This window comes from Acidobacteriota bacterium, from assembly GCA_018001935.1.
Taxonomy (GTDB): domain Bacteria; phylum Acidobacteriota; class JAAYUB01; order JAAYUB01; family JAAYUB01; genus JAGNHB01.
Genome location: JAGNHB010000016.1, coordinates 1 through 57,671, shown reverse-complemented (window position 1 = coordinate 57,671; position 57,671 = coordinate 1). Strand labels below are relative to the sequence as shown.

Here is a 57,671-nt window from a genome sequence, read left to right as displayed (position 1 = left end):
GCCCGGTCCCGGCCCCTCGGTGTTTCTCGCCTTCGGGTCCGAGCCCCTCCCCCCGGACTTCAGGGTGTCCCTCCCGGAAGGCCCCCCGAGCCCCGACGGCCCCGCGTCTTTCCTTTTCCACTGCGCACGTTCCCACCCCCACGGGGTGTCGGTGACGCGGCAGGGGCGCCGGGTGGTGGTCCGCGCCCGGCGGTTCACGCTGCTGGACCTCGCCCGCGTTCTCATGGACCTGGCCGGGGATGCCGAGTTCGCCCTCTGGACCGGCAAAGCGGCCCGGCGGCCGGCGTGGGCTTCCCCGCGTCCCGCCCCGGGGCCTGGCGACGGTCCCCGGCCCGGGGTGGAGCTGTGCTTCGGTGCGGGCACGGGGCCCGACGCCTCGGCGGGCCCCTGCACGCTCCGGCCCTGGGAGGCGGTGGCCCGGCTGGAACCCGCCCCCCGGGTGGGGGTTTCACGGGGGTTCCTGCTGCGGTGCACCCCGTCGGCTCTTCTCCGGCTGATGCCGACCCGGCTCCGGGATTTCGCCGCCCGGGGCGCCCTCCACGTTTCACTGGCCGACTTCGTGCTCAGCGCCGCCCAGCAGGGGGCCTCGGTGACGGTGGTGGAGGGGGGCGGCGGCCCGGGGCGGGGCGGCGGGCCCTGCCGGGGGATTCCCGCCCGCCGGTGGGCGGGCCTGGCGTCCGTCGGGATGGCGGCGGTCCGACGGGGAAAGCTGGAGCGGAACTTCCGCGCCTTCTGGGGGGCCAGGCTCGCCCGCGGTTTCACGGGGGCGTTCCTCGGGGCCCTTTTCCGGCGGCCGTTGGGCCTGGGCGCCGCCCGCGCGGCGCTGTTGTCCGGGGCCCTCCTGGGGCTTTTCCGCAAACCCCCCGGACGTTTCGACCACCCCCCGGTGCATTTCCCGGAAGCGCCGGTCCGGCGGGTCGAGTTCGACCTCCTCCGCCCGGAGGTCGCCGACACCGGAGACCCGTCGGCCCCGGTGGCCTTCGCCGTCGCCCATCTCGACGGTGAACCGGTCCAGTGCCTGGGCACCGACGTCTACGGGGGGGCGTCCGCCGAATCCCTGGCCCGGCGCCTGCGCCTGGAGACCTTTCTCTGGAAGTCCGGGCACCTCCTCCGCTACCTGGCCTGGACCGCGTGGGAGGCGCGGGTCGGTTCTGCGGCGTCCGACGTTCGCGTGGCCGGCCGGGCGGCGCCGGAGCTGATCCTGGCCACCCGGGACCGCCCCCGGGACCTGGAGCGCCTCGTGGCTTCGCTGCGGAGGTCCACCTGCCCCGTGGACCTGAGGGTGATCGACAGCGCCCCCTCCTCGGAGGACACGCGCCGCTTCTGCGAGCGGGAGGGGATCCGGTACCACCGTTGCCCCCACCCCGGGAAGAGCCGGGCGCTCAACCTCGGCATCCGGGCTTCCGAAGCCGAGTACCTCCTCTTCACCGACGACGACGCCGTGGTGGACGCGAACTGGGCGCGGGCGCTCACGGACGGCTTCCGGGACCCGGCCGTCCGGGCGGTGGTGGGCCTGGTGCTGCCGCTGCGGGTCCAGACCCGGGCCCAGTACCTCTTCGAGCACCACGTCGAACTCTACGGGATGGGCGGGTTGCGGCGGGGGTTCTGGGAACGGGAGTACGGCCCCTTCGACTCCCCCTTCGCGGCCTCGCGGGTGGGCACCGGCGTGAACATGGCGGTGCGGCGGGAGGTCTTCGAGACCCTGGGGCCCCTCGACACGGCCCTGAGCCCCGGGACCCCCACGGGGGCGGGGGAGGAGGTCGACCTCTACTTCCGCATCCTCCGGCGGGGAGGGGCCATCCTCTACACGCCTCGCGCCCGGGTCCTGCACGACCACCGGGACCGAATGGACGCCCTCCGCCGGCAGCTCTTCAACTACGGTCTCAGTTCCGGCGCCTACTCCGCCCGCTGGGCTTTCGTCGAGCGTGCTCCCCGGGCCCTCTGGTACCTGTGGAAGTGGTACCTGCTCGGGCCGCTGCACCGCTGCCTGGGCCCCCGCCCCGGCTACCCGCGGTCCCTGGTCCTGCTCGAAGCCTGGGGCAGCCTGCGGGGGCCCCTGCGTTATTGCTCCTCCCGGCGCCTGCAGCGGCGTTTCGACCGCGAGGAGCGGGAAGGGGGGACGCCGTGAGCCTCCAGGGCGCCCCCCGCGTGAGCGTGATCATCCCGGTTCGCAACGGGGAGCGTTACCTCCGGGAGGCCCTGGAGAGCGCCCTGGGCCAGGACGGCGGCCTGGCGGAGGTGGTGGTGGCCGACGACGGCTCCACCGATGAAACCCCCGCCATCCTGGCCTCCTATGGAAACCGGCTGCGGGGGGTCCGGTTGGAGGGGAAAGGAGTCTCCACCGCCCGCAACGCGGCTCTTGCCATCGCCCGCGGCGACCTCGTCGCCTTCCTGGACGCCGACGACGCCTTCCTCCCGGGAAAACTCGCCGCCCAGGCGGCCATCCTCGACCAGCGGCCCGAGGTCGGGCTGGTGAACAGCGGGTGGCGGCTGGTGGACGCCGAGGGCCGGCCCCTCCGGGACGAGGAGCCCTGGCGGCGGGCCCCCGTCCTGGACCTCGACGCGTGGCTCCTGTGGAAACCCGTTTTCCCGGGCGCCCTGATGGTCCGCAAGTCCTGGGTCGAGCGCGCGGGGGGGTTCGACCCCGCCCTGGCCCACGCCGAGGACGTGGACCTGGTGCTGCGGATGGCGGCCGACGGGTGCCGGTGCGCCTGGCTGGAACAGGTCACGGTCCGCTACCGGATCCACGGGGGCAACGCCGTCCGCGACGGCCGCGCCCAGGCCGGAAGCATGGACCGGGTCCTGGACCGTTTCTACGCCCGGCCCGACCTTCCCCCGTCCACCCGGGAACGGGAGCGGAAGATCCGCTTCTTCACCCTGGTCTGGACCCTCTGGATGCTGCGGTCCACCGGGTGCGCCGATGCGGAGGCCCCGTACGCCCGGCGGGCCGTGGAAGCCCCCGAGCCGCCCCCCGGCGCCACGGGGTTTCTTCCGGGGCTCTGGCGGGTCCTCGAAGTGGAGGAGACCCTGTCCCGCCACTGTTTCGAGAGCGGGGGGACCGAGGCGGACCTCCGGGCGTTCCGCCCGCGTCTCCGCGAGGTTTCGGGGTTGCCCGGCGCCGCCTGGAGAATCGCGGAGCGGCTCCTGGACCTGCGGCTTGAACACCGTCTTCACCACCCGCGGGGCGAGTTCGCAGCCCCCGGGCCCGATGTCCGGGGCGAGCGGGCCCGAAGGGATTTCGTTCGCGCCGCGGGATTTCTCCTGTGGTATGATGGCGGCCTGGATTTCGAGGCGGTCCGGCGGGCCCGCGAGGCGGAAGCCGCCGGCGGCGGGTGCCGGGGCCCGGTTCGCCGGGTCTGTGTCCCCCTTGACGTCCTGCTCCTGGAATCGGGCGCCCTTCGGGAACGGCCCGAACAGGCCGACGCCACCCTGCGGAAGGTCGTCAGGGCCGTCCTCTCGCCCCGAGGGTTGGCGTTGCTGCCGGAACTGGTCCGTGCCGTCCGGGCCTGGCGGCTCTGCCGGAAGGCCAATACTCTCGGAGACCCGTCGCGATGACCCAGCCGAACGAAATCCGCAAGCTTCCCCGACCCAAGCGGGCCAACTTCCGCAAGAAAGTGGGCATCGTCTGGACGAACGCCTCCTGGGTGCTGCGGGAAGCCCGGGCCAGCTCCGCGGGCGCCTTCTACGGCGTCGTCACCTGCCGGGTCGTCAACAGCGCGGTGCCGGCCGGCCTGGCCCTGGTGGGCCGCGGCCTCATCAACGCCGTGGTGGACGGCGTTCGGCACCCCGGCCGCGGCATGGAGGGCGTCCTCCCCTGGATCGTCGCCAGCCTGGCCCTCGTGCTGGTGATGGAACTGGTCGGCCTCGCCGACCGCCTCCTCTACCGCCGGCTGGAGGAGAGCCTCTCCCTGCGGATCGACCTGCTGAAGCTCGAGCACGCCGCCAGCCTGGACGTCTCCCAGGTGGAGGACCCCGAGTTCCAGGACATCGCCGAACGGGCCCGGCAGAACTCCAATCCGCACTTCATCGGCTTCCTCAATCGTCTCCTCACGCTGGGGACCGATATCCTGAAGATCGTCGGCCTCACCGCCATCCTCGTCTACATCGACGCCCTGACCGTGCTGGTGACCCTCCCCATCCTGGTCCCCTTCCTCCTCTTCAAGTGGTCCGTGTCCAAGACCCGGTACTGGAAGGAGTATGCCCGGGCCAACAAGCGGCGCTGGATGCGGTACTTCATGACGAACCTGACCAGCCGCACCGCCGTGGGAGAGGTCCGGATCCTCCGCCTGGCGCCGATCTTCATCCGGCGCTACCGTGAGATGGCGGAGGATTTCATCCGCGAGGACCACCGCCTGCACCGGCGGGACATCTGGGGGACCTTCTACCTGTCCCTGGCGTACACCTTCATTTTCTACCTGTTGTTCTACCGCATCGTGAGCCTGGTCATCGGGCGGGTCCTGACCGTCGGGGACCTGACCATCATCGCGGCGTCCGTGGGCCGCCTGCGCGACCTTCTGGCCAGCCTGGCCACCCAGTTCACGAGCGCCCTGGAGCAGACCCTCTACATCGACAACCTGGCGGTGCTCCTTGCCATCGAGCCGAAAATCCCGAAGTCGGAGGGGAAACGGGTCGAAGGCCCTTGCGGGGAGATCGTCCTCGAAGACGTCTCCTTCCGTTACACCGCCTCGGGCCCGGACGTGCTCTCCCGCGTCTCGCTGCGGATCGCCCCCGGGGAGACCGTGGCCCTGGTGGGGGAGAACGGCGCGGGCAAGACCACGCTGGTCAAGCTCCTGGCCCGGCTCTACGACCCCCGGGAGGGGCGCCTGCTGCTGGGCGGCGTGGACCTCCGGGAACTTTCGCTGGAAGACCACCACCGCCGCCTGGCCTATGTCTTCCAGGAACCCAACCGCTTCGAGGCCACGGCGGAGGAGAACATCGCCTACGGTCAGGGGTGCGAGTCCCTGGGTCCCGGGGAGGCCGAGACGATCGGCCGCGAGGCGGGCATCGACGACTTCGTCCGGGCGCTGCCCCGGGGTTACGCCACGCCCCTCGGGCGCACCTTCGGGACGACGGACCTCTCCGGCGGGCAGTGGCAGCGCCTGGCCATCGCCCGGGCCCTGGCGCGGAAGGACGCGACGATCCTCATCCTGGACGAGCCCACCGCCAGCCTCGACGCCCGGGCCGAGTACGACCTGTTCCTCCGCTTCCGCGAACTGGCGGCGGGGCGGACCACGGTGCTGATCTCCCACCGCTTCTCCACGGTGAGCCTGGCGGATCGGATCATCGTCCTGCACGAGGGGCGCGTGGAGGAAACGGGCAGCCACGACGAACTCCTGGCCCTGGGCGGGCGTTATGCGACCCTGTACCGCTATCACCGGGCCCAGATGGACGGGGAGGCCCTCCTGTGAACCCGCCGGCCCCCGCCTCCCGTTTCGACCGCCTGGCGGCGCCGCCCGTTTTCGTCGTGGGCGCTGCCCGCTCGGGGACCACCTGGGTCTACGACATCCTCACCGCCCACCCCGAGGTGGCGGGTGCCTACGAGACCTGGCTCTTCACCCCCGCCAACGGCCTCGGGGCCCTCTTCACCGACGCCCACTGGCCGGCCGGGCACTCGGGGCTGGGCAAGCTGCTTTCCCGTGAGCGGGTCCTGGCGGTCGCCCGGGACGCCGCGGAACGTATTCTCTCCGAGGCCATCGGCGACGGGCAGCGCTTCCTGGCGGAGAAGAGCCCGAACCACCTCTACGCCATCCCCCTCATCGAGGAGGTCCTTCCCGGCTGCCGGTTCATCCACGTCCTCCGGGACGGCCGGGACGTGGGCGTCTCGGTCCGCGCCGCCACCCGGTCCTGGGTGCCGGCGTGGCGGGAGACCTTCGGGAAGTCGATCCGGGCCTCGGCGCGGTTCTGGTGCAACGCGGTGGACGTGGCCCGGCGCCACGGGGCCCTCGTCGGGGACCGGTTCCTCGAGGTCCGCTACGAAGACCTCCGGGGGGACCCGGAGACGTCCGTCCGGCGTCTGTTCGCGTTCGCGGGTGTCCCGCTGGACGAGGAGCGCCTCGAACGGATCCTCGAGAAGACAGACTTCGACCGGAACTTCAAGCCCGACCCCGACGGATTCCGCCGCAAGGGACAGGTGGGCGACTGGCTCGCGGAACTTGGGCTCCGGGACCGCTATGCTTTTCACCGGATCGCCTTCGGCGTCCTGGAGAAACTGGGTTACGAGTCGGACCGGCTCTGGTGGCTGCGCCCCGGCCGCCGGCGCCGAACAGGAGGTTGACATGGCTACCCTGGTATGCGGCCACCCCCGGTCGGGGACGACCCTTCTTGCCGTACTCCTCGACAGCCACCCCGAGATTTCCCTCACCTTCGAACTCGGGACCTTCCAGTACATCGGCCTGAGGCCCGATGAATACCTGGAGAAGCTTCAGGTGCACATCCGGCAGAAAAGCCGGCGCACGTTCGTCCGTTTCAGCGACAGTGCGGTCACCCGGCGCAACCGGACCTTGAACAGGTTGGCCAACCGGTTTTTCCTGTTCCGTTTCTTCCGGGGCATCCGCCGCCTCGGCGTCGGGAGCGTCCGGGCGGCCGACGTCGAGCGGGTGCTGGGCAAGCTCTTTCCCCGGGCCCGGATGGTGGGGGACAAGTACCCGGGCTACGTCTTCGAACTGGACAAGCTGGCCGAGGACCCGGCGGTGAGGTGCGCCGCGATTTACCGGGACTGCCGGGACGTGGCCGCCTCCGTGCTGAAAAAGGTCGACACGCAGTGGAAGGGGAAGGCCTGGACGGTGAAATACGACACCGCGGCCAAGATCGCCGCCCTGTGGGTAAACGCGGTGGAGATCATGGAGCGGAACGCGGAGAAGGTCCTCGCCGTGCGGTACGAGCGGCTCGTCCGGGAACCGGGGGCGGCGGCACGCGACCTGGGGGAGTGGCTCGGCGTGGACCCCGCGGGCTTCAAACTGGACAGAGTGCACACCGAGAGCGTGGGAAAACACCGGTCCTCGCTTCCCGAGGCCGATGTCCAAGCCATCCTGGACGTTGCGGGCCCGACGATGCGCCGCCTGGGATACCTGTGAGCCCGGCCCCCTCCCGCTCCTTGTCGTTCGCCCATCTCGTCAACCCGGTGCGGGTGGGCCCCGCCTCGGACCTGTACGCCGCCCAGCCCGTCACCTTCGAGTCCATGCGCCGCGCCCGGGACCGCGCGGCCGCCGAGGGCCTCTCCGTGACCCTTCTGAGCGCCCAGTACCCGGAGGACCGGGAGCGGGTCCCGTCCGGCTTCACCCCCACCCCGGACCTCGCGTTCAGCAGCGCGGACATCGGCGCTTTCCGCGTGCCCCGGAAGCTCCCCCTGTTCGCCGACCTTCTCGCCAGGCTTTACGGGGGGTCCCCTGCGGACATCCTCGTCTACACCAACGTGGACATCGCCCTGCAGCCCGATTTCTACCTCACGGTCGCAGGGTGGCTCTCCGGGGGGGCGGACTCGGCGGTGGTGAACCGGCGGACGGTGGCGGCCGACCCCGACCAGGCCCGGGACCTGGAGTGGCTCGCCGCCCAGCCGGGGGAGCGGCACCGCGGGTACGACTGCTTCGTCTTCCGCCGCGGCCTGCTGGCGGACGTGGACTTCGGGAGGCTGCTGATCGGCGTCGCCGGCTTCGGGAAGACCGTGGTGGCGGCGCTTTCCTCCCTCGATCCCGGATTTCGCCTGGAGAAGGACGCACACCTGACGTTCCACATCAACAACGACCGTCCCTGGCGCGACGAGGCGCTCGACGACTACTGGCGCTTCAACCTGGCGGAGGGGCACCGGGTGCTGGACCGCCTCCGCGAACGCCTCGGCGGCCTGTCGCCCCTGGCGGAGGAGCTTTACCGGAGGCAACCGTCCCGTTTCCGGCAAGGCCTTTGAAGGTAAGGCTGTACGGTGCGGTTCGTACGCGTCGTCCCGACGCGGACGACGAAATGACGGGAAGTGGGGTTGTCTTCCCCCTCACGTTTCCCGGGAGCCTTGCCCCGCGCCGGGACGGCGCGTGCGAACGGTGCGGTTCGTACGCGTCGTCCCGACGCGGACGACAGAATGACTGGAAGCCACGGGAGGGGAGTCGCCTCCCCCCTCACGTTTCCCGGGAGCCTTGCCCCGCGCCGGGACGGCGCGTGCAAACGAACCTCAGGAGGCCCGCCAGGGCGTCGCGGAGCGGGGCAGGGTCGGGCGGGTCCGGCACGGGGACGACCGGCGGGGATGCCCGCAGGGAAGCGAGCACGGCGGGGACGTGGTCCAGGGCCGTGTACTCCAGCACGCCGGGGGTCCCGTGCCAGGAACGCGCCGCCTGGCGGGAAGCAATCACCGGGACCCCCGCCAGGAGGAACTCCACGACCCGGGTCAATGCGCCGCCGCCCCCCGCCTGGTGGCAGAGGGCGGCCCGCACCGTGGTCAACTGCGCATCCAGGCCCGCGTCGGGGAGGGGGCCCAGCAGGTCCACGCCGGGGAGCCCCGCGAGGTCCCCCAGGTGGCGGTCGGACCCGAACCCGGCTACCCGGAGGCGGTCGCCTCCTTCCCGGCCGGGCCCTTCGGCCCACCAGCGGGCCGCTTCCAGGATGCCCCGGCGGGTGGCCGCGTTGGCGCAGGACCCCAGGAGGAGGACGTCACGGGGCACGGTCCCGCCGCGGGCCCGGCGGACGGCTTCCAGCCGGGCGGTGATGACGGGGGCCGGGAAATAGGGCCAGTAGAACACCCGAACCCCTTCCCGTTCCAGGCACGCGGCGTCCTCGGCGGCGATGGTTATCGCCAGGCTGCAGCGCCGGAAGAGGTCGAACTCGCGGCGGGCCATCCGGGGCAGGGCGCGCGGGGCGACCTGGTGGGCGAGGGACCCTTCCTGGTTGTGGCAGACCGCCGCCGCGGGGATGCCCAGGCGCTGTGCCCGACGGACCAGGGCCGGGAAGTACAGGGGGTCGTCCAGGAGGAGGAGGTCCGCCGGGAGGTCCCGCCCGAGGCGCCGGGCCCACTGCCGGGACACCCGGTCCTGGCGGCGCGCGTACGGCCGGTGGGCGGCCTGCCACCCCCGCAGCCCGGAGAGGGACACCCACGTTCCGCACGGGCGCTTGAAGCCGGCCCGGAGGCGCTCGGCGACCGCGGGCGGGAGGCCGTCCAGCCGGGCGCTGCTCAGGACCGACGGTGACCAGTCTTCCAGCAGGGACGCCGCCTGGGCGGCCCGGCGGGACCCTCCCCCGCCGCAAGGGTCCGGGCGGAACCGGGTGAAGTAGACTACCCGGGGCCCGGGCAAGGCGGCATCCGTCATGGCCCCTCCCCGCAGGCGCGCCGGAGCCGCTCCAGGGCGAGGGCGTAAACCTCGAATTCCAGGGGGTTGTCGGCCGCGTAGCGTCTCGCCTCGTCCGGGGTGGGCGCCTCGTCCCGGGGCGAGGGGTTGAGGTGTTCCACCACCGACGCGGGGAACCCCAGGCAACGTCCGAGCAGCGCCACCGACGCGGCAAAGTGCTCCACGATCCCCACGCAGACGAAGTGCCGGTCCAGGATGGCGCCGGGGTCGTCCCCGGCGAAGTCGAAGGGGAGGTAGCGGAAGAGCGGCGACCGGCCCCGGGCGGCGAAGTAGTGGTGGATGTCCCGGAAGTCGTTGTCGGGGTCGCCGGGCACGAGCGCCCCCCGCCGGATCCGGTTGGCCCGCCCCCTCCGCTTCCAGAAGAAGTAGCCGGAAACGGCCATCTCGAGGGGGTGGCGAAGGAAGGTGACGAACTGGTCGACCTCGGGATAGTACTGCAGGGCGCCGAAGCCCTCGTCGTTGTTGAAGTGGCCGTGAAGGCAATCCCCGGGCCCGAGGACGAGCCGCTCGGGCGGGGCCTGTTTCCTCTGGAAGTAGTGCACGTGGAAGCGGTCCCGGAACCACGCGCGGAGCTGGCGCCGCAGGCTGTTCCCCGCGCACTTGGGCACGTGGAGCGAGATCAGCGGTTTCCCCGGGTCGTAGGGCCTCATCGCCGTCCCCCCGGGGGAGCGTTGCGGGGCGGGAGGCTGTTAGGCTGAAGGCTGTTAGGCTGAAGGCTGATAGGCTGAAGGCTGTGAGGTGGTTTAAGGCAGGGATTTTGAGAGAGCGAGCAGGAGGATCGCGGGGGCGATTTTTCGGGGCGGCGGCTGGGTTCGGGGCGATGGAGATATCCCGGTTCAGGGCGCGCTGCACCGGTTGCGTCCCCTCCGCGCCTCCGGGGCTCCGCGAGAGATCCTTCCGGAATCGCTCTCACCGAGGCACGGAGGCACGGAGAAGAGGCGTCTCCGATCGTCGTGAACAGGCCATACGCCATCTCCCGGCTCCTCTTTCTGTCTTCCTTGTCCGAAGGGCTTGCGCTTCCCTCCCCGGCTTGTCCGTTTCTCTCGCAAAGGCACGGAGGCACGGAGAAATGCAAGTCGTATTCAAAAGAATCAACAATCCTTATGATTCGTCTCCGTGCCTCCGTGCCTTCGTGAGATCCGTATCCGGGCTTTTCGCGGGGTCATCGATCTTGCACTCCTCTGAGCCTGACAGCCTTCAGCCTAACAGTCTTCAGCCTATCAGCCTTCTCCCCGCATTGTAGCACGCCTGGAGGAACGGCGAGAAGGGCCGGTAGCCCCACGCCGCCATGGGTTTGCGGAGCCGGTACTGGATCCGCAGCCGTTCCCGCAGGGGGCCGGCCTTCACCGAGGCGGCGTTCGTGTTCCGCAGGGGCCCCGCGACGCTGTCTTTCCAGGTTTCCCAGTCGTGGGCGATGGTGGGGCAAAGCTCCCGCCGCTTTTCCATCCAGGCCGGGTCGAGCGCCAGGCCGAGCCAGTCGGCGAGTGTTTCCACCACCCCCCGGGGGTCGGCGGCCAGTTGCTCGTAGCGCACGGTCCGCACCCTCTCGGGGCGGGAAGCCTCGAAGGCCGCGGCGGCCTCCACCGCTTCCCGCCAGCGGTCGGCCAGCCGGCTGTAGGGCTTGTCGTGGTCGCCGGGGAAGTGGCGTTTCCGGGACAGGACCGCCGGGAGGGGGTGACGGACGATGTGCACGAAGCGGGCGTCGGGGTAGAGGGTCACGATGCGGGCCATCCGGAACACGTGCCCCGGCGTCTTCTCCAGCCAGCGGAAGGGCGTTCGGGGGGCGTCCGGGTGGCCGGCCGCCCGGAGGAATCGGTGGACGAACCACTCGAAGAGTCCCTTCTCGGTGAGCCGGCCCGCCTGCGCCAGGGCGGCGAGCGCTTCGGCCTCCGGGGGCGTCACCGGGAGGCCGGTCTTGAGGCCCCCTTTCTCCAGGACGGCCCCGAGACATTCCGGGAGGACGGCCCCTTCCGCCGACAGCCTCAGGTGTCGGGAGACCGGGCCGAAAAAGTGGGTTTCCGGGAAGGAGACGACCCCGGGCTGCGCCGCCAGCATGGCCTGGAGCAGCGTGGTTCCCGAGCGGGGGTATCCCACCACGAAGACCGGCTCGGGGGGCAGGGGCGGGGGAAGGGCCGGGTCGCTCACGGACGCCTCACGCCGGGATCGGGTAGAGGGTCGTGGGGTCCCAGGCGCAGAGCCCGTGAACGGTCTCGCTGACGTCGTTCCCGAAGGGGTGGATGGCGAGGAGTTCCCCCCGGGCGAGATCGACTTCCAGCAGGGAGGCGGGCGCCATTCCCACCAGGACGTGGTCGGCGCCCAACACGTCCAGACCCCGGACGAACCCGCTCCGGTTGAAGGGACGGTCGGGGTGGGCAGCGAGCCGCTCCGCCACGGGGGGGAAGTCCGACAGGCGAAGGGACCGTGCCGGCCGCCCCTCGGCCAGGTCGAACTCCACCAGGCTGCAGTGGACGGTCTCCCCGACCAGGACGCGCCCGCCCGTGAGTATGCGGGGGCTGTGGCTTCCCTTCAGACGCGGGTGCTCCACCGTCACCACCGTGGAAGGCCGGAAACGGACCAGTGCGCCGAAGCGGTTGAGGAGGGCGTAGACCTCCCCCGTGGACGGGTCGGTGACGACGGCGTTCAGGTGGGTGTGGGAGGGGTCCTCGGCCGGGACCTTTCCCAGGAACCGGAGCCGGTTGTCGGCCTCCCTGTCGAAGGGGAGAGGGGAGAGCCCGAACCGCTTCTGCAGGAGGGGGTCCTCCCGGGGCCACCAGGCGTCCAGGAGGCGTCCGTCGTCCGCGAGGAGCAGGGCCCCGTCCAGGGCCGTGGCGGCCACCCAGGTGCCGGCGGGTACCCGGCAGATTTCGTGGACGCCCGCGAGGAGAGGGTGCGTGACGCGGCCGAGGGGGCGCAGGCGCAGGTCGAACCAGAGCAGGCTGTGGTAGGTCCCCGCCAGCAGTCGGTCCCCCACCCGCACGACCCCCTTGCCCCCCCGGGTGTTGCCCCGCGGGTTGGGGTCGTCGGCGATGTCCGGGTCGGAGGGTTGAAGGGGGCGCCGGGCCAGCGTTTTCTTCGTCCGCCAGTCGAGGAGGACGATCTCCCCCCCCTCGGGCAGGGGGCGGCACCGGTTGACCGTGGTGAAGCAGACCCTCATGCGCTACCTTCCAGGGCCTTCCGGGAAAGGGTTTCCAGGCGGTCGAACGCCTCACCCGTCTGGGGGTCCGACCGCACCCGGCGGCAGGCTTCCACGATCTCGGGGGGCGGTTGGGGGACCCCGGCCTTGATGGAGAGGGCCACCCAGGCCAGCGGCGGTTCCGCGATCCCCAGGAAGGCGGCCAGGGCGCCCAGGGTCGACGAGGGTTCGCGGCGGAGGCGGGCGTGGTCGTGCAGGTGCCAGGTCCCGGCGGGGAGGCCGGGCAGCGTGTCCGCCAGGGCCCGGACGTAGGCGGCGGCGGCCAGGGCGCACCAGTCGGCGGGCGCGCCGGAGCGCCACCGGTCGGCCCAGGCGTCGGGAATGCCGGGGAAAGGCGCCGGCCTTCCCTCCGCGTCCCGCTCCGACGCCCATCGCCGGTGAAACACGGGCCGCTGGACGGAGTTTCCCTTCCGGTACATCGACTCGGCGATCTCCTCCAGGGGGCGGACCACGGCGATCCAGCGGACGCCGGGCAGGGCGTCCGCCATGGCCGGCATGACGAAGGACAACTCGGGGGACTTGAGGATGAACCGCGTACCCCAGGGGATTTCCGCCAGGGGGATGTCCCGGCGGTCCAGGCGGGCGTCCCGGGGGTCGGCGGTCCCGTCGGGCCGCCGGGGGGGGGAAGAGCGGGGGTACCCCGCCGTGTGCGGGGATGCGGCCACGCCGCGGAGGGTGTCGCCCGAGACGAGGTCGGCCATCAGGCAGTCCCGCGCATCCTCCGCCTCGATGGCGCCCCGCCGGAGGTCGGCCGCCAGGCCGGTCCGGGTCGGGTAGTAGTAGAGCGACCAGCGCTCGTAGACCGCGTCGTCGATGAGGGCGCGGAGGGTGGGCTGTTCGCCCAGGGAGCGGGTGAGGAAGGTCGTCCCGCTCCGCGGCGGCCCGGTGATCAGCACCAGGGAATCGCCCGGCCGCCCGTGATCGCCCGGCCAGGGGGCCGGGGGGGCATCCCGACCGGGTGATCTGCCTTTGTCCTTCGGGATTTTGGGTTTACGCTTCCAGGCCAACTCGCCCCCTGATGCCGAGCGTTTCATCCCCATGTTATCACGAAACCGCCCGGTTGCGAGACCCGGTATTGATTCGAGAAGGTGAGGGGACCCCGATCGCTTTCCGGGTTGCCCCGGAAAGCCCGGGGACGGTGTTGCGTCGGCCGCTTGCCGGTGGTATGATTCGCCCCGGTCGAGACTCAGGACAGGGAGAACACCATGGCCGGTTACGCGTACGTTCCCCATTATCGTCTGGAGGGGGCGACGGGGGGAGGGGACCTCGTGGAGGAGACGGGACCGGATTGCTTCCTCGCCTTCGGCCGGCAGTGGGTCGAGCAGCGGCTCCGGACGGTCCCGGAGGGGCTCCGGGTGATCCGTGCCGACGACGATGCGATGGCCCCGACGATCCTCCGCGGGGACGCACTCCTGGTCGACACCGGCCAGTGCCCCCTGGTCGATGGCGGGGTCTACCTGGTCCGGCACGCGGGGGAGGCGCAGGTCCGGCGCCTGTTCTCCGCCCTCGGGTCGAGGGTGAGAATCCTTCCGGACAACCCGCAGTTTTCACCGGCGGAGGGGGACCGGGCCGGCGACGCGTTCGGGATCGTCGGCCGGGTGCTGTGGATCGGGCGCATGCTGTGAGGGCGGCCCCACCGCGACGAGGGAGCCTGCTCCGCCGCCCGTTCGTACGCGTCGTCCCGACGCGGACCCGCCAGCGAGCGGAGGCCTGAAATGAGCGTGGGGGGCCTGCCCCGCCCCCTGCCGGGTCCCACGCCCGAAGCCCCGCGCCGGGACGGCGCGTGCAAACGGTTGCCAGACCCTTCATCCCCGGGGACGGCGCCGGTTGCCCGAAGCTCCCCTTGGGCGCCGATTTCAGTCCTCCCCGGATCGATTCTCCCCCCCCGCCAGGAACCGGAGAGCGGCCTCGCGATCGAAACCGGTCACCCGGCTGCCTTCGAGGCGGAACAGCCCCTTCCCGGCCAGGTCCTCGACCGCGCGCAGGATTTCCCGGGGGTCCCGGCCCAGCTCGCGGGCGAGGGCCTCCACCGGGTCGGCGTCGCCGGGCGGGGGCCAGGTCGCGAGGAAGCGGGCGGCCACCCGGACCTTCACGCCGGACTGGATCAGGTCTTCCAGTTGTTCGTTGGTGTTGATGAGGCGCCGGGAGAACTCGGCGAGCATGAGCCGGGCCACCGGCTCGGACTCCCGCAGGAGGCGCTGGAAGGTCTGCTTGTCCACCACCGCGAGGTGGGCGTCGTCGAGGGCCAGCGCCGTCGCGGAACGGAGGGTCCCCGCAAGGGCGGCCATCTCCCCGAAGTAATCGCCGGGGCCGAAGACCGCCAGGCGCTTGCTGGCGAGGTCCCCCTGCTTTTCGAGGGCGACCTTCCCGGACAGGACGTAGTAGATGGCATCCCCGGCGTCCCCTTCCCGGAAGATCCGGGCCCCCGCGGGGAATATCCGGCCGAAACGGCGGGCGACCCGCTCCCCGATGACCGGGTGCGACGCGTCCTGCCGGAGAAGGGCCTTCTCCAGCAGGAGCAGGTCCCGCCGCCGCCAGGAAGCCATGAGTTCGGCGCAGAGCAGGAAGAGGGCGGCCAGGTAGAACACCCAGACCAGCAGGATGACGAGGGTGTCCAGCGACCCGAAGATGACCTGGTAGCGGGTGGTGTGGGTCACGTACACGGTGAAGAGCTGTTTGGCCGGCTCCATGAGCAGGGCGAAGACGGCGCTGCCGGCCAGGGTCGTTCCCAGGGGGAGGCGCGTGGAGGGGATGACCTTGTACAGGATGGTCAGGTACAGGACCACCAGGGCGAAGGGGATCAGGTACTGGAACAGGACCTGCCGGAGCGGGTCGTACACCCGCCCCGCGCCGGCGGCCGCGGACAGCTCGGCGCCCAGGGAGGTCATCCACGACAGCCCGAAGCTCACGATGCCCACCACCCACCCCAGGGGGATCATGGCGAAGGAGAGGAGCTTGGACACGAGGTAGCTCCGGTGGGACTTCGTCCGGAAGATCATGTCCAGGGCGGTCTCCATGGCCGTGAAAATCATGGAGGAGAACCACACCAGGGTGAAGAACCCCACCCAGCCCAGGATCTGCGCCTTCTGTTCCACGGCCCCCAGCTGCTGGAGGATGGACTCGGTGAGGCACGGGGTCACCTGGCGGAAGCCATCCAGCAGCTCGCGCTGGACGTCGGGGTTGGCCCCCAGGAAGCGGCCCGCCGCCAGCAGGGTGAGGATGAGCAGGGGGATGAACGACAGGATGGCGTAGAGGGAGATGGCCGCCGCCTGGTTGGTGTCCCCGTTGAGGTAGAAGTTGCGGCCGGCGTCGAGGAGGACCTCCTTGAGCCCCGCCGCACGACGGTGGAGGACGGGGGACACCCGGGGTGGCGGGGAGGGGGCGGTCCGGTTGATGTCAGGGGGATCCGGGCACATGGAAAATCCAGGAATAGAATTCAGAATTCAGGAGACAGGAGGAAGGAGACAGGAGCAGGAATTCAGAATTCAGAATCCGGAAGAAAGGCGCGGTCTCGAGCGTTCGATGGTATGCGGTTCCCGATCTGCAGCACCTGAACCCCGGACCCTGTCTCCATCCCGCGTTTCCGTCCCGACTGTAGGCGACCCGCCGCGGGGATGTCAAGGGAAAACGAAGTTCCTCGCTAGCCTCCGTGTCGGAGCCGTGCAGGTGAGCAAGTGGCGATGATTTGCTCCTCAGTCGATGAAGATCTCTGAAGGCAATGAGGAATCCGGTCTTCCGGGACTCCCTTCTTCTCGATTTCCTGAGGATCCGGGCAATGTCATTGACTTGTGCATCTGTTGGATGGATAATAATAGCGTGATTGAACCCGGTGAGGATCCATGATGGCGCTGCTTGAGCAGATCAAGCGGGCGCTTGGGACCTGTGTTGAGAGGTCGTTCAAGAGGAGGTGAATTTTCGTGCGAAAGCATAAGAAGATCGGCCGGTCGTTACTACGATCAGGCCAGTTGACCATTCTGTTGTTGCTGATTTCCTGTTTTGTCAGCGCACAAACAAACACCTCCTCGAACTCGCCTTGTGACTTCAGCACATATCATCCGGCCTTTTTTTCCCATTTCGAGAACTATGCCGTTCACAGGGAATCTCCGGAATATCCTGAAGAGGCCAGGAGAAAAGGCATCAAAGGCACCATTGTGGTCGTCGTCCTGATCGATCGGGAGGGAAATGTCGTCAAGACCTGCTGCGAAGAAGGGGACGAGTTGCTGAGAGCCGCGGCCCTGAAGGCTGCTTCGAAATGGAAGTTTACTCCTTTCGGGAAGATCGACATTCTTCCGAAATGCAAATATATTCAGCATAGTTTAGTGTTTGATTTCAAAGTGACAAACCCGGCACAGTCGGAGGATGTTCCCCCGTGGCCAACCATCCCGGTCAAATGGACGAACCAGCCTGCGACCACCGAGAAGAACAGTCGCCTGCTCGAGGAGGCGGCTGCAAGATTCGCTGAAGGCCAATCGGTACCCCCGCGAGTGGTGCTGTATGATATCGGTTATCCTCATGACATCGAGGAATATAATCGACTCAACGGTCATGCTGTATTGATGCTGACTGCTATCTCTCACCGCAAGGCTGAACTCCCGCTGAAAAGAGTGTACGTACTTTATCAAGGTAGACCGATAGAATTGTTGCCTGTTCAGATGGTCCTTTCCGATCGATCGGGAGATTCCAGCGCTGCGGTGAAGGTCTTCGGTGCTTTTCGTGCCGATATCCTGTACCTTCTACCCGTCTACCTTCGGAAACTGCAGTGCACCCTGCTGGTCGATTTCACGGAAGGCTCTTCAGGGATGCAGGTCGCAGTCTTTGGAACACCCGTCTCGCCCGAGGTCGGGCAGCTTCCCGTAAAACCTCCGGCAGGACCCTCTCCGTCCGGACAGCTGCTGGACGACTTCATCCGGCGGGAATTCCCTTTCTTTTTCCTCGCCGGGGCTGAATCGCGATCTGCGTCTCCACTTAATGATCTCAGCACATCCTCAACCCGGAAGGAACCTCGCCTGGCGGACACAGCCCCCGAGGATCGCCCCTTTCACGTCCAAGCTGACCAGAATGCCGCCTTTGTTGCAGCCTGCGAACCCTACATCAGGAAAGCTCGCGAGACCTGGCCTGATGCCAAGGCGCGGTTTCTTGAAGGGCTCCCTTCCGGCGAGAGCTTTTTCATTACTGTGCGCCTCTTCGATGAACATCGGCGGTTTGAACAGGTGTTTGTCGCTGTGGATTCCATCACGGACGGAGTCGTGGACGGGCGGATCTGGAGCGAGCCGAGTCTGATCCCCGGGTACAAGCTTCGAGATCGGATTCGCGTCAAGGAATCGGAACTGATCGATTGGACCATCTCGAAACCCGATGGTTCCGAGGAAGGGAACTTCGTTGGGAAGTTCATCGAGAGCCACAAGCCCTGACGAGAGGGGTTTAAACGTTCTCGACTCCGCCGGTGCGGTGGCCCCTCCAGAGACTGCGACTCCACCGGTGATTGTGCCGCCGCCAGCATCCCTGTCCCCGCAGGGGACAAACATTTGTAGAATAGCAGGATAGGATTTTCTGCGCCCCGCGCGCCGCCGGTCGGGATTTTGCCCCCCGGACTGGTTTTTCCCCGGCGGCGCGCGGGGAGATGTCCCCGGAATGTCCGGACGAGGTCCCGCCCCTGCTGAGGGGGGTGTAAACGTTTCAAAAAGAGCCAACGGCAGGCAGGACGAAGTGGGTTTCCGAACCCTGGCCTGCCCGCTGTTCCCCTTCGTTCGCCGTGCGAAATGCCTCAGTGCCCGGAATCGCAAACCCCTGAGGCCCGAAGGGCCGCCAAGAGAATGGCCGGGGGCGAGTCCTCGAGCCCCCGGAAGGCGGGGTTTTGAATGAAGTTGAGGCCCGAAGGGCCGATCAGGGCATATGCGTGTCGCACGAAACCTTCCCCGTGATTGTCCGGTCACTCTCTTGCCGGCCCTCCGGGCCTCCTCGGGTCTTTCTCCCACCTTTTCCGGGGGCTCGAGGACTCGCCCCCGGCTATTATCTGATCGGCCCTTCGGGCCTCGAGGGCGAGGGGGGGGGACGCCCCGCTGCAAGCCCGGGGAGGCCCTTGCAGTCTCCGACGCACCCCAGCGTGGGCCGAGGCGTGAGCGAGGGGCCTCGAGGCAATTCTCAATCGGCCCGTCGCTGGCGCTCCGGGTGCACTTGGCACACCCCCACATGGCCCGTATCCGGCGCTCCGGGTGCACTTGGCATATCCCCGCATAACCCGTATCCGGCGCTCCGGGCGCCGGCACGGGGCTTGGGGCTAATACCCCGGTATGCCGGGCAGGCCCGGGTAGATCATCAGCCACTCCCCGTTGCGGGAATGGACAAACGCGTGTCCCGCCACGCCCCCCCAGGCACGGGCGGCGACCCAGGCCACGGGCTTGACGGGGGCCGGGAACCGAACGGCCGGGTCGAAGGTGAGCTGGGCGCTGGCCGGGATCGGTTCCTGCACCGAGCCCACCTGCGTTCCGTCGGCGGCGAAGGCGACCAGGAGCAGCGTGTCGGGCGCCGTCGTCTGGTTCGTCAGCCGGATGGTCGTCTGTGCTTCCGCGGGGTCCGGGATGCACGGGAAGATGAGCAGGCTGGCCCCCTGGGTGATCCCCGCGAGCCCGTCGAAGGCCGGGGGCGACATCCGGGACCGGACGATCTCCAGCCCTGCGGCCTGTTCATATGCTCCCGCCATGACGGTTGCCGCCCCGGCGTAACGGGCCGGGTCGAAGAGTTCCCACACTTCCCGGGCGAGTTGCTGCATGGGGGCGAGCGGGATGAGTTCGTACCCCAGCTTCGCTCCCGAGGCCGCGTAGACGTCCGCCATGACGGTGGCGGGCTCGGGGTCCAGGTTCAGGAGGGCCAGGCCGGTGTACCAGGTGTCGTTGGGCGGCATCTCGTTGAGGTACATCCCGAAAAACCAGTCCTTCGGGACGTTCTCCCTCACCGCGTAGGCGGGGACCCCCGCCACGCCCTTCTCGACCCAGTTCCCGAACAGCTCGAAGCCCGCCAGCTCCCGCGTCGAATGGACCAGGACGCTGCGGATGGACAGCGGGTCCGTTACGGCGGGGAAGACGAGGCGGACCAGGCGGGCGTACTTGCCGTTCGGCGGAATGACGACGGTGTTTTCCCCGAGCTTGGCCCCGGTGTCCGAGAAAGCTTCCAGCAGGACCGCCGCCGGCTCTTCGGTGACGTTTACCAGGGTGAGGCCGGTGAAATAGGACCCGCCGGTTTCGGCGGATTCGTAGACGTAGGGAAGGGCCAGTCGGCAGAAACCCTCTTCCTCGAAGGGCAGGGCGGTGCGGGCTTGGCCGTCCAGGGTGCCCCACGACAGGACGCCCATCAGCTCGGCCTGGGTGGTGAGTTTCAGCCAGACGTCCCCCGCGAGGGTCTCCGGGGAGAGGAGGGTCGACAGGTCGCCCCCGAACGCGGCCAGGGCGGCGATGCCGCCCGGCAGTTCCAGGCTCTCCACCGGCGTGCCGGCGGCGTCGAAGGCCTCCAGGAGGACCGGGTGGGTGTGGTGGTCGGTGTTGGCCATGTCCAGGCGGCTCCACCAGTCCGGACCGCCGGCGACGTGGGCGAGGTAGTAGGTGTTGCGGACGGTGACCGTGGCGGTCCGGGTGTCGGCCGTTCCGCAACCGTTGGACACCCGCGCCCAGAACCGGGTGGTGTCGTCGGTCAGGGGCGGCGTCTGGAAAAGGGCCAGGGTGGCGTCGGGGACCGGGTGCGACACGTCGCCCGTCTCGCCCTGGTACCACTGGATCGACACGGGTTCCGTCCCGACGTAGCCCAGTTCCAGCCTGGCGCTCCCGTGGCTGCGAATCCAGGCGTCCGCCGGCTGGAGGGTGATCGCCGGGGGGGTGACCACCTCCACGATCACGATCCGCTCGTCGTAGCCGCAGGTGCCCGTCACCCGAAGCTTGAAGACCGTTCGCGCGGTGAGGCCGGGGAGGGTCAGGCCGGCGGCGTGGGCGCCGGCGATGGGGGTGAAGGTGACCCCGTCAGGGCTCGACCACCAGTCGTAGGTGTACGGGGGGGCGCCCACCAGGCCCGTTACGGTGAGCGTGACCGGTTCTCCGGCGCAGACGGAAAGGGGGAAGGAGAAGGCGGTGATGGCGGTGAGCGGGAGCACCGTGACGGTGCAGGCCGCGCTGTCGGCCGTCCCGCAGCCGTTGGTCACCCGGCACCGGTAGAAGCCGCTCGCCGCCAGCTCCGGGGTCGTCCAGGGGTTGGTGACGGCCCCGGGAACGTCCGCCCAGGCGCCGACGCCGTCGGGGCTCAGCTGCCACTGGTACGCCAGGGGCTCGGTCCCCGTGGCGGTGACCGAGAGGGTCGTCGTCTCCCCGAAGCAGATCGTGTCGTCGGCCGGCGGGACCGTGACGACCGGGGCGTAGTTCACCGTGACCTGGACGACGGCGCTGGTGTCGGTCCCGCAGGCGTTGGTGACGACGCAGCGGTACCAGGTGGTCTGGGAGAGGGCCGGGGTCGTCCAGGGGTTGCCGGTCCCGGCGTTGGTCCAGGACCCCACGCCGTCGGGGCTTTGCTGCCACTGGTAGGTTAGCAGAAACGATCCCGTGGCCGTGAGGGAGAGGGTGGCCGTCTGCCCCTGGCAGATGGTGCTGCCGGTGGGCTCCGCGGTGATGGTGGCGGCGGCGCAGGCGGTCACCGTGCCGCTGTCCGTGGCGGTGGCGCCGTCGAGGGTGGCGGTGCAGGTCCAGGTGAAGGTCCCCGCGGCGGTGTAGGTGTGGGAGACGGGGGAGCCGCTGCCCGTTGCCCCGTCGCCGAAGTCCCACGCAAAGGTGGGGGTCCCCGTGCAGCCGGTCCCCGAGGCGGAGGCCGTGAAGGTCACCGGCAGCGGGATGGCGCCGAAGATCGGGTCGGCGGAGGCGGTGCAGGTGGGGTCGCAGATGGCGAAGTCCGGGTTGGAGATGTCGAAGAAGATGTTCCCCACGGCCCGGACCTTGATTCGGGCGGTGGTGGTGTGCAGGGCGGGGACGATGACGGCCTGGGAGCCGTCGTTGGGGGTGCCGGCCGCCAGCGTGACGGGGAAGTTCAGGCCGCCGTCGATGGAGAGAAGAATGTCGACGCTGGCGCAGGAGATGGGGGCCGCCATGGTGCCCGCCACGTCCCAGGTGACGGTCTGGGTGGTGCCCGCCCCCCAGACGCCCCCCGCCGGGCTGGTGACCCGGAACGGCCCGGCGGTGCCCACGGTGGTCACGGTGGTGGTGTCGTAGTCGACCCCGCCGCCGCCCGCCCGGTTGTCACGGGCCGTCAGGACGAAGTGGAGGACCCGGGACGTGGTGGCCATGGATTCGCCGAACGTGGCGGTGTCGTTGAGGATGTCGGACAGCCGGGGGAGGGTCCGGGAGGGGCTGGTGGTGGGGTTGAAGGAGCGGAAGATGGGCCGGGAGCCGTCGTCGGTGTTGGGCGGGCCGGCCGTCCCCAGGTCGAACTGTTCCCAGCAGTAGGTCAGGGCGTCGCCGTCGGGGTCGGTGGCGGAGCCGGTGAGGGTGAAGGGGGTCCGGGCCGGGATGGTGTAGGCTGCCCCGGCGTTCACCGAGGGCGGGTTGTTCCCCGTGGCGGTGGTCACCGCGCAGGTGTTGCCGTTGCCCGTGGTGGAGTAGGCCACGATCTGGTCGAAGCTGCAGACGTGGAAGTAGGGGTCGCTGTGGGGCTGGAGGTCCTCGGCGCCGCAGATCCCGGCGTAGGCCTGGATGGTGGAACCGCTCCCCGGCTCGTAGGCGGTCGTGGGCTCGCGGTTACCCCCGCCGCAGTTGCTCGTGGTGCCGTTGAAGGTGTGCTGCCCGCCCCACTGGTGACCCATCTCGTGGGCCACGTAGTCGATGTCGTAGGGGTCGCCGACGGGGGCGCCGGACCCGGTTTCCCCGCGGGCCTTGCTCCCGCTCACGCAGGGGACCCACAGCGAGGCGAGCCCGCCGCCGCCGGTCCCGAAGACGTGGCCGATGTCGTAGTTGGCGTCGCCGATCACGGCGTCGCAGTTGGCCTGGTTCTCGTTGAGCAGGGCCGCCGCGGTGTCGTTGGTGTAAGGGTCCGTGGTCGGGTCGGTGTAGATGAGGTTGTCGTTGTTGGCCACCAGCACCATCCGGATGGCCACCTCGCGCTCGTAGACCCCCACGACCCGGTTCATGGTGGTGACCTGGGCGGCGTGGGCCCCGGCCACGGTCCCGCCGTGGTACTGGGTGTACTCGCCGGTGGCCGCGACGGCGGCCCGGTAGGTCCGCAGCTGGGTCCCCGAGGGGGCGAGCCGGCCCGGGGAGGGGGGCGGCGGGGTCCCGTCGAGGGGCAGGATCGAGTCGTCCCGATGGCAGCGCCAGTGCTCCGCCCCGGGCTTGACGAAGTCCCGTTTGAAGTAACTGAGATAATGAGTGGTGTCCCCGCGGCGGTAAGGGTCGATGAAGACCGCCCCGTTGACCCCGGAGAGGATCATGGCGTGGAAGCCGACGGGCGTGACGTCGAGCCGCGCCGTGGCCGTGGGGTCGTCGAGCCCCTGGCCCAGGTAGGTCCGGGTCTCGGGGTATTTCACCTGCAGGGCGGACTCCACGATGGGCGACTCCACCACCGCGAAGCGGCCGGAGGTCCCGTCGGGCAGGGGGAGGGTCAGGACCAGCGGGGATTTTCGCAGGACCACCGTCCCTTCCATGGGGGCACTCGCCATCAAGTGTTTCACCTGGTCCAGGTCGAGGGCGAGGAAGCGGTAGCGACGGGGGACGATCAGCCGCGGGCCCGCGGCCTCCAGCCGGGTCTCGTCGGCATCGCGCCAGAGCGCGGCCGCCTCTGCGTCCTGTGGCGCCGTGACCAGGGCCGTGGCGGACGCCGCACTCTGCGGCACCGGGGCAGGGACCTTCCCGGCCGCCGAGCCGGCCGTCGCCGGCTTCGCCCCGAGCGCGCTCGGAATCAGCAGGCCTGAAAACAGGATAACCAGGAAAATCGGCAGCCAGGCTCCGGGGTTGCGTTTCATGATCGCCCTCCACATGCGAAATTGCCTGCCCGGGAAAAAGTGCTCGGCGAATGGGGTTCGAGTGAGGCCTTCGCGGGCTGGGATTAGTATCTTTTTCATTCTACCCTGCGGCGACGAAAAGGACAAGAATTCTTTGTGTCCGCAGCGAGTCCCCGAGCCGCCTTGGGCGGCAGCTCGAAGCTCGCTGCCGCACTCCTGCTCGAGGACTCGCCGCGGGGGGGCGCTAGAGGCGCTTGAGGACGATGAGGCTGAGGTCGTCGTGGGGGCGGGCGTGGCGGACGAAATCGTTCACGGCCCAGAGCAGGCGGTTGCCGGCCTCGGCGGCGGAACAGGGGCGCAGGCCGGGCAGCAGGGCGTTCACGCGCTCGTCGGTGAAGAACTCGCCCGCCTCGTTCACTGCCTCGGGGAGGCCGTCGGAGAAGACCACCATCATGTCGCCCGGTTCGAGGTCGAGCCGCTGTTCGACGAAGGCGATCTCCGGCAGGATGCCGATGGGCGGCGCTTCGGGCTCCAGGGCTTCCGGGCCTCCCGCCCGAAGCACGAAGGGCGGCGGGTGGCCGGCGTTGAGGAGCTTCACGGCGCCCGACCCTGGTGCGAGTTCGAGGTAGACGAGGGTGGCGAACTTCCCCGGGACCCCGTCCCGGTAGAGGATGGCGTTGACGCGTCCGCCCAGTTCGGCCAGGTCGCGAGTCTCCGAAACCACGGCGCGCAGGGTGGCCTGGAGCTTGGCCATGAGAAGGGCGGCCCCCAGGCCCTTGCCGGCCACGTCACCCAGGGTGAGGGCCAGGCGGTCATCGTCCACCTGCAGGTAGTCCACCAGGTCGCCCCCCACGTTGTTGGCGGGGCGGGTGTACATCCAGATGTCCCACCCCGGCAGTTGCGGGTTGTCCGCGGGCAGGAGCGCCCGCTGGACCTCGCGCCCCACCTCCAGTTCGTCGTGGGCCAGGAGCTTGTCCTTGAGCTCCAGCATGAGGACGAAGAGGAGGATGAAGAAGCTGAAGGGGTTGAGGTGAAGCTTCAGGGTGAGCCCGCGGAGGCCGAAATCCATGCTCGGCAGGACGAAGAGGACGGCGGCGATCCCCACCAGGATGCGGCGGGCCGGGGTCAGCCGGAGGAACAGGTTGCGGAGGATCCACCCGGCCCGGGTGAAGAAGCGCTCGACGCGGTTCATGGACGCCAGGCGCCGGCGGTGCTCGTCGTCGAGGTAGAAGGTCATGAGGTCCTGCCAGTCCTGCTTCCAGGACCGGTGGAGGTCCCCCCGGCCCAGGTCGTCGAGGAGCGTCCTTCCCAGGTGCCTCTTTCCCGAATGCTGCTCCGGACCGTCGTGGGTGCTCATGTGACTTCCCGCGCGCAAGGGTTCGTCGATGCAACAGCCGCATTCTAGCAAAAATCATGCTCCCCCCCAACATAAACCACGCTTCATCGGACCGGGGCCGGACCGCCCGCCGCGGGACCACGGATGAACACGGGTAGACGGGAAAAGGAACCACGAAACACACGGAAGGAAAAGGAACCACGAACCACACGAACCACACGAACCACACGAACGAGGAATTCAGAATTTGGAGGGCAGGAGGCAGATGGAAAAGATCGTCGTCAGGAGGTTGTCGTCGGGAGACAGGAGAAAGGAGGTGCGTTTGGCTGGTGGAGCGCCATGGGATACGCCGCTTCTCTGTGCCTCCGTGTCTTCGTGAGAGACCTTCCGGAAGATCTATCCCGGCGGCGCGGCGCTCCGGCGAAGGTGCGCTCTCATCCCCCTTGGCCGCCTCAGAGGGCCGAGGGTTTTTCTTTGCGAGCCTTGCGCCTTTGCGAGATCAGGATCCGGACCGGCTCTCGCCAAGGCGCCAAGTACACGAAGGAAGACCGCTACGGCGCCTGCTGTGTCGCAGGACCTGTCAGCGCCTTCTGCCACGTCGGCTCAGCCTGTCCCTTTGGTCCCTTTGGTCCTTTGGGTCCCTTTGTCCCTTCACAACGCTGTTTCATCACGGCGCCCTCATGCCGGCGAGAAGCCCTGCACCCTCTGCCTTGTGCCCGCGCGCCGGTGTTTCATCTCCCGGTACCCGCCCCCGGAGCGGGGTGGGCGACGGCGTTGAAAAACCCTTCCGGCACGGGAGGGGGATGGCGTAAAATCCTTGCAAGATCCTCAGCCGCCGGCGTCGAAAGAGAGACATTGAACGAACGGGAGGAAGCCATGTTCAGACGCAACGCCCGAAACATCTTCTGGGACCTCGGCCTCGCCGCCCTCGTCGCCTTCGCCCTGACGGTCGTCCTCGCCGGGACCCCGGCGAAGGTCACCGGCGGCGCCGCCCCGGCGACGCCGGCCGCCACCGCCGCCACGCCGGCGAAAACGACCGCCCCGGCCACCCCGGCCAAGACCACCACGGGCAAGACGGCCAAAAGCGCCGCCGCCCCCAAGGCGGGCGCGAAGATCACGGGGGGGGCGCCAGGGACAAACCGCATCCAGCTCGCCATCCTGCTGGACACCAGCAACAGCATGGACGGCCTCATCGACCAGGCCAAGAGCCAGCTCTGGAACATTGTGAACGAGCTGTCCCGCATGAAGCGCAACGGCGTTTCCCCGGCGCTGGAAGTGGCCCTCTACGAGTACGGCAACGACCGCATCCCGGCGGGCGAAGGGCACATCCGCTGCGTTTCCAGCCTGACGACCGACCTGGACCTCATCTCCGAAAAGCTCTTCGCCCTGACCACCAACGGCGGGTACGAGTTCTGCGGCCAGGTGATCGGGGCCGCGCTGAGCGGCCTTCAGTGGAGCGCCGACCCCGACGATCTCCGCCTGGTCTACATCGCCGGCAACGAACCCTTTACCCAGGGCAGTGTCGATTACCGCCCGGTCTGTGCCCGGGCCGCGGGGAAGGGGATCGTGGTCAGCACCATCTTCTGCGGGTCTTCCCGGGAGGGGATCGAGGGGAAGTGGAAGGACGGCGCCGACGCGGGAGGCGGGAAGTTCATGTGCATCGACCAGAACAAGAAAGCCGCGGTGATCACCACGCCCCAAGACGCGGAAATCGCCCGTCTTGGCCAGGAGTTGAACCAGACCTACCTTGCCTACGGCGTCAAGGGGGCCGAGAGCAAGACGCGCCAGGAGGCCCAGGACGCCAACGCGGCCTCCGTGGGCGGTGCGGTGACGGCCCAGCGCGCCGTGGCGAAAGCCTCCACCGCCTACAACAACGCGTCCTGGGACCTCGTGGACGCCAAGAAGGAGGGCAAGGTGGACGTGGAGAAGCTCAAGGAAGAGGAGATGCCCGCCGAGATGCAGAAGATGACGCCCGCGGAGCGCGAGAAGTACGTCGAGGGCAAACGCCGGCAGCGCGAGGAGATCCAGGCGAAGATCCGGAAGCTCCAGGCGGAGCGTGATCAGTACATTGCCACCCAGCGCAAGGGAAACGCCGCCAGGGACACCCTGGACGAAGTCATCCTCGAATCGACCCGGGAAGCCGCCGGGCAGAGGGGGTACAAATGAACGCCCGACGCCTCGCCCTCCCGCTGCTCCTCCTGCTCGCTTCCGCTTTCGCCCTGGCCGACGGCCTCATCGTGATCCCGAGGCCGCCGGGCCCCGGCCCGGTGGCGCCCTTCCCACTGGAGGTCCGCGAGCACCGCGTGAAGGCCCTCGTCGAAGACCGTGCCGCCGTCACCGACATCGACCAGGTCTTCTTCAACCCGACCCACCTCCGGCTGGAGGGCGAGTACCTCTTCCCGGTGCCCAAGGGCGCGGTGATCTCCGCCTTCAGCATGTTCGTGGACGGCAAGGAACTGAAGGCGGAACTCCTGGACGCCGCCAAGGCCCGCCGCATCTACGAGGACATCGTCCGCACCCAGCGCGACCCGGCCCTGCTGGAGTACCTGGGCCGGGACCTCTTCAAGGTCCGGATCTTCCCCATCGAGCCCCGGTCCGAGAAAAGGGTGAAGCTCTCCTACCGCCAGGTGCTCGCCGAGGACAGCGGCCTGGTGGAGTACGTCTACCCCCTCAACACCGAGAAGTTCTCCTCGGCGCCCCTGAAGGCCGTCAGCGTGAAGGTGGAGGTGAAGTCCGCCTCCCGCCGGATCCGGACCCTGTACTGCCCCACCCACGAGGCCGAGGTGGCCCGTCACGGCGAGCGTTCGGCCGTGGTGGGCTGGGAAGCCTCCAACGTCAAGCCCGACACCGACTTCAAGCTCTACTGCGGCTTCGGCGAGGGCGACCTCGGCCTGGCGGTCCTCCCCTGGCGCCGCCCGGGCGAGGACGGCTACTTCTTCCTGAGCGTGGCGCCCGCTTTCGGGTCGAAAGCCGAGGAGACCGCCCCCAAGGACATCGTCTTCGTCTTCGACACCTCCGGCTCCATGGCGGGGGACAAGATGGAGCAGGCGCGCAAGGCGCTCCTCTTCTGCGTCAACAATCTGAATCCCGGCGACCGCTTCGAGGTGGTCCGCTTCTCCACCGAGGCGGAGGGGCTCTTCGGCCGCCTGGAGAAGGCCGACGCGAACCACGTGAAGCAGGCCGTGGACTTCGTCGGCTCGCTGAAGGCCATGGGCGGGACCGCCATCGAGGACGCCCTGAACCTGGCCCTTGCGGCCGAGGGGACCGGGGACCGGCCCCGGATGATCGTCTTCCTGACCGACGGCAAGCCTACCATCGGCGAGACGGACGAGACCCGCCTCATGGAGAAGATCCGCAAGGCCAACACGGCGTCGCTGCGCATCTTCACTTTCGGCGTGGGCTTCGACCTCAACACCCACCTCCTGGACCGCCTCACCGACGAGACCCGGGGCTGGCGGACCTACATCGCGCCCCACGAGGACATCGAGATCAAGGTCTCCGCCTTCTACTCCAAGGTCCGTTCGCCGGTCCTGACCGACCTCAAGCTGAGCGTCGAGAACGTCCGGGTTTACCAGGTTTACCCGCGGGAGCTGCCGGACCTCTTCAAGGGGTCCACCCTGACCGTCTTCGGCCGTTACAGCGGCTCGGGCGAGGGGAAGCTGGCTCTGGAGGGGAAGACCGCCGCCGGGCGCCGGAGTTTCGAGTACACGGCGTCCTTCCCCGGGGCCGCCGACCGATACGACTTCATCGCGCCCCTCTGGGCTTCGCGGCGGATCGGTTTTCTCCTGGAGCAGATCCGGCTCAACGGCGAGAACCGGGAACTGGTGGACGAGGTCACCGCCCTCGCCCGGGCGTGGGGGATCATCACGCCCTACACCAGCCACCTGATCGTGGAGGACGAGGCCCGCCGCGTGGCCGACCGGGTCCTGCCCGCCGACTTCCAGACCCTGGGCGGCGCGGCGACCTACGCCCCCGAGGCGGCGAAGAAGATGCGGGAGGAGTACGACGGGATCCGTTCCAAGAGCGGTGCCGGGAGCGTCCGGGCCAGCTCCGGCGTCCAGGACATGACCGCGGCCGAGAACATGGCCCAGGCGGCCCCGCCCAGTCCTGCCCTCGCCTACCGCGACCGGGAGGGCAAGGAGGCCAACGTCGCCCGGCAGGTCCGGAACGTCCGGGGGCGGGCCATGTACCAGTCGGGCGAATTCTGGAACGACGCGGCCCTGCAGTCGTCCCGGCCGGCCAACCTCAAGCGGATTCCGTTCGGGTCCGATGCGTACTTCAAGCTCCTGGACCAGGAGCCCGGCATCGCCGAGTTCATGTCCCTGGGGCGCAACGTGCGCTTCGTGCACAAGGAGCAGGCGTACGAGATCCACGAGTGAACGTTAGGCTGTAGGCTGAAGGGGGTTAGGCTGTAGGCTGTAGGGGTTTAGGCTGTAGGTCCGGAGGGGGTTCCCATCGGTATCGGTATCGGTATCGGTATCGCAATCGCAGTCGCAGTCGCAATCGCAGTCGCAGTCGCAATCGTAGTCGCAACCGCAACCGCAGTCGCAACTGAAGTCGCAACCGGGATCGGCGGCCGCTTGGGCGACGACAGCCCGCACCCCCCGATCTTCTCCCTGCCTTGCGGAGTGCGGCGCGCAGGCTGCCGGAGCGCCGCTTTGACCGCGCCGCACAGGCTGCCGGAGCGGCGCGGCCCCAACGCAGGCCGCGCGCATTCCGGAAGAGAGAACGCGAGGGCGCCACGAGAAGGCATCGCCGGCCTTCGGGAGCACGTGGGCAAAACGGGATGACACTGGAGTGAAAAGGGACGAAAGGACCAAAACGACCAAAAGGACAAAAAGGACGGCCGGCACGTTGCGGGATCTTCAGGGTGGCCTGACCGCCCGGCCCCTGGCCCCTGCCGCCCGGCCCGTACCCACGGCCCCCGACACCCGACACCCGACACCCGACACCCGACACCCGACACCCGACACCCCACCCCCTCCCTCAGCCTCTTGCATTTCGCCGCCTTGCCGCCGATAATGGCAGAGCCGGCCCGTCCCGGTAAACCCGACGGGAAAAAACGCATGCGATATGACCTGCCCATCCCTCTGAACGGTTCCACCCTCCCCTCCGGGCTCGCTGCCCTGCAGGGCCGTGGCCGGCTGGTCTTCCGCGCCCTGCTCCTTGCCGGCATTCTGGCCGGGTTGATGGTGCTGGTCTTCCTCGCCCGCCAGAATCGCGTCGTCCCGCTCCTGACCCCGGGGATCGGGGAAGCATCCGAAGGTCCCGGTGTTCCCGGGCCGGGGAAGCCGACCGACCCCGTCGCCGCGGGGGCAACCCCGTCCCGCCTCGAGGACCTCGACCGCGAACGGTTGTCCAACCCTGCCCGCTATGCCGCGGAGCGCCTCTATCTTCTCCACGTGGACCTCCTGGCGGCTTCCGGCCGTGAGGCCGACGCGGCGGGGATCTGCGAGGTGTGCGCCGCCTCCGACCCGCTCTTCCGCGACCACCTGCTCCGTAAACTGGCGGGGTTGTACCGGGTGCTCGGCCGGCGTCCCGAGGAGCGGGCGGTCCTGGGCCGGTTGGCGGCCTCCGCCGGGCCCGGTGAAGGGGACGACCTGGCGTTCCGCCTGGCGGAGAACCTGGCCGAGTCGGGCCGCACGGAAGAGGCGCTGACCGCCTTCCAGGCCTTGCGCCAGGGTCGCGGGGGCCGCCGCGCCGACGCCCTCCTGGCGGAAGCCCGCCTCCAGGTGGGTCGGAAAGCCTGGGAGGAGGCGTTCCCCCTCCTGGTCGAACTGACGGAGGGGGAGCGTTACCCCCGACAGGAGGCCCCCGCGGCCCTCCTCGTTGCTGCGACGCCCGAGGTCCTCGAGCGGTTCCGGGCCTCGGAGGAACTCCTCTCCGAGATTGCCCTCTCCCTCCTCCGCCACCGCGAGCTGGCCCCGGCGCTTAAACTGACGGAGGAACTCCTCCAGCGCTTTCCCGACTCGGCCCGGCGGTGGGAGTACCTCTTCGCGATGGCGCGCATCGCGGCGTACGACGGCGACGTGGACGGCGCCCTCGCCCGCTACGGCCAAGCCTTCGCCGCGGCGCCCGAGGGGAAGGCTGCGGGCGTAAGGGTCGCCGTGGCGCGCCTGAACCTGATGCACGGCCGGGATGCCGAGGCGGCGAAGCAGTACCGCCGGCTCCTGTCCGAGGCGAAGGCCCACGGGACCCTCTGCGACGCGTACACCCACCTCTCCAACCTGGAGCGCCGGGCCGGGCGGCCCGGTCCGGCCCGGGAGCTGCTCCGGCAGGGGGCGGCCGCCCTGACCCGCGGCTACCGCCTCAAACTCCAGTACCGCCTGGCGATTCTGGACCTGCGGGACGGGAACGCCCGGAAGGCCCTGGCGGCCCTGCACTCCATCCGGCGTCACCTGCCCCGCCAGGCCGGGCCGGACCTGCCGGAACCCGACGAGATCGACTTCTTCGAGGGGAGCGCGCGCGCGGCGCTCAAGGATTACCGGGGGGCCCTGGACACCTGGCTGGACGGTTGCAACAACGCAGAAAGCTACTACGCGTGGCGTTGCGAGGACGCCGCCCGGGACCTTCTCCGGACCCGGCCGGCGCTCGGTTCCGCCGCCGTGGCCCGACGGATGGAAAGACACGCCGCCGCCCTGAAGCGCCGCCGCCCGACGGACGCCTTCCGGGAGCTGGGACGCGTTCACGTCGTCCAGGGCGAATCCGCCGCCTGGACCGCCGGCCTGGCCGACCTCGTGCCGATCCGGGCACGGCTGGAACTCCTGAACGGGCTCGCTGCGCCCGAAGCGCCCCCGTCGGTCCCGGAGGGGTCGTCGGACGCGCTCCGGCGGGCCGTCGTGTTCCACCGCCTCGGGCTGTACCTCCCGGCGGCCGGTGCGTACGCCGCATCCGGAGAGGGGGAGTTCGCCCTCGCCTTCGGCCTGGAGGGTAACCGTGCCGGCCGGGTGAAGGATTACCTGGTGGCTTCGCTCCAGGCCCGGGGCGGTGATTTCCGGAACGCGCATCGCGGCGGTCAGCGACTCTTTTCTCAGTACCCCGCCGGGACGCCCCGTGCTCTCTTCAACCCCGGGATCACCGCCCTGTGCTGGCCCGAGGCTTACCCGGAGCCGGTCCGCCGGCACGCGGCGGAAAACGGCGTCGATCCCGGCCTGGTCTGGTCCGTGATGCGCGCCGAGAGCCGGTTTTCCCCCCGCGCCCACTCGCCGGCCTCGGCCCGCGGCCTGATGCAGGTCATGCCCGACACCGCCCGGGGCCTGTGCGCCCGGGCGAAACGGCCGCCCCCGGCGTCCCCGGAGGCGCTGTACGACCCGGATTTCAGCATCACCCTCGGCGCCTTCTACCTGGGGGAGTCCATGCGGGAGTTCGACGACCCGGGCGCCGCCGCGGCCTCCTACAACGCCGGCTTCGCCCCGGCCCGCTACTGGCGGGGCCTGAGCGCAGCGGCCGGGGACGACTTCTTCATCCCCGAGATCCACATCGGCGAGACGCGGCGCTACGTGAACCGGGTGCTGGCGGCCTGTCGTCTCTACAAAGCCCCCTACCCGGAGGCGGCCGCTCAACCTTGACGCGGTCGCAAAAAGTACCATCACCCTCCGGGTAATGGCTCAAACAAAGGCTTTACAGACACTGTTCCGTCCGTCTTCCGACTTTTTGCGAACCCGTCAAGCCTGTGTGGTTGAGGAAGGATCGTGCCCGAAGAACCTTCCGCCCTGGCCCGGGGCATTGTCGGTCGCGACGGCGGCGGCGACGGCGATACCGATGCCGATTGCGACGGCGATACCGATACCGATACCGATTCCGATACCGATTCCGATTCCGACCCCGACGAAATCCCTCCGAACCTACAGCCTACAGCCCAACCCGGATAAACCGGAGAGAAACCACGGATGAACACGGATGGACACGGATCATCCGGACGCTCCAGAAAAAAACAGGCGGTTTTTACCTCTCGCAAAGACGCAAAGACGCCAAGCCTCGCAAAGCCGGAAGCGGAAAAGGGGGATTCCTTTGCGAGGCTTTGCATCCTGGCGTCTTTGCGAGAGGCCTGTTACGTCGATTCCGGACCCGGATCGGCACAAGCGTGGCAAACCGGACGACGCTGCCGGGATTCCCTTCTTCGTCCCCGCATCGGGTTTCCCCGCTCTGAAAGCGGTGGGAGCCCACCGACGATTTCAAATCTTGCTCATTTTGCCAAAGAATTTACTTTGAAGGGACTACAGCCTACAGCCTACAGTCTACAGTCTACAGTCTACAGTCTACAGCCTACAGCCTACAGCCTAAACCCCTTCCCCCTAATACTGCACCACGTGGAACGTCGGCCCGGGATTGGCGCCCTCCGGGACGCAGAAGGTGATGAAACGGTCCTCGGCGTTGGGTCGGGGGGCCTTGACCAGCCGGCGGTAGAAGTCCCAGCGGATCGGGACTTGGGGCGCGGTTCTCCGCCGGCTCTCCACGTAATCGTAGGCCGTGTGGCAGATGCGGAAGCGGAGTTGCGGGTCCATCACCAGCCCGTCGAGCATCTGGATCATCTCGGCCCCGCTGCGGAAGAAGCGGCCGGTCACGTCGTGCTCCACCGTCCCCCGGTAGGCGGGGGCGTCCTGGACCACGGCCGCTGCGCCGAAGGCGGCGTACTCGAGGAACATGACGTCGGAGCGCGACCGGTTGTGGGGCGTGTCGGCGAGGGGGGCGATCCCGATGTCCAGCCCGGCGAGGAACTGGTAATAATCCTCCAGGGAACCGGACTCGTGGCGCCGGATCAGCGGCGGGGACGACTGGAAGAGGCCCTGGACCGGCTCGTCCCCCAGGATGGCCAGGAGGACGTCCCCGCGGGCGCGGGCCCACCCTTCCAGCAGGGGGGCCAGCCGCGCCATCTCGGCGAGGTCCGTGAGCGGGCCGCCCCACCCCACCACGACGGGCTTGTGCTTCCGCAGGGTCTTGAGGGGGGGGAGGTCGTCCATCTGGCTGGGGAACACCACCGAGGGGACCCCCGGGACGGCGAACCGTTCCTGGAGGCCCGGGCAGGGGAACTGCAGGGCGTCCACCCGCACCGCCGCCCGGAGAAGCGGGAGCCGGAGGTCGGCCAGGTAGTCGTCGAGTTCGGGATGCCCGGAGGGGGAGGTGATGTCGGCGGCGATCTCCAGGATGGTGGGGCAGCCGTCGGCGCGGCGCATCTCCAGCCACGACTCGTGCTCGCCGCCGGGGGTCATGTAGAGGACCAGGAGGTCCGCCGACGCGGCCAGGTGGGGGGCCGCGATGGCATCCTCCCGGCAGACCACCGTGTAGATGCCGGACAACCCGGCCAGTGCGCGGGCGGGGGAGAGCACCCGGTACCGGAGCGCATCCTCCCAGGTGGTGGCCGAGTAGATGAACCCGATGAAGAGGGACGTGTCCTCGCTCATTCCGCTCCTCCCATCCGGCACCGGGTTCGATGCCGGGGTTGAAGACTCACTATACCACAACGGGCGCCCCGTGGGTTCAATCTTCCTGCTCGCGGCGCTGGCGGCGGAACGGGGGCGGACACCTCGCGGGGAGTGAGCATTACGGTGACGTCCCCCGGTCCGGACGAAAAACCACCGCCCCATCAATTTTCGAACTTTTTCCCCCGTCGGATCGTACTGTTTCCTGACGCGGCGCCATTCCGGTCATTTCGCTTCCGGGAACCGCGCCGGGCTGATCGGCCCGGGCGGCCGGCCCCGGCGACACGGGAGCCTCCAAGGTCAAGGCTCCCGCTCGGGAGGGGAGCGCCGCGACATCAAGGAGGATCCACCATGAAAAAGGTTCTGCTCGTCGCCTGTCTTTCCCTGACGCTGCTTCTCCCCGCGGCCTTCGGCCAGACGGCCCAGCCCGGCCCGAAGGCCGCCGCCGCGGCCCCGGCGGCGAAGCCGGCCCCGAAGGCCGCCGCCACGAAACCGGCGGAGCCGGGCGCGCCGGCCAAGTACCTTCAGGCCTATTACCTCGAGAAGGAGAAGGGGGACTACGCCGGCGCCGCCCGCCTGTACGAAGCCGTGGTCGCCGCGAAGACCACCCCCGCGGAGTGGTTGGCCGTGGCCCGGGAACGGCTGGCGGCCTGCAAGGAGGAGGTGGCCGTGACCGACCTGGCCGCCCTGATGCCGCCCTCCCCGATGGCTTACCTCGAGATCGTCCGGCCCGGTGAGCACCTCCGCGGCCTGCTGGACCAGCTCGGCCTCCTGGCCGGCAAGGAGGCCCCGGCCGAGGGCGCCCCGCCCCGCCTCGCCCTCGACCCCAAACTGGTGGAGGGACTGGTGGGCGCCAAGGGCGTGGCGTTGGCCGTCACGTCCCTTGACCCGGAAACCATGCGGCCTTCCGGCGTCCTGGTTTTCCACCCGACGCACATGGACTTCCTCAAGAGTCTCGCCGAGACCCTTCTGCCCATGGCTCCCGTGAAGGTCCAGACCCTCCGCGGGTACAAGGTCTACGCGATGCAAGGGGTCTTCTTTGCCCTGACGGAACGGTTGATCGTTCTGGGGACCTGCCCGACGGAGATCGAGGCGGTCCTGACGCGCCTTCAGACCCCGGGAGCGCCCTCCCTGGCCACGGACCCGAAGATGGCCGATTTGCTCAAGGGTCGCAGGGAAGGCCTGCTGTTCGCCTACGTCAGCCTCAAGCCCTTCCTCCCCATGATCGGGCAGGGCCTGGACGCCATGGCCAAGTCCAATCCCCAGATGGGCATGTTCGTCCCCATGCTGGACGCGAAGAGCCTGAACGCCCTCAGCGGGCTGATCAACCTCGACAAGGAGGGGCTGCGGACGAACCTGTCCCTCCGGCTCGACGCCGGGCACCAGAACCAGTTCTTCAACTTCCTTCACCGGGCGCCTCTTGATCGCGATGCCCTGCGCGTGGTGCCCGAGGGCGCGGTGGCCCTTCTGGCCATCTCGCTGAAGGAGCGTCCCGCCGCCGCGACGCCGGCCGCGGGAGGGGCGGACATGCTCATGGAAATGGGTCGCCGGGCCTTTCCCGATGTTGACGGGGTTGTCCTCTACGCCCTTTCCCCGGTTCCGCCGGCCGAGGGCCAGCCGCCCCTTCCCGACGTCGTCGCCGCCATCACCCTGAAAGATCCCGCGAAAGTCCAGGGGTACTGGTACCCGATGCTGGGAATGGCTTCCGTGGCGGCCGGCGGTTCCTCCAAGGAGGGGACCCCGCTCGAGATCGACGGAACGCCTGCCCGGAGCTTCTCCTTCGGGAACATGACCCTCTACACCGCCACCGTGGGGAACCAGTTCTACATGGGGTCCACCCCCTCGGCCCTGAAGCGGACCCTGGACCCCCGGCGGGCGGGGAAGTCGGTCCTCGACGACCCGGCCTTCGCGCCGTCGCTGGCACGCCTCGGCCCCGGCACCACCCTGGTGTTCTTCGTGGACGCCGGCCGCGCCATGGGCATGGCCCGGATCTTCATGCCCCCGGCCGAAGCCGCGGGGATCGAGCCGTACCTCGGCCTGTTCAGCCGGATGTCCTCGGCCCTGACCCTGGACCTGACGGACCACCTCATGAGCCTGACCTCCACCGTGACCGGCCTCCCCGACATCAGCGGGGTGATCATGAAGGCGCTGGCGGAGGAACGGGAACGTGAAAGCCGCGACCAGGCCATCGACGCCGCCGTCGAAGCGGAGCAGTGGGACCAGGCCCTGACCCTGCTCGACCAGCGCCTGGCGAACGACCCCGACGATGACGACGCCCTGATGCGGAAGTTCAAGGTCCTGGCCGTGCACAAGAAAGACATGGCCGGCGCGACCGCGGCGGCGCAACCGCTGGCCAAGTCCATGTGGGAGGACGCCAAGGCCCTCAACAACCTCGCGTGGGCCCTCCTCACGGAGGAGCGCTACGGGAAGAACTTCAACGCGGTCGCTCTCGAGATGGCCCGGCGGGCCAACGAACTCACCGGGATGAAGAACTGGTTGTTCCTCGACACCCTGGCAGTGGCCGAGTTCGAGGCCGGAAACCCGGCGAAGGCCGCGGAGCTCGAGGAGATGGCCATCGAACGGTACATGGCCGGCAGGGAGGACCTTGCAACCCTGCAGAAATCCCTGCAGAAGTTCCGCGAATCCGCTTCCAAGTGAGACCGGGCGGGGCCCGGCGGCTTCCGGCCGCCGGGTTCCCGCTCGTTTTTGACTTTTTTCGACCCCGGCAATATTGACACGGTCGGAAAAAGCCCTATTTTGCCCGCGAATCACGCGAATGAACGCGAATCAGAAATCAATAGATATTATTCGTGTTATAAATTCGCGTATATTTGTGTTATTCGCGGGAAATCCCCCTTTCGCGACTTTTTGCGGGCTCATCAATATTGAACCCAAAGACGGCGGTCGGACCTGGGAGGGCTTGGCGGACTGAGGCCCGCAGCCGGGTGAGCCCCGCGCCTGGAGGCCGATCCGTGCGGCTTCCGGGCCTTCGGCCCGAGCCCCTGCAACCGGACCGCCTGTTTTTCCTCCAACCTTCTCCCCTGCCTGTGGTATTTTGAAAAGAGCGGGCCGAACAGGGGAGCATCATGCACAATCCCGAGACGATTGAAGAACTGGCCTGGCGCGTCCTGGACGGCGAAGCGACGCCGGAGGAAGCGGCACGGTTGGAATCCCTCTCGGCGGCCGACCCCGAGGTCGATCGCCTCCGCCGGGAGATCGGGACCCTTGCGACGAAGCTCCGGGAGAATCGAGACGTCGATATCCCCCCCGACCTCGAACGCGGGATCCTCGAAGCCCTTCCGCGGCCCGTGCCGTGGTTGAAGCGGCTCTTCGGTCTCGCCGGCGCGGTGCGGGGGAACGGCGGTCCTGCGACCCAGCAAGGAGAAGGAGGAATCATGCCCGGTTACAACCGTTTCCCGCTGAACCGCCTGGTGGTGATGGCGGCCGTGTGCAGCCTGGTGGCGTCGGCCGTCGTCTTCGTCACCCTGAACTACCCCTCCGTGGAGGAGTGGAAGACCATGGGGGCCATCGGCCGGAGGGATGTGTACCGGGAGCCCCAGGCAGGGCTTCCGGAGGGGACGGTGCAGGCCCCCAACACCCTCAACGCGGAGGCCTTCCGGCGGTGGACCCGGAGCGCCGAGTTCAAGAGCATGTGCGGCTCCGAGACCTACAAGATGCTCTACAGCCGCCCGGACGCTTTCCAGTCCCTGCTCCAGAACGAGGCTTTCAAGGACCTGGTCCTGGGCACCCAGGCGGGCGGCAGTTCCCTGATGCAGAATGCCGCCTTCCTGAACCTCCTGCAGAGCAGCGATTTCAAGATCGTTGTCGGGAGCGCCGCCTTCCAGGCCTCCGTCAAGAGCGCCTACCAGTCGGCCTACGGGACGATCCTGACCGGGAGTTCGGCCGGGTTCGGGCCGACCCTCCCCCAGAGCGCGCTGCAGGCGTCGGGGCAGGCCTCGCAGGCTGGGGGATCTTCGCTGCAGTCGGCCAACCAGGCTTCCCTGGGCGCCGCGAGCGCGCTGCAGTCCAACAACGCGGCCGCATTCGGGCCCATCATCTTCAGCCAGCTGCAGTCCGCCAACAAGTCCTCCTTCGGGCCCATCGTCCTGAGCGCCCTGCAGAACGTCCTCCAGAGCGCGGATTTCCAGGGGCTGCTCCAGGTCAAGGCCTTCCAGGACATCCTGGCCAACAGCGCCTTCGCCCAGCTCATGAACAACCAGGCCTTCGGCATCGTCCTGTCCAACCTGCAGTCGTTCGAGAGCCTGGCGTCCAACGCCGCCTTCAAGAGCCTCCTGGGCAGCGAAAACCTCCAGGCGCTCCTGTGCGGCCAGGCGTTCCTCTCCACCTTCCAGAACAACGCGGACTTCAAGAACCTCTCTGGGAGCGCGGATTTCCAGGCCCTGGCCAAGAGCGCGGACTTCCAGGCCGTGATGAAGAGCGCCGAGTTCCAAAGCACGTACGGGCCGACGTTCCTGAGCCTCCTGGGAAGCCAGGATTTCGGCGCGATGCTGAAGAGCCAGGCCTTCCAGTCCTACGGGTCCGCCTTCTTCTCCCAGCTGGCGGCCAACCCCACCTTCCTGAGCCTCCTTCAGAGCCAGTCCTTCGCGGCCTTGGCCAACGCCGGGATGCAGGCGGGCAACCTCGGGAATCTCTGGGAGAATGCCGCTTTCCAGTCGCTCCTGAAGAGCGGGCCCTTCCAGGCCCTCGGCCAGAACCAGTCCTTCGAGAGCTTCGTGAAGAGCGAGGCCTTCCAGGCCATGCTCGGGAACTCCCCGCTTCTCCAGCTCTGCAGCCACCCTTCCTTCGCGGGCCTGGTGGCTTCCGGGTCCTTCGGCGCCCTGGCGGGATCGAGTTCCTTCCTGAGCCTGTGCAAGAATGCCGCCTTCTTCAGCGTGCTGCAGAGTGCGCCCTTCCAGAACCTCATGCAGAACGCCCCGTGTGCCGCGATGCTGCAGAACGGCGCCTTCCTGTCCACCCTCGGGAGCTTCGGGCCGGCAGCGTTCCTGAGCACCCTCAACAACAGCGCCCAGACCCAGGCGGCGTTCGGCAGTCTCTGAGCCGGCGTCGGAACGGCGGAGGATCGACGGGCGGCACGGGGTGACCCGTGCCGCCGTTTTTTCAGGGGGGGGCGAGGCCCTCAGGGACCCGTGATCCGGATCCCGTGGTTCCGGATGGCTGTCCGAAGGGCGTCGACGAGACCCCCGCCCGCCCGCCCGACGTCCGGGTCGTCCTTCCATCGCCGGGAGGCGTCGTCGGACTCGGGAAAGGACCGAAAGTGCTTCAGGATGATGGCGTCGAGCCGCTCCTTCAACAGACGGCTATCCAGGGAGCCCTCCACGAGGCAAGCCTCCAGGCGCGGTGAGGACAGGAAATCCCTCATCTCGGCGAGAGCGCCCAGGAGGCGTTCCCGGTCGGTGCGCCCGCCGTGGGGAGGGGTGGGCCGGGCGAGCGGGGGCGCGGGGGCGTCGGCCCCGGTCCACCGCGTCGCCCGCCGGCTCTCCACGGCCTCCGCCAGGGGGCGGGTGCAGGCAGGGTCGGTGCAGACGATTCGGTCCGGGTCGATGAAACAGTCAAGACCCGCCTCGGGGCCCAGGTTGCGCGCGGCGAGGGTGAACCCCCAGGGGCCAACCGTCCCGGAGAAACGGTAACCCTCGCGGTCGGCATACCCTGCGACGAAGCGGTCGTCGAGGTACCCCTGATCGACCAGCTCGGCCAGGGTGACGTCCGGGGCCCCGGGGACGGCATGACGTTCGGCGTAGGCGGCGGCCGCATCCGCGAGCCGGTGAAGGGTGGTGACCACGGCGGCGGGGGGAGGCCCGGGTTCCGCACGGCCCGGCGTGTCGTCCGGCAGCGGGGTTCGCGGCGGGTGGTAGTCCGCCAGGGGGGCGCCCCGGGGCAGGGGGGGGGCCGTTCGGGAGCACCCGGCGGCCAGGAGCACGGAGAAGGCCAGGCCGAGGACCTGCGCCGTGGAACGTCCATTTCGGAACATGGCAGCCTCCGGGGTGATGCGTCGGGCCCATGATAGCACCCGCCGCCCGGCCCGGCAACGGGAAACCGGCGGGGGCGGCCGACGGGCGGGGCCGCATTTCCCCTTGACCCGGCGCCGGATTAATCTATACTTTACCTGACTTTTCCAAAACGAACCGCGTGCCCTCCCGGTACGCGAATTCAGCGCCAAGGAGGCCACGATGGATGTGAAAGGCAAGTTGAGTTCTCTCGCGGGCGGCCCGGCCTGGGCCCTGCTCGTCATCGGCCTGGTCCTGGTGCTCCTGGCCCCCGCCCTGGTCTGGAACCGCCAGGCGTCCTACCGGGGTCTGAGGGTGCAGCTCGACAACCTCTCCGAACTCAAGGACCTCGAGCTCGGCAAGATCCGCAAGGACCAGGAGAAGGAGCGCAAGACCGAGGAGGACGCGGAGAAAGCGCTCAAGGAAAAGGAGGACCGGACCCTGCAGGACCTCCAGGCCGCCGCCTTCACCGCCACCCCCGAGCAGGCGGCCGCGGTCGGGAAGCAGCGGGACCAGATCACCCAGGCCCAGCGGAAGCGCGCCGACGAAGCCCGGGCCCGGGAGGACAAGCGCACGAAAGACCTCGAGGCCAAAACCGAGGAGATCGCCAAGAAGTACGACGAGGAGACGCTCAAGCGGCAGCTGCTGGACGAGCAGATCGCGCTGGCCGGCGCCCGGTCCGACATCTGGCTGGGTTTCTTCGGCAGGCTCTTCATGATCCTCTCTCTCCTCCTCATGACCCTGGAGAGCGAGGGGCTCCGGCAGAAGGTGCTGCTCGCCGTCCTGGTCCTCGTGCTGCTCACGCTGCTGCCGGGGCCGGGCCTGTCGCTGCGCGCCAACCTCGGCGCCCCGGACACCGGCGCCGAGTACTCCCGGCCGTCGAAGTAGCCGGGCCCAAGTGGCCAGGGGCCGTCCCGGCGCGGGCGCAAGGGGCGGGGGAAGGTTGGGGTCGGGCCGCACCCGTTCCCCGGGCTGCGGCGGGCGGATGTGGTCCGCGCCGGGACGGCGCATAGGAACGCAAAGGGTTAAGGTCGCCGGGCCGTCGGGCCGCACCGCTTTCCCCGGGGCCGCGGCGGTCGGGCTTGGTCCGAGCCGGGACGGGGCGTACGAACGCAAGGGGAAGGAAAGCCCGGCGGTCGGGCCGCACCCATTCCCCGAGGCTCGGCAGTCGGGCTTGGTCCGCGCCGGCACGGCGCGTACGAACGAGGGGGCGGCCCCCGTGAAAAAAACGGTTGACAGATCGCCCGAGGCGCGTATAATGCCGCCTTTGTGAGTGGGTCTTTGGGTGTCAAATGGTGTTAAGCCGAGGTAGCTCAGTCCGGTAGAGCAGGGGACTGAAAATCCCTGTGTCGGCGGTTCAATTCCGTCCCTCGGCACCAACTGCTTGTCCGGCAACGGACGACAAAGTCAGAAGCCCTTGAGAAATCAAGGGCTTTTGCTTTTAGTACTGTCCGGTAAAGACCGGCAGAGACCCTTGAAATCCGCATTCAAGTAGGGTACCATTTGAGTGACCAGGATGTGCTCCGAAGGGTGGTACCCTAATTGGGAGGATCTTTCGATGGCTAAACGAAAACGCGATGCCTTGGCCGATGTCCAGATCCACAAGGCCAAACCAATCCAGTGACCGGGATGTGCTCCGAGGGGTGGTACCCTAATTGGGAGGATCATTAGATGGCTAAACGAAAACGCGATGCCCTGACCGATGTCCAGATCCGGAAGGCCAAACCAAGGGAAAAGCCCTATAAACTAGCAGATGGTCGGGGGCTATATCTGTACGTCAAACCGAACGGCTCCCGGTTGTGGCGTATGGATACCCATGTTTCCGGCCGCTGGAATACGCTGTCTTTTGGCGAATATCCCTTAATTAGCCTCAGAGAAGCTAGGGACAAGAGGGATGAATCCCTAAAACTCAAGTTAGAAGGGCGGGATCCTGCTCTGGTCAGAAGAGCTATAAAGAAAGCACAGGCATCCGACCAGATGACTTTCGAGGTTGTTGCCCGGGAATGGCATGGCAAGAATCTGGAAATTTGGACACGTGGCAACGGTGAGAGAATTCTTCGTTGGCTCGAGAAGGATGTCTTTCCCTACCTCGGGAGCCGGCCGATCGCACAGTTAGTGGCCATGGACGTGTTGCCCGTCTGCCAGCGGATCGAGGCCAGGGGAGCCCGGGACACCGCCCACCGGGTTCTGCAAACCATCAGTTGCGTTTTTCGCTTTGCGGTGGTCACCGGGAGGGCTACTGGAGATCCGACATCTTCACTGCGAGGAGCCCTGGCTCCCCATCGCCCCAAGCACAGAGCCACTCTGATTGAGATGAATGAAATCGGGATGCTGTTGCGGGCGATGGACAACTACCAGGGAGACCCCGTCACACGAGTCGCCTTGAGGTTGACCCCCCTGCTGATGCTTCGGCCCGGTGAACTCCGCCGCCTGGAGTGGTCGGAAATCAACCTGGAAACCAGCATGATCAAGATTCCGGCTGAGAAGATGAAGATGCGTTCTCCCCATCTTGTCCCACTATCACGGCAGGCGGTAACCCTGTTGAAAGAAATCCTCCCCTTGACCGGTGATGGGAGCTACGTCTTCCCCTCAGCTCGAAAGGACGGCCGGTCTATGTCTGAAAATACAATCCGTTCCGCCCTAATCCGTTTGGGATATAAAGGAGACGAACAGACCGCTCACGGCTTTCGGGCCATGGCCAGCACCATTCTGAACGAGCAAGGCTTTCACCCCGATGCTATCGAGCGGCAGTTGGCCCACTCTGAGCGGAACAAAGTCCGGGCCGCCTACAACCATGCGGAGCACCTTCCTGAACGCCGACGCATGATGCAAGATTGGGCGGATTGCCTGGACAGACTCCGCGAAGACAAGTCCGATCCAAGGAAAAGTCAGTCGTGACTTTGCCGGACAAGGAGTACTTGAATCAGGGCTAGATCGAAGTGGCATGAGCAAGTATTGGCGTGACGATGCTCTCCTTTGAACGAAGAAGTTTCATATCGCTGTATAAAGATTTACCACTTTACTGCCCAGGCGTATCGCTGGGAATGGATATCATTTCAATTCATGGATCTTGAACGCATTGCTGTCGGTTTCTTCGGAAAGAGCTTTTAAGAGTGCATCAGAGATGCCCATGGGCAGAATAGCCTTGATCTCTAGACTTACACCAAAAATTGCGGTGGGATCCTGGGCAATGAGGCTGATGATCGTGTCGGACAATCCAATCAGGCGCTTTTTCACGACGGAGGGCTCAATATTCACTAGCCCATAGAGTGCGCATGGCTTGGCCCTTGCCGAGAATTCCTTGCCTCTTGGTGCAGAACGAGGGGAACAAGTATTGAGGCGGTTTTTCTGCTCGATCTCTTCTCCCTGGTTTATGCATCTTGCGGACTGTTTTGATGAGGGGTTTTGTCCGTCACTCAATCCAGGTGAGTATTCCATCGGAGACAAACCGTGTGTGTCGTTTGTTGAAACGAAACTCTCCCGTATTGCTCGTTCCTGTTCAGCAGTGGGGAAGATCTTCTCCCGCCTTATGTTTTTCAGCATTCTCTTCATTATGGCAGGATCAAGCCCTTGTCGAATCTGTTTTTTTGCCTCGAGCATCTTCTGACGAGCGTCCTGGATAGAAATCTCAGGGTATGAACCGAAACTCAGGTTCTTCCATTTGCCTATACTGTTCCGGAAATCCAGGCGCCAAAGCTTCGCGCCGGTTGTGGAGATGTACAGATACAACCCGCCGCCGTCCGTCAGTTTGAACGATTTTTCCTTCGGTTTCGTCTCCTGAATTTTGGCATCGGTCAGCGCATTCCGTTTTCTTTTCATTCGCAGAACCTTCTCATCAAGATCGTGCTCCATTCATAGAATCGAATACCTTTATAAATACCCTGTTATTGTTGAGTTGTCAATACAATGAAAGAGCAAGGATGAAGGAAGGCCGGAAACTGCTGCTCTTGCGGATCGCGGGAGGTGAAAAAATACTCATGGTATTAACGTTCAGCCGCGAGCGTTTCAAAAACATGCTGGAGATCTATCTTGAATGCCAACCGGAGATGGTCTCAGATTCTAGTCCCTGGATCAGGAGCGGATCGTCCACACGCTAGAGATCCTCATCGACGAATCTACCCGGACGTAAGCCTCACTTCTTTTTCTCGAGGAGTCCCGGAGTTGACCTGCCGCTCGCACAGCGCTTTGGTATTTCTGCGAGAGGGTGCCCGCGAGGCCACGTTCTGGCAGCGAGAACCCTGGTCGATTTCGGCCTCTGGGCACCGGATTGAGAATATTGATGGGCCATGTCCAGTATCTGCCCCCTGGATCCCATGAGTTTCGGCTTGCCTATATGCATGATCATCGAAGAGTTGAAAACCATGTCAATCTCAATAAACATGGGCTTGAAACAGATTCCAACGGCATCAGAACAAAAGATCGCCGCCCTCCCCAACCCGCTCCTGGGAGGGGACGGATCCTTCCGGCTGCCTCGTTGGCAGCATTTGGTTCGTAAGCTGTTCCGGATCCTTGGCTTCCTCTTGTGAACCTGTAAGCTCCATTGACTGATCAGCATAGCGGTCCAGGAAGTGCGGTGCGACAGGATCATAGAATGACCGGGGGATGACTCCTTCGGAGATGCCGTGGCCGGAGACCTTGACGACGCAGTGGAAGTCCGGCTGGTTGATGAACTCCGACGGCAGGATGAGCTTCTCGGTCTTGTCCTGGTCGGTGAAGGATTTCCGGTCCCCCGACTCCCGGGGGCTCATCTGGCGGGACCCCATCACCTTGATCACCTCCCGTTCCCCGATGCTCTGGCTCAGGAAGTCCGCGGTGTCCGGGTCGTTCAGCCGCAGGATGAAGTTCGTGTTGAAGTTGTTGTAGAAGGTCCGCCGGTTGGCGCGCCCGTAGATGTCCTCGATGCGGCCGAGGTCCTGGTTGGCCACCAGGAGGCACCCGCCCTTGGAACGCGCCACCGTCAGGAGGTCGAAGAGGACGGAGATCTGGTCGAGGCTCCCGATCTCGTCGATGCAGAACCAGATCCGGCGGTTTTCTTTCCGGTCGGTGTCGGGCAGGGAGAGGGTCTCCCGGATCATGACGTCGAAGGCGAAGGTCATCAGGGGCCGGAAGATCGAGGCGTAGTTCTTGATGTTGAGGAGGAAGAGATTCCGGCCCCGGGAGGACGTGATGAAGTCCCGGAAGGAGAAGGGCCCGTCCAGGCCCGAGAGGTAGCGGAAGAAGGAGATTTTCTCGGTGAGCACGGAGATCACCGAGGCCCCGGGGCCCTTGTTCTGGGTGTCGATGTGCTTGAGGGCCATGCGGTGGTGGAGCGGGAGCGCCTGGAGCTGGTGGGCGATGTCCGGCAGGTCCTGGCAGAAGAAGTCCCAGATGTCGGCGTTGGCGCGCTTGCCGGAGAGGTGGAGGAAGCGCAGGCCGGCGACGAAGACGTCCTTGGCGGCGTTGAGCCAGAAGGGGTCGGCCACGGCCTCCTTGGGCGGGGTGAAGACGATCTTGGCATACACGTCGAAGTCGGCGTCGGAGCGGATCTCGTTGAAGAAGGACCACCGCAGGCAGCGCCGGTCGAAGGGGTAGAAGACCAGGTCGGGCTCGACGCCGAAGGCCCGGAGGGTTTCCGGGGCACCGTCGAGGAAGTGCTTGGACAGGAACTCCCCCTTGACGTCGTAGATGATCATCTTCTCGTGGGTCCCGTGTCTTTTCACCCGCTGCACGAGCTGCCGGACCACCTGGTTCATCAGGACGCTCTTGCCCGTCCCCGTGGTCCCCATGATGAGAACGTGCTTGGTCTCGCTGTCCCGGGGGAAGTCCAACCCGCAGATCTTCAGGTTGAAGGCCCCGGGGCCGTCGTCGGCGTCCACGGTCTTTTTCATGCCGTCCTGCAGGGCCTCGAAGGGCACCTTCGCCGCCCCCCGCAGGAAACGGTCGCCGGAGAGCTTGCGCGAACGGTGCAGGAAAAACGCGACGTAGGCGACGGCCAGGAGGTAGACCAGGAAGGACCACCGGAAAACGGAAACGAAGGTCGCTTCGAACGCCGCGATCCTTCGTCCCAGGTAGCGGTCCAGGCCCTGACGGTACTCCGAAACGGGGACGGTGGTCTTCCCCGGAAAGAACCCCCTCACTTCGGCGTGGGGTGTGACCCGGGACTCCCGCCCGAAGAGGACGAAGGACGGCAGGTAGTATTTCCAGAGCACGCTGAAGGGGAGGGTTTTGGTCAACCCCGGCCGAACCTGGAAGGTGAACTGCTCACGGTAGGCACTGCGGGCGACCAGCGCCACGAGGGTCACCTGGATCACGAGGCAGACCAGCAGGGCGAGCACCCCCATCTTGACCCACATCTTGACGTCGGCCACCATGGCCTCGTGCGCTTCGTAGCCCCTCGGCATCCTCTTCCTCCGTTCAGCGGTCGAGTTCGTGGGTGACGGCGTGGTCCTGGGCCTTCAGGATGGACCGTTCCGCTTCGGCTTCCTTCGGTTGGCAAAGAAAACCCTTCTCCCCTTCCAGGCGGGAGGGTTCCTCGCCGGGGGCCCGGAGGAGGTCGGCCATTCCGACCGTCCGTTCGGGGCCCCGCCGAGTCGGGCTCCCCTCATCCAGGGAAACGCCGGTCTGTTCCTTCCCCCGGCCCTGTTCGCCGAAGTCGAGGCCGGACAGCTTCACCTGCCAGTGGGCCACTTTCTCGGCCACCCTCGCGCTGTCGTCCGTGTAGACGGTCACCTCGTGCCGGGCCCGCGAGATGTCCACGTAGAAGGCGTTCCGGCTGTTCACCCCGCCCTGGCGGGTGTCCAGGTGCACCATCGCCCGGTCGGCGGTGATCCCCTGCGCCTTGTGCACCGTCAGGGCGTAGCCGTGGTCCACCTGGTCGTAGCGGCCCAGGTCCACCGTCAGCAGCCGGCGCCCCGCCTGGATGGTCATCCGCGCTTCCCCCACCACGCGGACGGTAGCCACCTGCCCGTTCTTCACCCCCAGCTCCCGGTCGTTCTTCAGGAAGATCACCCGGTCCCCCGGCGCGAACTCCCGGGCGCCCTGGGAAGTCCGGTACTCCCGGCCCCCTTCCAGCTCGCCCCGGGCCTTGAGGTTTACCCTCACCCGCTCGTTGATCTCCCGCCGGTCCGCGTTGGTCCCCGTGACGATCACCGTCTCCCGCCTCTCCGACCGGGCGAGGGCCGCGTAGTCCTGCGCGATCCGGTTGATCCGGTCGGGTCGACTCTCAACCTGGACGATGTTCCCCCGCAGCCTTTCGAGGGCTTTCGACACGTCCCCTTGCACCGTTTCACGGACGGCCTCCCGAAGGCCCGGGTCCTTCTGGCGCTGGATATTCTTCATTTCGGCGTAGTCGATTTTGTTGCGCTCCACCAGGTTCGAGAACGCGTTCCCCGCCCCGATGGGCTGAAGTTGCTTCGCGTCCCCCGTGAAGACCACCTTCGCGTCACGCAGAATCGCCGCCTCCTGCACCTGGCGCATCAGCCGGTTGTCCACCATGGAGGCCTCGTCCACGACCCAGACCTCCTTCCCCGACGGCTTCAGCCCGGACAGGTCCCAACCGCCCTCGTTGCGCTGGTCCAGGGTGGGCGCCCGGTTGCGGGTCCTCCCCGCCTCCCGCTCCAGCGCGTTCAGGTGCGCGTGGATGGTCTTCGAAGCGATCCCTGCCTCCTTCTCCAGCCCTTCCGCCGCCTTCCCGGTGAAACAGACCCCGCGCACCGCGTACCCCTGCGCCTCGAAGATCTCCCGCGCCTGGTTGAGCATCGTGGTCTTCCCCGTGCCGGCCAGCCCCTGCACGGCGGAGAAGCGGTCCGTCGTCGTCGCCATGTGGCGCACCGCCGCCTTCTGTTCGTCGGACAGGTGCAGCGTGTCCCCCTCCGGCGTCCGCATGCCCCGCCTCAACCCCGCTTCCACCGCGGACGGGTCGATCCCGGCCACTCTACCTTTTCCATGCTCCACGTTCCGGAACACCTCCCGCTCCGTCTCCCGGCTCTCCCGGGTGCAGAAGTACTCCTTCCCCCCGAGCTCCCCCAGGCGCGAGAACGTCCGCCCCCCCACACGCTTGTCGAAGTGGGCGGCGGCATCCCCCAGGGTCACCCCGTGGCCCATCCCCCGCTTCAGCGCCTCGTCCAGGAACTCCTTCCTGGTGAACGCCACCGTGCGCCCCGACAGGCCCCGCTCCGTCTCCCGGAACACTTCTTTCGGGCTCTTCCGGTCGGTCTTTGAACCGGACGGCGTGTGAACATCGAGGATGCCGGCTTCCTTCATCGTCTCCTTCCAGGATTGACGCAGCAGGTCCATGTCGCAGTTGCGCTTCGACTCACGCGTCAACTCCCACGCCGCGTCCCGGATGTCGCGGCTCGCCGCGGACGGGTCTTTCCCCCACGCCTCCACCTTCCGGCAGATCTCCGCCCGCCGGCTGCTGAAGGCCTCGATCGCCTCCCGGGACACCCCCCGTAGTTCGAACGTCCCCTTCCGGTGGTCGACCCTGACCCCGTACCCTCGCGCCTCCAGGTTCTTCGCCAGTTCCGTCTTGTACACCAGGTCGAAGTGAAACTTGTTCTCCACCAGTGAACGGTTGTCGATGGCCCGCTCCACCCCGTCCGCGCACCGCGTCTTGTTCATCACCACCAGGTGCGTGTGCAGCTGTGGGTCCAGGTTCCGGCTCACCTCGTGGGTGAAGCGGCCACAGACCATGTTCCCCGTCCGCTCGTGGGTGATCAAGCCGTTGACCTTGTGCCTCGCCTCCACGTGGGTCTCCAGGTAGCGCGCCGTCGCCTCCACCGCCGCCGCGTGGCACTCCCGCATGTCGCGCTCCACCGTGCCCCCCTGGGCCATGGTGACGGACACCGACTTCGGCGCCGACACCGTGAAGTCGTAGGCCACCTGCGGCACCGCCCGCTCGCGGACGTCGATGCGCCCGGCGTCCACGCCGGTGCGCTCGCGGATCGCTTCCCGGTAAATGTTCCCCACGGCTTCCGCGTGCGCGAGGAAGGCCTCGTTCCCGTCGAAACGCCGGTAACCGTCCGGGGCGATCTCCGAGCGGTTCAGGACGCACAGGGTCGTCCCTTTCACCCCCTCCTCGACGCCGATCCGGCCAGCGTGCTCCCCGTTGGCCGAGAGGTACTCCCGGGCCCGCTCCACACCCAGACGGTGGGCCTCCAGCAGGACACCCTCCGAAACATTCTTCGCACTCCCGGGGTACAGGTGGATGTCAAACCCCTCCCGGTCGCCCCGCTCCCGGATGAGCGCGTTGAAGTCCTTCTGGGCGATCTCGCCGTGAAGACCCTTCCTCTCCGCCAACCGCCCCGACCACTGCCCGTGGTCCTGCGCCTTGTAGTAGTCGTCCTTGCGGTAGTAGTTGGACGTCTGGCCGCTGTTCAGGTTCGCATGCGTGATCATGGGTCAGCCCCGGTCCTGCACGGGAAAGACGTCCGGGCGGTCCGGGAAGTCCACCCGGGTCGACTCGATGTACTGGCGGATGAGCTTGTCCACCTCCGCCTCCGGCACGCCCAGGTAGCGGCCGATGATGAAGCGCACCATCTTCACCAGGACCGTGATGCGGCGGAGCAGTTGCACGTGATCGACGTTGAAGCGGTTCCAGGCCACCTTCTCCGCGTCGGTCGGCATCGCCCCGGCATCGGGAAGTGCGCGGTCGGATTCGAGAAGGTCATCTTCTTCCAGCGCGCGACTGAGGAGGTAATCCGATACCGTCTTGCCGCAGGCCGTTGCACGCTCCCGGATCTCTTCCTGCTCATCCGGTGTCAACCGGATGTGCAGGTTCTGGTTCTTCCCGTTTGTTCTCATAGTCGGTTTTTCCCCTTTTGTCGTGTACACACTGAAAATGGCTTCGGACAAGCCTTCACGATAAAACGCGAACACGGGAAACGGTGGCGAACACCGTTGTAAACACAGAACATCGTCAGTAGTAACAATGGTTTGGCCTCATGATGCCCTTTTGCCGGAGGTGCATCATGTGCGATAGGTTGCGGAGCCAGGGTTCCCTCGAGGGTTCCTTCCCTTTTTCATCGCCGGAAACCCTCAAGAAGAAGCCGTGGGGTCGTCTTTTTCCCTGGCCGGTTTTGGGTTCCCGGGCACCGGAAGCCTCGGCTGTTCGGCACTGGATCTGAGGAATTCCTTCCACTCGAGGAACTCCCTGTCCTTGACGAAGAACTTCGCCAGGATCTGGGAGACCACCCAGTTCGGCGAGGAGTCGATGGCCCGGGCGTAGAGGTCGATGTCCTGGAAGATTTCCTCCGGCAGGGTTAGGGAACGGCGGATAGTTTTACGGGGCGTCTCGTTCTTTAGCAGCATGGTTCCTCCATGAAAAGTAATCCCGTCTCCGGGGTAGGGCTCAACCTTCGTTCGCCGGGTCGATCCCGAAGAAGCTCGACAGGGTCTCGAAGTAGTCGTGTTCCGTGAAGCGTGCCGGGTCGTTGCGGATCCCTTCCTCGAGCCTGGGCCAGTCGAAATCGCCCACGATTCCCGGGCAACGCTTCCGGACGAACGCGCGGAACACGGCGAAGACCTTCCGGTAGTGAGTGCAAAGGAATTCCACATTCGACGGGTCCATTGTCACTGCGGATCCAAGGTGTAACAATTTGCCTTGGGAACCTGGCGATCGAGTTGTGAATATCGATGGCCTGTTTTCTCTGTTGATCTGTTGAGATGTTTTTATCATTTTCTTTCTCCTCCAAAGAAGTGGCCGCTTGGAATCAATCGGCTACGAATCACCTCGTCTCTTACTCTTTTCACGTCAGTGAAGCGGGAGGCTCACATTTCCTGCCGGGGCAACAGCGGGTTGCTTTCACACCATACTGATTTAGCTCGGCGGTTGCTGTGGGGCATCCCATATATTTTTCTCCCGACTAACCCGACAGTATTTCATCATCCCCTTGATTTCAGATTGGATTAACAGTGTCGTGCGAGGCTTGGGTCACCCGACGACCCCGACGAAAACATCGGGATTTTCCGGTGAATCTGGTCCGGTTGAACCCATTGCCCCAACCTGCAACTGGAAGGAATCCTCACGGTGATTGCAGAACCCCGACAAGGAATTCGATACAGAATCTTCAGGAAAAATCGGCTCGTTCGTCGAATAAGAGGTACATGGCAATTTTCTTGGGTCTTGCTCCGCGTAGAGCTTCTCGGCTGAAAGGTGAAGAACATCCCTCTGGCGTCCTTCAAGGATGCGGCGGATCTTGAGGCCCCTGTTCGGTGTTGTCGAAGATAGAAATCCTCTCTCTCTGATGCGTCGCCAGAGTGTTTCCTTCGACAATGGAAGCCGGTCATCCCCAGCAAGCTTTTGGATCACATCGTAGGCCACCGATGGCTCGAGGTAAATGTTCTGCCCTTCGACCCATCCGATTCTTTCCCCCAGGGGGCGAACACCGCTCATCTCCATACGCCAGCCCCATGGTGTAAAATTCTCGGGCATCTCTCCCCTCGGCCCCGCTAGGTGCGCCCGACCAGACCCGAGTATTGCCGACAGGAGTTCGAAGAACTTGTCCACCGGGTCTGCCGTCCGCTGATAGTCTGCTTGGGCTGTCACACCGGAGGTGAAAACCTCCCATGCATTTGCCCAGAGCCGGGTGGATTCCGCATCAGTGATGACCCCGAACTCTTGGGCAAAGAAAAGAAAAATCCGAAAGCCAGAGGCGAGTTCCGCGAAGGCGGAAGGAGCCCGAAGGTGATCCCCCAGTTGAAGAAAGCGTCTCTGAAAACCCCGAGCCAAACGGGCGCGTTGTTCGAAAACCCGATCGTGATTTTGTGCAACCCACTGAATGAAGGCGGTCAAGCAATTCTCATAGAAACCGTTTGCCGCGTCCTCGGCACATTGAGCCCAGATCCGTGAAATCCTGTACCGTTCCGATGAACCTTTCATGGGTGGAGGATCCATCTCCAGGAGAACTAGTCTGGCCCGAATGCTTTGGCCATTCGGGATGTCCTCCCCGGTTGAAAGGACCAGGCATCGTGGGGGGCGAGCCTGCCGGATGGATAGGTCCGAGTGCAGGCGTCCCCGCCCGGCATGATTTCCGATGGCTCGGAATAACCGTGCTGCGTCCCGGTGGAGGCAAACTCCGTTCGTTCCCGCTTCCGGGGCGAAATCATCCACTACGAAGATGCAGTCCTTGAGCAAGAATGCATACCTCTCATTGAAGTTGCTCGTTGACGACCAGCTACCTGGCAAACTTCGCGAATCCATCCGGCGCCCGAAAAAACTCTGTATTCTGGCGGCAAGTTCAGATTTCCCGCTGCCGGTTCGGCCTGTCAGGTGGATACCGAAGTCCACCTTGCCCAGTACGCATCGGAATGTGCCTGCCACCAGTGGGTAGAGGTTGGAGGGGGGACCAGACTCAAGGAAATGAAGAACTTTCTTTGTTGATATCTGGGTCTCTTCCTTGTTGGGTATCTCCTGGAAGGAGTATCGGGTCAGTGCTTCCGGGAGTTCGACCCTCACTCCGGACACTGGGCCAGTGGGACCAATTGCTCCGGAGCTGTGCAGGAAAATTTCCTGACCCTTGTGGGTCGTCCATCCGGTGTGCACGAAGATATGGTTTTCCTTTGTTTCCCTCAACGACAGGGATTGGATTGCCACGCGGGTTTGGTCCCGGGTCGCGAGCCCGGCGGAGACGATGGCTCCCGGTCCCATCCGGTATGCCCAATTCAGGCTTGAGAACTGCGCCGATGGAAGGGAAATAATAGTTTGCCGGCCATTGCACCGGCAGGTAATCTCATACTGTTCGTTCCACTCGATTCCGTCGTCGAAAAACGTTCTCCCGGTAATCAGGGCGGTGAAGTTGGTCAACCGATGGCGCTCGACCCGTCCGTCCCGGCCTTCGCGCAGCATCCATACGCCTGTGCTGGTAGCGGTGTAATAACCATGCCTATGAGTCTCAACCCCGTATTCGTCGAATCCTTTTTCCTGCTGTTTTGGGATCTCGGCAAACGGTGAGTCTTTTTTAGCTGCAAGAAGATTTTTTATTAAAGCTTTAAGCGCTTCGGGGCCGATGCGGCGGGACAGGTCATTCCAATCGCTTTCGCCAGGCATCAGATCTGGGGGGAAAAGCGTACGACCGACGACGGATTTCAAGACGTTCTCTGCCTTGCGCCGACCGGGATTGCCGTTGGTTTCGTGATCGTCGTCGCCAAACACGATGAGTGGCGCCTCGGGGTGAATCCGGTGGATCATTTTGGCTGCTTCAGAAAGATTTCCAGCATCGAAAGCAACCACCATCGGGAATCCTGTTGCAGCATGAATCGAGGCGGCGGTGGCATACCCCTCGGCTAGGCCAATGGGTAAGATGCCGTCCGGATTTCCGATCAGGTGGGCACATCCGGATTTTGTTCCGCCGGCGAGGAAACGCTTCTTTCCTGCGGGATCGATGAAGGCCAAGGTCTGCAATTCGCCATCGGAGTTTCGGGCGGGGATTACCAAAATATTCCCCCGCCGGCGTAATCCATATGAAAAAACACTCTTCCGGATGAGATAGGGATGATCACCATGCTCGGGTTCGGATTCTGCCCAGATTCTGTGCGCCCGTACCTGTGCAGCCTTCAGTTCTGCCTGCTTGGCCTCCTGTCTTGCCCATCGGTCCTGCACCATTCGCCGGCGTATTTTCTCTCGCTCTTCGGGGCTCAGGGCAGACAACCCACGATAAAACCATTTGTGGCTCTCACCCGACCTCCAGGAACCAAATGCACCTGAGGGGATTCCGTCGGGGTGGTAGACCAACCACCCGGACTTCCTACCACGTTTGTCATCGGGAATGTCGAATCGATGCAGATTTCCGTCTGCAATGACGTCCGGCCTCCCCAATCCGTGTTCCTCCAAACAATCCTTGAAGGCTTCGATGGGGTCGTTCATGAGTCACCACCGGGAAGTCCATCGTGTCGCCTTGGGGTTGTATCTTCCTGGCGTTTTTACGGCATGAAGCGGTTCGCAAGCCGACAGAAAGTATGATCTTGACTGAAAGCCTGATTTTGTGAGATCATCGGTTTGTTCGAGAATGTGGTACTTGTTTCCACCCCGCCCGGCCAGGCGGGGTTCATTTTTCTGTTGCATGGCGCCTCACATCGTCAACAGTGGTGCCGCGTAGCTCATATCCACTAAAAGGTTTCGGATGTCTTCGACGCGCCACAAGGTCAGGCGACCGTTTTTCACCGGTCGGGGGAACCGGCCGGCTCTGACGCCTTCGTACCATGTGGTTTTCGAGACCGGGATGATGGGGGGGATACCCCGGTGGGGGGCTCCAATGATCTGGTGAAGCCGCAGAAACCCGGCTTCGGGTAGGTGGTGAAAAGCCATTTGTCGCCTCCGTCCGTTAGAATTCGGGAAAGTACCGTTACGGACAGTGCGATTCTCGATACTTCGTGATGAGAAAACTACTCCATCTGCCGGTCGACTGTACTGCAACCAGCTGCTGAATGGGGTACATTCCCGAGGCGGAGTCTCCTGCACAAGGGGAGGATCCATAAATCGTAAACAGTCTTGAATGCCCTACTATACTCTCCATCAAGGCAATGGGTTGCCTTTAGTTCTTCTGCTTTTGTTTGTGCCAGCGGAAGAAGGGCCATCGCGGCTTGATGCGGGTTGCGCCACCGGTTCTCCAGCCACCCTTCCCGGAAGAGTTCCTCCACGAACCGCCTGACCTCCCGCCTTTTCCAGTTCGCAATAGTCGCTCCGCGCTTTCCTAATGCCGACATGACATCTCGCTTGACTTGGGGATCGATGGGAGGCTCCATTATCTCCTTCCGCGGTTCCTCCGCGAAAAGGCAATGAGCGTATTCCGAGATTTCCAGGAAGAGATTCGTGAGGTTTCTGACCTTTTTCACAGCTTCGAAATAGTGAAGGAGATCTCTTCGCCTCTTGTTCAGGTCATCCGACAGGAAAAAATCCTCCATGAGATCCTGGAGGGAGGCCACCTCCGCCATCGCTTCAACAGTCATAGCCGCTTTGCACAGCGCCAATACAGAAAAATATTCGAATGGCCTGGCTGTGGGGAATGAGGGGAGGTCCCGACGCAGCTTTGAAATCTGCTCTTTCAAAACGTAAAACTCGTCTTCGTGAAAATACCGAAGAAAAATACCCCTCAGTTCTTCCCTCTTGAAGAAATCCATTATCTGGCTCATGGAGGCCGTTGCGACCCATTCCGCCCCCAGACGGTAACCGGTTATCGTCACAGCATTGTTGCGGTCGATTTCCCAGAGAAAGAAGGACATGGCATCCTGGTCCCCCGCAAGGGCTCGATCCCGCAACTTCTCTAATGCTTCACCCTTTTTGCTCTCAACCCATCTGGAATACTCTTCACGAATGATTTTCAGGGCGGCAAGCAGTTCCGGCCAGGTTCGTTCCATCAACATGCAACGAACCTTCCTCACCGCCGGAAGGAATTCCTGTGGCGCATGCGACGGGATTTCCCCATGGATTGGGTCCCATCCGCAAAAAGTGCTTTCTGAGTTATCCATCGCTCCTCCTTCTCTCCAATATGCACGCAACCGGGATCACTTGGTGTATCTTTCATCTTCAGCCGATGAAGTATCTCGCCAGCTCGGAATTCCCTTCTGTTGCTCAACAGAAGGCAAAAGGCCTATAATCCGATATCGGATTCCGAGAGGCAGAACCGGCATGGCTATTGGCAACATGGCCAACTATCAAAAAGCTCGGCTAGTGCCTCTTGATGGAACGTCTTTCATCACTTCTACTTGCTTGGTCAATGCATTCAAGGTATCAAGTCCGTGTTTTCAGTTCGCTCCACCCTCCGACAACTCGCCCGACAATTTCGGCATCCGCATGCATGCGGTAGATTTCCGGACCCTTTTGTGAAAGCGGGTGTGGCAACAAAATAAGGTCGTTTCCATCGCGGACACACCAAGCGCACCTCCAACCCGAGGTTATCTCCACAAGGTAGATGGGTCGTTCATACTCATTGGCCCACCCTCCGTGGATCAGGTTCTTCTCCCGGGAGTCGACTTTCACGATATCCCCAGGTCTGAGAATTGGATACATGAGGTTGTCGCCGCTTCCGATGTAGACGAAAAGGAATTTGTCGAACTGGATTCGCAAGAGAAACTCAAAAGGGATATTTCCCCAGGCTTCGATGAAGTCGTTTAACAGGGAAGTCGTATTTTGATTGAAGTTGGGATCAACCCTGGTGGGTACTTCAACCCCGCTGTAGGAAAATGGAACGTCGATTGGGTGTGTAACTTTGGTGCAGAAGCAGTCCTGGTAGTCGAGACACTTGTAGGCATCTACTCCCATAAGGTCCAGTATCTCAAGCACCGACTTCCGGTATACAACGGCCAGAGCGCAAATCTTGTGGATTCCAAGTTTTTGCCCGTGATTCTCCGCATCGGCGAGTTGTGCGGGCGCGACTGCATAGAGTCTCTCGCCAGTCTTCTCTGCCACCTTGAGGGTCGCCTGAACCACATCCCGAATGGACAATCCCAATCGATTCCTGAGGTTCTTTATCTTGAAACCGGAACGTTTCAGATTTGAACTGCCCATAACCCCTCCCTCTGTCTACCCACTTGGTACGCCGTCCTTTGACACACCAGGGACTGCTTTGTTCCGATGAACAGAAAAGCAAAAAGTCTGAGGCGGCCTTTGATGGTGATCCGGGGGATCATTCAGAAAATTCGGAATAGCGAAGGGGATCAACTAATTGAAAAATTGGGGCTAATGCTGAACACACCTTCTGCGTCTGTTCCTATGCTACTCCACGCCATCCCTGGCCGCACAGGGGGTAACCATCTGTGGTTTCTGTGCAACCCTAAATAAAAAAAGTTTTTATCGCCGATTGGCTTCGGGCATGCGATTCCCGATGCCATCGCAGATCCCGAAATAATTTCGGAAAAGCGAATGATTTCTGGGTTCGGATGGTCTTCGGCAACTCCTTAAGTAGAATCTTGACAATGCCGACCAAGGCAAGAGGAGAAACATGGCAGATACACATACTTTAACCTTCCAAGCCGAAGACAACATCGAGGAACTCTGTCTATTGGGCACCAAGGAAAGAGTCGCCCTGGCATTGAACGGGGTGAAGACCGTGGGAGATTTTCTCCGGATGGACCTGCCCAAGCTAGAACTTTTAAAAGGGTACGGTCTGGGCACCTGGCAACGCCTGGAGTGGGTCCAGCGAAGGCTCCAGGGGTGCGGATCAATGACCGTAATAGAGACGACAGAACAATGATGATAATAATCCAAAGCCTCCTCCTGCTGGCTTTTTTCTGCTTTCCCGGCCCGGGGGCGCACGGCCAGGGCGGGTCCCCTCCCTCCGTCGCGGCCCCCGCCTCCGGGCCCGGTGAAAGCAGTTTCATCCTTCGGGCTCGGGTCGTGGAAGTGCTGACGGGGAGCCGTTACGCCCTGGACCTGGCGGGGCGGCGTAGCCTGGCGGAACTGGATGCTGCCGCGGCGCCGAGGCTCGACCAGGACTTTGGCCCGGAGGCGGCCTCAT

General features: G+C 65.9%; 37 protein-coding genes and 1 tRNA gene (1 of these 38 running past the window's edge). 19 read left to right on the top strand and 19 right to left on the bottom strand.

Going from position 1 to position 57,671, the window contains the following annotated elements; genetic code table 11:
- The 6 genes in view from KA419_08610 to KA419_08585 are tightly spaced (at most 1 nt apart) and all read left to right on the top strand, a layout consistent with a single transcriptional unit that may run on beyond the window.
- A protein-coding gene (locus KA419_08610) for a glycosyltransferase (protein ID MBP7866000.1) crosses the window boundary here: on the top strand, window positions 1-2,128 show its 3' portion. Its footprint begins 596 nt before the window's first position; 2,128 of the gene's 2,724 nt are visible here — the last part of the coding sequence; its start codon lies off the left edge, out of view; its stop codon occupies window positions 2,126-2,128.
- On the top strand, window positions 2,125-3,555 hold the full coding sequence (locus tag KA419_08605; protein ID MBP7865999.1) for a glycosyltransferase: 1,431 nt from the start codon (window positions 2,125-2,127) through the stop codon (window positions 3,553-3,555). The genes KA419_08610 and KA419_08605 overlap by 4 nt, the downstream gene beginning before the upstream one ends.
- Complete coding sequence (locus KA419_08600; protein ID MBP7865998.1) at window positions 3,552-5,408, top strand: ABC transporter ATP-binding protein; 1,857 nt, start codon at window positions 3,552-3,554, stop codon at window positions 5,406-5,408. Before KA419_08605 ends, KA419_08600 begins: the two co-directional genes overlap by 4 nt.
- The gene (locus KA419_08595) at window positions 5,405-6,274 is read left to right on the top strand and encodes a sulfotransferase (protein ID MBP7865997.1); all 870 of its coding nucleotides are present in this window, start codon (window positions 5,405-5,407) and stop codon (window positions 6,272-6,274) included. Before KA419_08600 ends, KA419_08595 begins: the two co-directional genes overlap by 4 nt.
- Before the next feature lies 1 nt (window position 6,275).
- Window positions 6,276-7,073 carry a sulfotransferase gene (locus KA419_08590; protein ID MBP7865996.1) on the top strand — a complete coding sequence of 266 codons (798 nt, stop codon included), beginning with the start codon at window positions 6,276-6,278 and terminating at the stop codon, window positions 7,071-7,073.
- On the top strand, window positions 7,070-7,900 hold the full coding sequence (locus KA419_08585; GenBank protein ID MBP7865995.1) for a hypothetical protein: 831 nt from the start codon (window positions 7,070-7,072) through the stop codon (window positions 7,898-7,900). The genes KA419_08590 and KA419_08585 overlap by 4 nt, the downstream gene beginning before the upstream one ends.
- A 205-nt stretch (window positions 7,901-8,105) precedes the next feature.
- Here the strand turns inward: KA419_08585 and KA419_08580 are convergent, their stop codons facing one another.
- The 5 genes from KA419_08580 to KA419_08560 all read right to left on the bottom strand — a co-directional run bounded on the left by KA419_08580 (window position 8,106) and on the right by KA419_08560 (window position 13,415).
- On the bottom strand, window positions 8,106-9,287 hold the full coding sequence (locus tag KA419_08580) for a hypothetical protein (GenBank protein MBP7865994.1): 1,182 nt from the start codon (window positions 9,285-9,287) through the stop codon (window positions 8,106-8,108).
- Complete coding sequence (locus tag KA419_08575) at window positions 9,284-9,976, bottom strand: hypothetical protein (GenBank protein MBP7865993.1); 693 nt, start codon at window positions 9,974-9,976, stop codon at window positions 9,284-9,286. Before KA419_08575 ends, KA419_08580 begins: the two co-directional genes overlap by 4 nt.
- 562 nt (window positions 9,977-10,538) lie before the next feature.
- Complete coding sequence (locus KA419_08570; GenBank protein MBP7865992.1) at window positions 10,539-11,471, bottom strand: sulfotransferase; 933 nt, start codon at window positions 11,469-11,471, stop codon at window positions 10,539-10,541.
- A 7-nt stretch (window positions 11,472-11,478) separates the two neighbouring features.
- Window positions 11,479-12,480: a hypothetical protein gene (locus KA419_08565; protein MBP7865991.1), complete on the bottom strand. Its 1,002-nt coding sequence runs from the start codon at window positions 12,478-12,480 to the stop codon at window positions 11,479-11,481.
- Window positions 12,477-13,415: a sulfotransferase gene (locus tag KA419_08560; protein ID MBP7865990.1), complete on the bottom strand. Its 939-nt coding sequence runs from the start codon at window positions 13,413-13,415 to the stop codon at window positions 12,477-12,479. The genes KA419_08565 and KA419_08560 overlap by 4 nt, the downstream gene beginning before the upstream one ends.
- Window positions 13,416-13,724: 309 nt before the next feature.
- Here KA419_08560 and KA419_08555 point away from each other — a divergent pair, with 309 nt between their 5' ends.
- Complete coding sequence (locus tag KA419_08555; GenBank protein MBP7865989.1) at window positions 13,725-14,144, top strand: S24 family peptidase; 420 nt, start codon at window positions 13,725-13,727, stop codon at window positions 14,142-14,144.
- Window positions 14,145-14,375: 231 nt separating this feature from the next.
- Here KA419_08555 and KA419_08550 read toward each other — a convergent pair whose 3' ends face one another.
- Window positions 14,376-15,935 (bottom strand): YihY family inner membrane protein, encoded by a 1,560-nt coding sequence (locus KA419_08550; GenBank protein MBP7865988.1) that lies wholly within the window; start codon window positions 15,933-15,935, stop codon window positions 14,376-14,378.
- A 501-nt stretch (window positions 15,936-16,436) separates the two neighbouring features.
- On the opposite strand from KA419_08550, the gene KA419_08545 reads away from it, so the two are divergent.
- On the top strand, window positions 16,437-17,930 hold the full coding sequence (locus tag KA419_08545) for a TonB family protein (GenBank protein ID MBP7865987.1): 1,494 nt from the start codon (window positions 16,437-16,439) through the stop codon (window positions 17,928-17,930).
- A gap of 866 nt (window positions 17,931-18,796) precedes the next feature.
- Here KA419_08545 and KA419_08540 read toward each other — a convergent pair.
- A complete protein-coding gene (locus KA419_08540) occupies window positions 18,797-23,503 on the bottom strand; it encodes a PKD domain-containing protein (GenBank protein ID MBP7865986.1) in 4,707 nt (1,568 codons plus the stop codon).
- 223 nt (window positions 23,504-23,726) lie between these two features.
- Window positions 23,727-24,839, bottom strand: coding sequence for a PP2C family protein-serine/threonine phosphatase (locus KA419_08535; GenBank protein MBP7865985.1), 1,113 nt, complete (start codon window positions 24,837-24,839; stop codon window positions 23,727-23,729).
- Between the two features lie 855 nt (window positions 24,840-25,694).
- On the opposite strand from KA419_08535, the gene KA419_08530 reads away from it, so the two are divergent.
- The 4 genes from KA419_08530 to KA419_08515 all read left to right on the top strand — a co-directional run bounded on the left by KA419_08530 (window position 25,695) and on the right by KA419_08515 (window position 32,689).
- Window positions 25,695-26,984, top strand: a complete 1,290-nt coding sequence (locus KA419_08530) for a VWA domain-containing protein (GenBank protein MBP7865984.1) — start codon at window positions 25,695-25,697, stop codon at window positions 26,982-26,984.
- Window positions 26,981-29,197 (top strand): VWA domain-containing protein, encoded by a 2,217-nt coding sequence (locus KA419_08525; GenBank protein ID MBP7865983.1) that lies wholly within the window; start codon window positions 26,981-26,983, stop codon window positions 29,195-29,197. Before KA419_08530 ends, KA419_08525 begins: the two co-directional genes overlap by 4 nt.
- Window positions 29,198-29,884: 687 nt before the next feature.
- The gene (locus tag KA419_08520; protein ID MBP7865982.1) at window positions 29,885-32,386 is read left to right on the top strand and encodes a transglycosylase SLT domain-containing protein; all 2,502 of its coding nucleotides are present in this window, start codon (window positions 29,885-29,887) and stop codon (window positions 32,384-32,386) included.
- 123 nt (window positions 32,387-32,509) lie between these two features.
- Window positions 32,510-32,689 (top strand): hypothetical protein, encoded by a 180-nt coding sequence (locus KA419_08515; protein ID MBP7865981.1) that lies wholly within the window; start codon window positions 32,510-32,512, stop codon window positions 32,687-32,689.
- 423 nt (window positions 32,690-33,112) lie between these two features.
- Here KA419_08515 and KA419_08510 read toward each other — a convergent pair whose 3' ends face one another.
- Window positions 33,113-34,219, bottom strand: coding sequence for a glycosyltransferase (locus KA419_08510; GenBank protein ID MBP7865980.1), 1,107 nt, complete (start codon window positions 34,217-34,219; stop codon window positions 33,113-33,115).
- A 369-nt stretch (window positions 34,220-34,588) separates the two neighbouring features.
- On the opposite strand from KA419_08510, the gene KA419_08505 reads away from it, so the two are divergent.
- Together KA419_08505 and KA419_08500 are read left to right on the top strand one after the other, a co-directional pair.
- Complete coding sequence (locus KA419_08505) at window positions 34,589-36,895, top strand: hypothetical protein (protein MBP7865979.1); 2,307 nt, start codon at window positions 34,589-34,591, stop codon at window positions 36,893-36,895.
- 428 nt (window positions 36,896-37,323) lie between these two features.
- Entirely contained in the window at window positions 37,324-39,294 is a 1,971-nt protein-coding gene (locus tag KA419_08500) for a hypothetical protein (protein MBP7865978.1), read from the top strand.
- An 80-nt stretch (window positions 39,295-39,374) separates the two neighbouring features.
- Here KA419_08500 and KA419_08495 read toward each other — a convergent pair whose 3' ends face one another.
- Window positions 39,375-40,226 carry a hypothetical protein gene (locus tag KA419_08495; GenBank protein MBP7865977.1) on the bottom strand — a complete coding sequence of 284 codons (852 nt, stop codon included), beginning with the start codon at window positions 40,224-40,226 and terminating at the stop codon, window positions 39,375-39,377.
- A 199-nt stretch (window positions 40,227-40,425) separates the two neighbouring features.
- Between KA419_08495 and KA419_08490 the strand changes: the two genes are divergently transcribed.
- From KA419_08490 to KA419_08480, 3 genes are all read left to right on the top strand, one after another.
- The gene (locus KA419_08490; GenBank protein ID MBP7865976.1) at window positions 40,426-41,130 is read left to right on the top strand and encodes a hypothetical protein; all 705 of its coding nucleotides are present in this window, start codon (window positions 40,426-40,428) and stop codon (window positions 41,128-41,130) included.
- Between the two features lie 414 nt (window positions 41,131-41,544).
- A tRNA-Phe gene (locus tag KA419_08485) sits at window positions 41,545-41,621 on the top strand.
- 292 nt (window positions 41,622-41,913) lie between these two features.
- Complete coding sequence (locus tag KA419_08480; GenBank protein ID MBP7865975.1) at window positions 41,914-43,140, top strand: tyrosine-type recombinase/integrase; 1,227 nt, start codon at window positions 41,914-41,916, stop codon at window positions 43,138-43,140.
- A gap of 153 nt (window positions 43,141-43,293) precedes the next feature.
- On the opposite strand, the gene KA419_08475 is transcribed toward KA419_08480, so the two are convergent.
- The 9 genes from KA419_08475 to KA419_08435 all read right to left on the bottom strand — a co-directional run bounded on the left by KA419_08475 (window position 43,294) and on the right by KA419_08435 (window position 56,722).
- Window positions 43,294-44,061, bottom strand: a complete 768-nt coding sequence (locus KA419_08475; protein ID MBP7865974.1) for a DUF4102 domain-containing protein — start codon at window positions 44,059-44,061, stop codon at window positions 43,294-43,296.
- 587 nt (window positions 44,062-44,648) lie between these two features.
- Entirely contained in the window at window positions 44,649-46,622 is a 1,974-nt protein-coding gene (locus tag KA419_08470) for a type IV secretion system DNA-binding domain-containing protein (protein MBP7865973.1), read from the bottom strand.
- A gap of 13 nt (window positions 46,623-46,635) precedes the next feature.
- Window positions 46,636-49,617, bottom strand: coding sequence for a relaxase domain-containing protein (locus KA419_08465; GenBank protein MBP7865972.1), 2,982 nt, complete (start codon window positions 49,615-49,617; stop codon window positions 46,636-46,638).
- Between the two features lie 3 nt (window positions 49,618-49,620).
- The gene (locus tag KA419_08460; GenBank protein ID MBP7865971.1) at window positions 49,621-50,022 is read right to left on the bottom strand and encodes a DUF1778 domain-containing protein; all 402 of its coding nucleotides are present in this window, start codon (window positions 50,020-50,022) and stop codon (window positions 49,621-49,623) included.
- A 234-nt stretch (window positions 50,023-50,256) separates the two neighbouring features.
- On the bottom strand, window positions 50,257-50,529 hold the full coding sequence (locus KA419_08455; GenBank protein ID MBP7865970.1) for a hypothetical protein: 273 nt from the start codon (window positions 50,527-50,529) through the stop codon (window positions 50,257-50,259).
- Window positions 50,530-50,569: 40 nt separating this feature from the next.
- Window positions 50,570-50,788 (bottom strand): hypothetical protein, encoded by a 219-nt coding sequence (locus KA419_08450; GenBank protein MBP7865969.1) that lies wholly within the window; start codon window positions 50,786-50,788, stop codon window positions 50,570-50,572.
- A 363-nt stretch (window positions 50,789-51,151) separates the two neighbouring features.
- Window positions 51,152-54,082 (bottom strand): toprim domain-containing protein, encoded by a 2,931-nt coding sequence (locus tag KA419_08445; protein MBP7865968.1) that lies wholly within the window; start codon window positions 54,080-54,082, stop codon window positions 51,152-51,154.
- Window positions 54,083-54,600: 518 nt separating this feature from the next.
- Window positions 54,601-55,683 carry a hypothetical protein gene (locus tag KA419_08440; protein MBP7865967.1) on the bottom strand — a complete coding sequence of 361 codons (1,083 nt, stop codon included), beginning with the start codon at window positions 55,681-55,683 and terminating at the stop codon, window positions 54,601-54,603.
- A gap of 262 nt (window positions 55,684-55,945) precedes the next feature.
- On the bottom strand, window positions 55,946-56,722 hold the full coding sequence (locus tag KA419_08435; GenBank protein ID MBP7865966.1) for an XRE family transcriptional regulator: 777 nt from the start codon (window positions 56,720-56,722) through the stop codon (window positions 55,946-55,948).
- A gap of 433 nt (window positions 56,723-57,155) precedes the next feature.
- On the opposite strand from KA419_08435, the gene KA419_08430 reads away from it, so the two are divergent.
- Both KA419_08430 and KA419_08425 read left to right on the top strand, forming a co-directional pair.
- A complete protein-coding gene (locus KA419_08430) occupies window positions 57,156-57,407 on the top strand; it encodes a hypothetical protein (protein ID MBP7865965.1) in 252 nt (83 codons plus the stop codon).
- The coding region (locus KA419_08425; protein MBP7865964.1) for a hypothetical protein at window positions 57,404-57,671 on the top strand (268 nt) is incomplete at its 3' end. The genes KA419_08430 and KA419_08425, both read left to right, overlap by 4 nt.

What these genes read in the sequence shown, in the direction of transcription:
- KA419_08505 (MBP7865979.1), top strand. Translation starts at nt 34,589, where the DNA reads ATGAAAAAGGTTCTGCTCGTCGCCTGTCTTTCCCTGACGCTGCTTCTC.
- KA419_08480 (MBP7865975.1), top strand. Translation starts at nt 41,914, where the DNA reads ATGGCTAAACGAAAACGCGATGCCCTGACCGATGTCCAGATCCGGAAG.
- KA419_08495 (MBP7865977.1), bottom strand. Translation starts at nt 40,226, where the DNA reads ATGTTCCGAAATGGACGTTCCACGGCGCAGGTCCTCGGCCTGGCCTTC.
- KA419_08455 (MBP7865970.1), bottom strand. Translation starts at nt 50,529, where the DNA reads ATGCTGCTAAAGAACGAGACGCCCCGTAAAACTATCCGCCGTTCCCTA.
- KA419_08510 (MBP7865980.1), bottom strand. Translation starts at nt 34,219, where the DNA reads ATGAGCGAGGACACGTCCCTCTTCATCGGGTTCATCTACTCGGCCACC.
- KA419_08575 (MBP7865993.1), bottom strand. Translation starts at nt 9,976, where the DNA reads ATGAGGCCCTACGACCCGGGGAAACCGCTGATCTCGCTCCACGTGCCC.
- KA419_08540 (MBP7865986.1), bottom strand. Translation starts at nt 23,503, where the DNA reads ATGAAACGCAACCCCGGAGCCTGGCTGCCGATTTTCCTGGTTATCCTG.
- KA419_08465 (MBP7865972.1), bottom strand. Translation starts at nt 49,617, where the DNA reads ATGATCACGCATGCGAACCTGAACAGCGGCCAGACGTCCAACTACTAC.
- KA419_08450 (MBP7865969.1), bottom strand. Translation starts at nt 50,788, where the DNA reads ATGGACCCGTCGAATGTGGAATTCCTTTGCACTCACTACCGGAAGGTC.
- KA419_08490 (MBP7865976.1), top strand. Translation starts at nt 40,426, where the DNA reads ATGGATGTGAAAGGCAAGTTGAGTTCTCTCGCGGGCGGCCCGGCCTGG.
- KA419_08460 (MBP7865971.1), bottom strand. Translation starts at nt 50,022, where the DNA reads ATGAGAACAAACGGGAAGAACCAGAACCTGCACATCCGGTTGACACCG.
- KA419_08445 (MBP7865968.1), bottom strand. Translation starts at nt 54,082, where the DNA reads ATGAACGACCCCATCGAAGCCTTCAAGGATTGTTTGGAGGAACACGGA.
- KA419_08555 (MBP7865989.1), top strand. Translation starts at nt 13,725, where the DNA reads ATGGCCGGTTACGCGTACGTTCCCCATTATCGTCTGGAGGGGGCGACG.
- KA419_08430 (MBP7865965.1), top strand. Translation starts at nt 57,156, where the DNA reads ATGGCAGATACACATACTTTAACCTTCCAAGCCGAAGACAACATCGAG.
- KA419_08525 (MBP7865983.1), top strand. Translation starts at nt 26,981, where the DNA reads ATGAACGCCCGACGCCTCGCCCTCCCGCTGCTCCTCCTGCTCGCTTCC.
- KA419_08580 (MBP7865994.1), bottom strand. Translation starts at nt 9,287, where the DNA reads ATGACGGATGCCGCCTTGCCCGGGCCCCGGGTAGTCTACTTCACCCGG.
- KA419_08600 (MBP7865998.1), top strand. Translation starts at nt 3,552, where the DNA reads ATGACCCAGCCGAACGAAATCCGCAAGCTTCCCCGACCCAAGCGGGCC.
- KA419_08500 (MBP7865978.1), top strand. Translation starts at nt 37,324, where the DNA reads ATGCACAATCCCGAGACGATTGAAGAACTGGCCTGGCGCGTCCTGGAC.
- KA419_08475 (MBP7865974.1), bottom strand. Translation starts at nt 44,061, where the DNA reads ATGAAAAGAAAACGGAATGCGCTGACCGATGCCAAAATTCAGGAGACG.
- KA419_08565 (MBP7865991.1), bottom strand. Translation starts at nt 12,480, where the DNA reads ATGAGGGTCTGCTTCACCACGGTCAACCGGTGCCGCCCCCTGCCCGAG.
- KA419_08535 (MBP7865985.1), bottom strand. Translation starts at nt 24,839, where the DNA reads ATGAGCACCCACGACGGTCCGGAGCAGCATTCGGGAAAGAGGCACCTG.
- KA419_08435 (MBP7865966.1), bottom strand. Translation starts at nt 56,722, where the DNA reads ATGGGCAGTTCAAATCTGAAACGTTCCGGTTTCAAGATAAAGAACCTC.
- KA419_08530 (MBP7865984.1), top strand. Translation starts at nt 25,695, where the DNA reads ATGTTCAGACGCAACGCCCGAAACATCTTCTGGGACCTCGGCCTCGCC.
- KA419_08440 (MBP7865967.1), bottom strand. Translation starts at nt 55,683, where the DNA reads ATGGATAACTCAGAAAGCACTTTTTGCGGATGGGACCCAATCCATGGG.
- KA419_08520 (MBP7865982.1), top strand. Translation starts at nt 29,885, where the DNA reads ATGCGATATGACCTGCCCATCCCTCTGAACGGTTCCACCCTCCCCTCC.
- KA419_08590 (MBP7865996.1), top strand. Translation starts at nt 6,276, where the DNA reads ATGGCTACCCTGGTATGCGGCCACCCCCGGTCGGGGACGACCCTTCTT.
- KA419_08550 (MBP7865988.1), bottom strand. Translation starts at nt 15,935, where the DNA reads ATGTGCCCGGATCCCCCTGACATCAACCGGACCGCCCCCTCCCCGCCA.
- KA419_08470 (MBP7865973.1), bottom strand. Translation starts at nt 46,622, where the DNA reads ATGCCGAGGGGCTACGAAGCGCACGAGGCCATGGTGGCCGACGTCAAG.